We start from the raw sequence: 56,849 nt of genomic DNA, 5'->3' as shown, positions 1-56,849 counted from the left end.
CTTGTACAGCCACAGCAGGTCGACCGCCTCGTAGCCCTGGAGGTAGGGCTGCTGGTCGACCGCGAACCCGAGGGTGCCGTCCTCCAGCCCCGCGGCCACCTTGGCGTTGAGGTCGAAGGTGTCGATCTCGGCCTTGCTCCCCGCGCCCTGCTTGGCCTTCACGGCGGTGGCGGCGTAGGGGGCGCCGAGGGTGACCACGGCGTCGACGGCCTTGTCGGTCTGGAGCTTGGCCTCGATGGCGGACTGCACGTCCGGCATGCTGGTGCCGTTGACGTAGAGCCGCTCGACCTTGCCCTCGAAGCTCTTCTCCACGCCGTCACAGCGCTGCTCGTGGCCGACGTTGCCCTGCTCGTGCAGCACGCAGACCGCCTGCTCGCGCCCGCGCTCGTTCAGCTCCTCGCCGACCGCCTCACCGGCGATCGTCTCGTCCTGGCCGATGTGGGTGAGGGCGCCGAACTCCTTGGACTCCTCGGAGCCGGAGTTCACGGTGATCACGGGGATGCCCGCCTTCTGGGCACGGGCCAGGGCGGACTTCATGGCGGCGGGCTTGGCGAGGGTGACGATGATCCCGTCGACCTTCTTGTCGATGGCCGCGTTCACGAGCTGCGCCTGCTGCTGGCCCTCGTCGTCCTGGGAGTACAGGAAATTGATGTTGTCCTTCAACGCGGCCTGCTCGGCACCGCTCTGGACGATGTCCCAGAAGGAGTCGCCATCCCCCGAGTGAGTGATCATCGCGAAGGTCCAGCGGGGTGTGTTCACCGCCGCCTTCCCCTGGGCCGACGCGGCCTTGCGGGCGTCCTCGGCGCGCTTGCCGCCCGTACTGCTGCAGCCGGCCAGGGACACCGACAGTGCCCCTGCCAGCGCTATGCCTACCCAGGTCCGAAACCGTGCCACGAGGCCGTGCCCTTCTTGCTGTGCCGTGCTGTGCGTGCCGGAGTTCCGTGGGAACCCGGCCGGGTTCTCGAAACCCCAAACGCCCCATTGTCCGACATGAAGAACGATCACTTGGCGCCGGGGAGCAGGCGTCGGTCACATTGTCCGGACAATGCGACGAACGCGCACGGCGAAACACGCCGCGTGCCGGGTGGGCGGCACGCGCCGCCCACCCCACCCGCGCCGCCCATGAGCGGCGAACGCGGGATCGCTCCGCGCCGTCGGCCGGCCCCGGTCGGCCCCGGTCGGCCCCGGTCGGCCCCGGTCGGCCCCGGTCAGGACCGTACGAGGAGCTGGAACTCGAAGGAGTAGCGGGACGGCCGGTAGGTGTGCGCGCCGAACTCGACCGCGCGTCCCGTGTCGTCGAACGTCGTGCGTTCCATGGTGAGCAGGGGGGCGCCCTCGTCCTCGCCGAGCCGCTCGGCCTCGCCGGCGGTGGCGGCGCGAGCGCCGATGGACTGGCGGGCACTGTGCAGGGTGATCCCGGCGGCCCGCATCAGCCGGTACAGGCCGGTGGCCTCCAGCTGCTCGGTGTCCAGGTCGAAGAGACCCGGCGGCAGGTAGTTGCACAGATGTGCCATCGGCTCCCCGTGCGTGAGCCGCAGCCGCTCCACCCGGTGCACGTCGCTCCCCTCGGCGACGCCGAGTGCGGCGGCGACCTCGGCGGTCGCGGGGACGACGGTGTTGACCAGCACCTTCGTGGCCGGGCGCTGCCCCGCCGCCTCCAGGTCGTCGTAGAGACTGCTGAGCTCGAGCGGACGCTTGACCTTGCTGTGCACCACCTGGGTGCCGACGCCTCTGCGGCGCACGAGCAGGCCCTTGTCGACGAGCGACTGGATGGCCTGGCGGACCGTGGGACGGGACAGGCCGAGCCGCGCGGCCAGCTCGATCTCGTTGCCCAGCAGGCTGCCCGGGGTCAGCGCGCCGTGCTCGATCGCCGCCTCCAGCTGCTGTGACAGCTGGAAGTACAGCGGCACGGGGCTGCTGCGATCCACGCTGAGCTCCAGCGACACGGTGGGGTCCACTTCTGGTTTCGGCACGGGCCGAGCGTAGCTCCGTGCGCTGTTGACGGGAAGCTGTGTAGTTCGATTGTCCGGACATACGCATTGACAGCGCGTGGGCTGTGACCCACTTTGATTCCATGCGCATCGGGGTCATCGGAACGGGCCGCATCGGCACCGTTCACGCCAACACGCTCAGCCGCCATCGCGACGTGGGATCCCTGATCCTCACGGACGCGGACCTGGCGCGGGCCCAGGATCTGGCCAACCGGCTGGGCGAGACGGCGGCACCAGGAGTGGACGAGATCTTCCAGTGGGGCGTGGATGCCGTGGTGATCACCACGGCGACGCCGGCCCACGCCGAACTGATCGGCCGGGCGGCACGCTCGGGTCTACCGGTGTTCTGCGAGAAGCCCATCGCACTGGACCTGCCGGGCACGCTGCAGGCGATCGCCGAGGTGGAGAACGCCGGGACGATTCTGCAGATGGGGTTCCAGCGTCGCTTCGACGCCGGCTACACGGGAGCGCGTGAGGCGGTACGGTCCGGGCGGCTCGGCCGGCTGCACACCGTCCGGGCCGTGACCAGCGACCAGGCGCCGCCACCGGCCGCGTATCTGGCGCAGTCCGGCGGGCTCTACCGGGACACGCTCATCCACGACTTCGACATCCTGCGCTGGGTGACCGGCCAGGAGATCACCGACGTGTACGCCGCCGGGTCCGACGCCGGACCGGCGATGTTCCGCGCGGCGGACGACGTAGACACGGGCGCGGCGCTCCTCACGCTGGGGGACGGCACGCTGGCCACGGTGACGGCGACGCGGCTGAACGGCGCGGGGTACGACGTACGCATGGAGCTGGCTGGGGAGCTGGACCAGATCGTCGTCGGCCTGGACGACCGAACGCCGATCGCCTCGACGGAGCCGACCGGGCCGCCGGCCGCGGACAAGCCGTGGACCGGCTTCGTGGAGCGGTTCGGACCCGCCTACGAGGCGGAGCTGGCCACGTTCGTGGAGGTCGTTCGCGGTGAGCGCGCCAATCCGTGCGACGGGCGCGAGGCGCTGCAGGCCCTGCGGATCGCCGAGGCCTGTGAGACCTCCCGGCGCGAGCGCAGACCGGTGCGGCTGGAGGAGGTCCCCGGGGCCCCGGCGCCCGTGGCGGGGTGAGGGACGGGACCGGGTCCAGGTGAGGGACGAGGCCGGGTCGGGCGGGCGTGTGAGTGCCGGGGCAGGACCGTGGCGCAAGGGCGGGCCGGTGGGCAAGGCCGGCCGCCGAACCACAGACCGCACCGCATCGCACCGCACCGTCCCTCCCCGGGACTCCGGAACACCGGAACACCGGAACACCGGGCAGCCGAGCCCGCCGCACACGCCACCACCGTCCGCCGACGTCCTCCCCGTGCGCCCAGTACCTACCAGCGCACCGGCAGACTCCGCATCCCCCGCATCAGCATGCCCGGCAGCCAGTCGCCGGGCGGGCCGTCGAGGGCGAGACCGGGGGCGCGTTCCAGCAGGGTCCGTATCGCCGTACGGGCTTCCAGCCGCGCCAGTGGGGCGCCCAGGCAGTAGTGGACACCGTGGCCGAAGGCGAGGTGGCCGCGAGTGTCACGCCGGATGTCGAAACGGTCCGGGTCGGGATAGCGGTCCGGATCACGGTCGGCCGCGGTGAGGCCGACCATCACCGCGTCGCCCCGGGCGATGGGCGTGCCGTCTATCTCCAGGGGCTCGGCGGCGTACCGGAACGTCGCGTTCTCCACCGGGCCGTCCCAGCGCAGCGCCTCCTCCACCGCGCCGTCGACCAGGCTCAGGTCCGCGCGCAGGGTGTCGAGTTGGCCGGGATGGGAGAGCAGGGCGTGGACGCCGGTGGTGATGAGGTTGACCGTCGTCTCGTGGCCGGCGATCAGCAGCACGAAGGCCATGCCCCGCAGTTCCTCGGCGGAGAGCCGGTCGCCGTCCTCGTCGGTGGTGCGGATCAGGTCGCTCAGCAGATCGCCGCTCGGTCCTGAGCACCGCTTGTCCTCGATCAGGTCGGTGAGATACGCGGCGAGCTCGACGAAGGCGTCGTACTCGCTCTCCTCGTTGGTCGGCGCGACCGCCTCCGTCGAGATCTTCCGGAACTCGGCGCGGTCCATCTCCGGCACACCGAGCAGCTCGCAGATCACGGTGAGCGGCAGTGGGTGGGCGAAGGACTCCACGAGGTCCCCGCGGCCGTGCGGCAGCATGGCGTCGAGCAGGTCGTCGGTGATCCGCCGGATCCTCGGCCGCAGCTCCTCCACGCGGCGCATGGTGAAGGCTCGCGAGACGAGCGCGCGCAGCCGGGTGTGTCGGGGCGGGTCGGTGACCAGCAGGTACTTGCCGATCAGTTCCTCGTCGAGGAAGGTCATGCCGAGCCCGCTCGGGTCCTTGGCCAGGCGAGGGTCGGCCAGGGCGGCGCGGGCCTCCTCGTGGCCGACGACGAGCCAGGTGTCGTACCGCGCGTCGGGGGACGGCGGACGGACCCGGTGCACGGGGCCCGATCTGCGCAGTCGCTCGTAGACCGGGTGCGGGTTCCGCCGGAAGTCGTCGCCGAACTCCCCCAGGTCTGTCACTTCCGTCACGGTCCCCGCCCCTCCCGGCCGACCCCATGTGCTCCTGCACGGTGAACGCGTACGTCCGCCGGCCAGTGCCCGTCCTCCCGCTGTTTCTCGTACTCCTCTATTTTTCGTGTTCCTCCAGAAGTCCCGCGTCGTACACCAACAGCGCGATCTGCACCCGGTTGTTGAGGTCGAGCTTGGCCAGGACGCGGGAGACGTGCGTCTTGACGGTGGCGACGCTCATGAAGAGTTCCGCCGCGATGGCGGCGTTGGCCATGCCGCGGCCGACGGCGACGGCCACCTCACGCTCGCGGTCGTTGAGGGCGGCGATGCGCGTACGCGCGCGCGTGCGTCTGGTGTCGGCGGCGGTGCCGGCCGCGTGCTCCATCAGCCGCCGGGTCACGGCGGGCGACAGGACGGGGTCGCCGGCCGCGACCCTGCGCACCGCGTCGAGGATCTCGGGGGGCGGGGTGTCCTTGAGGACGAACCCGGCGGCACCGGCGCGCAGGGCTCGCAGCACCTGCTCGTCCGCGTGGAAGGTGGTGAGCACGACGACCTGCGGGGCGTCCGGGCGGCCCCGCAGCCGCTCGGTGGCCGTCAGGCCGTCCACGACCGGCATCCGGATGTCCATGAGGACGACGTCCGGGCGGGTGCGGTCGACGAGGGCCTCGACCTCGTCGCCGTCGGCGGCCTCGCCGACGATCTCGACGTCGTCGGCGCCGCCCAGCATGAACGACAGCCCGGCCCGTACCAGTGGGTCGTCGTCTACGAGGAGCAGTCTGATCGCGGTCATGACGCATACGTAATCACGGCTGCCGGTGGCCGACTTGGTTCCTTCCGCGACTTCGGCGGCTTCGGGTACTGCGACGACCTCATCCGCCTCACCGGCCTCATCGGCCTTATCCGCCTCACCGGCCTCATCGGCCTGGACAACGGTCCGCCCACAACCGTCCGGCTCACCCCCACGGCAGCCGCGCCCGTACCTCGAAGCCGCCCTCGGGGGTGGGGCCGTGGTCCAAGGTGCCCCCCGCGAGCGTGGCGCGCTCGGTCAGCCCGATCAGGCCTTGTCCCGAGCCGGGCACGTCGGGCGCCTCGGCCTCGGGCGGGGCGTTGCGCACGGACATGGCGAGACCGTCTCCGGGCGCTCCGGTGACGGAGACGGTGACCGCGGTGCCGGGGGCGTGCTTGCGCGCGTTGGTCAGTGCCTCCTGGGCGATGCGGTAGGCGGTGCGGCCGACGGACGCGGGCACGGCGGCGGGGTCGGTGACATGTCCGGCGAGGGCGACCTCCATGCCGGCCTCGCGGCACTCGGCGACCAGGGCGTCGAGCGCCGCGAGCGTCGGCTGGGGACGGCCCGCGTCGTCGGGTTCCGCGGCCCGCAGGACGCCGATGATCTCCCGCAGGTCCTGAAGGGCGTCGTGCGCGCTCTCGCGGACGACGCCGGCCGCCCGCGCCACGTCCTCGCGGGACGCGTCCGGCCGGAACTCCAGGGCGCCCGCGTGCACGCTGAGCAGTGTCAGCCGGTGCGCGAGGACGTCGTGCATCTCACGGGCGATGGCCTCCCGGGCCAGCCGTTGCGCCTGCTCGGCACGGAGCCGGGCCTCCGTCTCGGCACGCCGGGCCCGGTCGCGCAGGCTGAGCATGAGCTGCCGCTGGGAGCGGGCGAGCATGCCCCAGCCCGCCACTGCGGCGGCGAGCAGGATGCCGAAGAACACGACCCCGAGGTAGGGCAGCTCGGGGTCGGGGCGCACCCAGTAGAAGACGGGCTGGAGCACGATGTGCGCGCCCGCGACCCAGGCGACGTACCGGAAGGGCCGGTGCACGGCCACGGTGAAGAGGGAGACGAGGGCGGTGCCGCTCGACGTGACCGAGAGGAAGCCGATGGGCAGCATGGCCACGGCGAGTGCGACCGGCCACCGGCGTCTGAGCCAGACGGCGGCGCAGGCGAGGGCGCCGATCACCTGGTCGGCGACCTCCATGGCATGGGGAAGGTGCGGTTCGTTCTCCAGCGCGTCCGCGCTGAGGAGGCCGATGACGACGGCGATCAGGAAGCAGCTGAAGTCGACGGTCCAGTCACGTGCGGTCCGCCGGGATCTGCGGGATCGCGGGGATCGCCGTCCGGACGGTTCATGGTCTTCGTCGTCCGGACTCGGGTCGAGCTCTGCGATCAGCGCCGAGGGCAGCAGCCAGCGACGCTCCGGGAACGCCGGGGTGATCCGCGCCGGCCTCTCTTTGTCCACAGTCGACGAATCTACGCAGCACCGGCCCCCCTGACCGCCGTGCGTACGGGATCGTCGACCAAAGTCGCCGAACCGCGGACTTTCGGCGCGCCGGAGGACGGGGATCGGGTACTTCGGTCGGACGGGGCTCGCCCCGCGGCCGATGCGTGTGGGGGGACCGCGGGGCGAGGGTCGGGGGCATGAAGGAACTACTGGGATTCATCGGCTTCTTCGCCCTGGTGCAGGGCGTCGCGGGCCTCGTGCACGAGTTCGCCGACTGGAACTGGGGATTCGTGCACCGGATCGGTTTCCTGGACGGCTACGAGATCTACGCGAGTGTGGCCCTCGTCGTGCTGGCGTTGGCGCTGTTCGCCGCCGCCGAGAGCAGGAAGTCCCGGTGACTCCGGGATCCTGCCACCGTGACCGCCGCCTCAGCAGCCGTGGTCGACGAGGTCGAACGAGGCGTAGTGGTCGGCCGTGTAGTAGTCCTCCTGGTAGTCCTCACCGGTGACGATGCGGCGGGCGCCGCGTGTGTCGGAGCCGGGAGTGATCACCGTGTACTCGTGGTAGTAGCCGGTGGACTGACCGGGCAGGATGCCCTCCCTGTTCTGGAAGACGGTCCCGTCCTGTTCGAACGGGTAGGGACCGCCCTGCTCGATCAGGTCGAGCGTGTCGTGCGCCTGGGAGGGCAGGTCGCTGTAACAGATGTCGCCGACCGCCGCGGCGGCCGCGCCCTCCGAGAGGACACCACTCGCCATGGTGGTCGCGTTCGCTGTGGCGGAGGCGTTCGCCGTGGTCGCGGAGACGGTGCCGCCCACGAGGAGGGCGGAGAGGACTGCGGCTGCTGCGCCGAGCCGAGCGGCGCGTGGGGGGAATCGCATGACCTCATGATGACGCGCGTAGACCATGGCATGTCAATGTCAAGGCCGTGGAGTTTCCCGGGAAGTCCTATGTGTTTTCGGCGAGTTCACCCGCCGCCGCCCCGACCCGTCCGAGCGGCGGCGATGATGCGCCCCGGGACCGGTCAGGCGTTCTCCGGCAGCTCGTACGAGCCGTACTCCGGGCGTCCGGCCAGGTCGTACGACTGAATGGAGATGCCCGCCGCCGTCACGCGCCCGCCGGTGTGCCGGAAGGCCGTCGGCCGGGTGCCCTCCGCGAAGAGGCGGCGCCCCGCGCCGAGCACCACGGGGAAGGTCAGCAGGTGGACCGTGTCGACGAGGTCGAGCGCCAGCAGCGACCTCGCGAGGGCTCCGCTGCCGTGCACCTGGAGTTCCCCGTCGGTGCGCTCCTTCACCGCGGTGACCTCCTTGGCGAGGTCGCCGCCGAGCACGGTCGTGCCCGCCCACGCCGGGTCGGTGAGGGTGGTGGAGACGACGTACTTCGGCAGACCGTTCAGCTTGGACGCGACGGGGTCGGCCGGGTCGGTCATCTTCGGCCAGTACGAGGCGAAGATGTCGTACGTGCGGCGGCCGAGGAGGAAGGCGCCGACCCGGCCGAACACCTCGTCGACGAAACCGCCGAAGTCCTCGTCGCCGTACGGGACGGTCCAGCCGCCCTGGTCGAAGCCGTCGCGGGTGTCCTCCCGGGGCCCGCCGGGGGCCTGGTAGACGCCGTCGAGGGTGAGGAAAGTGGTGAGTACGAGCTTGCCCATGACGGGTGCCTGCTTTCGGGTGCCGTGGTTGTGCTGTCACCGGTTCGGACTCCGCCGGCGTCGAGGACTCATCGGTCAGGTCGACGTCCGTTCACCGCCAGCGTGTGCGGGGCGGGCCCGCTGGGATGGAGCCATGAACACGAACACGGAAACACTCACTCGCCCCTCGGCGCCGCTGACCGGCCGGACGGCCCTGGTGACGGGCGGCAGCCGCGGCATCGGTGCGGCGACCGCGCTGCGGCTGGCACGGGAGGGCGCGGACGTGGCCCTCACCTACGTCAACGGCAAGGACGCGGCAGAGGACGTCGTACGGGCCGTCGAGGCACTGGGGCGCCGGGCGGTGGCCCTGCGGGCGGACTCCGCCGACGCGGACGAGGCGGCGGGGGCGGTGGAGCGTGCGGCACAGGCGCTCGGCGGCGACCCCGACGTGCTGGTCAACAACGTGGGTCTGGGCCTGCTCGGCCCGCTCGACACTCTGTCGCTCGCCGATGTCGACCGGCTGCTCGCCGTGAACGTCCGAGGGGTCTTCCTCACCTCGCAGGCGGCCGCGTCCCGCATGACCGAGGGCGGCCGGATCATCACCGTCGGCACCTGCATGACCCAGCGGGTGCCCGGCCCGGGCGGCACGCTGTACGCGATGAGCAAGTCGGCGCTGATCGGGCTGACCAAGGCCCTGGCCAGGGAGCTCGGCCCTCGGGGGATCACGGCGAACATCGTCCATCCGGGACCGGTCGACACCGACATGAACCCGGCGGACGGTCCCTACGCGGACGCGCAGTCGGCCTTGACCGCGCTGGGCCGCTTCGGCACCGCGGACGAGGTCGCGTCGACGGTGGCACACCTGGCGGGCGCCTCGTACGTGACGGGCGCGGAGTTCGCGGTGGACGGCGGACACGCGGCGTAGGCGGCTGGCCCGCGGTATTGATGGGCGGCATGCGCGCGGGGCGCACCGGTGCTGTCCGGCCGGTGCGCCCCGCGGGTCGGTGAGCGGTGGGTCAGCCGCCGAGCTCCTGGTGGCGGGCGGCCAGGTGGCTGGTGCCGTCCTCCGTCAGGGAGCCGAACAGGCGCAGGCGGGAGATGCCGCCGTCGGGGAAGATGTCCACGCGCGCGTGGGTGCCGACGGCCGCCTCGGGCAGGACGAAGCGGTGGTTGGTGTCGGGCTGCATCCGGGTGCGCGGCAGGACCTCACGCCACTCGCCGGACTCGCCGTCCTTCACGGACACCGAGGCCCAGCCGGCCGAGTTGCCCTTCAGGTACGCCGTGTCGATCTCGATGGCGCGGATCTGGACGCGGTCCACCAGGCGGTAGCTGATCCAGTCGTTGCCCTGGTCGCGGCGGCGCCGGGTCTCCCAGCCGTCGTCCATCTTGCGGGAGCGTCCCGGCTGGATGGTGTTGGTGGCCGGCGAGTAGAAGAGGTTGGAGGCGTCCTCGACCTGGCCGCCGTTCTCCAGCGCCACCACGTCGAAGGTGCCGAGAGCCGCGAGCCACGCCGGATCCGGGACGACCTCGCCGTACACGCGCAGGCGGGCGATGCCTCCGTCCGGGTGCTGCTTGAGGCGCAGGTGGGTGAAGCGCTGCTCGGCCGAGACGGCGAAGCCGTTGGCCGCGTGGCCGCCGACGGCGGTGCGCGGGACGAGGGTCGTCCACTTCACGTCGTCCGCGAGCAGTTCCTCGGGCGACGGGGAGCCCGGGACCGAGGCGGCCTCGACGGAGACGGCCTGCGGGTAGTTGCCGCGGAAGTGGGCGGTGTCGACGACGATGCCGCGGATCACGCCGGGCGCGCCGAGGCGGATCAGCGCCCAGTCGTGGTCGTCCTCGGTGGGCCAGGGGTGGTCGGCCGAGGCGCCGCGACGCCGGCGGGTCTCCCAGCCGTCCATGACCTTGCCCTTGTGCCCGAAGTGCTCGGGGTCGAACTCGGCGGGTTCGGGCACCAGCAGGTTCTCTCGCTGGGCGAAGAACTCGTCGTTGGCGGCGACGACACCCGCGCCGAGCTGCCGGTCGGCAAGGTTGGCGTACTGGGTGAAGGGGAGGTCGGCGGTGCGGTAGTCGGCGTACGGGTCGCCGCCTCCGTACGGGTTCGCGTCTCCGGTGAAGCTGGCCAACGAGGGATTCTGCTGGGCCGTCACGGTGATCAGGTGTTCCTTCCGGGTCGTTCGGGATGATCTGGATTCAGGAGGTCCGGACCTGTCAGGGCCGGGTGAGGAGCTGTCCCTTCGGCTCGGTGAACGCGCCGTCCGCCACGATGCGCTCTCCGCGCAGCCAGGTGGACTTCACGACGCCGTACAGGGTCTTGCCCGCGTACGCGGTGACGCGGTTGCGGTGCTGGAGGGCGGCCGGGTCGACGGTGAAGGTCTCGTCGGGGGCGAGGACGGCGAAGTCGGCGTCATGGCCCGCGGCGATGGCGCCCTTGCGCGCGTCGAGTCCCACGAGGCGGGCCGTGTGGGCCGACATCCAGCGCACGATGTCCTCCAGGCCCAGACCGCGCTCGCGGGCCGCGGTCCACATGGCCGGCAGGCTGAGCTGGAGGCCGGCTATGCCGCCCCAGGCGGTGGCGAAGTCGTCGGTCTTGAGGTCGGCGGTGGACGGCGAGTGGTCGGTGACCACGCAGTCGATCGTGCCGTCCGCCAGTGCCCGCCACAGCAGGTCCTGGTTGGCGGCCTCGCGGATGGGCGGGCAGCACTTGAACTCGCTCGCGCCGTCCGGCACTTCCTCGGCGGTGAGGGTGAGGTAGTGGGGGCACGTCTCGACGGTGACCTGTACGCCGTCGGCGCGGGCCTCGGCGATCAGCGGCAGGGCGTCGCTGGAGGACAGGTGGAGCACGTGCACGCGCGCGTTGAGCCGCTTGGCCTGCGCGAGGAGCGCGGCGATCGCGGTGTCCTCGGCGTCGCGCGGGCGGCTCGCGAGGAAGTGGGAGTACTTCGGGCCGCCCTGCTGCGGGGCCGCGGCCAGGTGGTGCGGGTCCTCGGCGTGCACGATCAGCAGGCCGTCGAGGGCGGCGATCTCCGCGAGGGACCGGGCGAGCTGCTCCTGGTCGAGGTGCGGGAACTCGTCCACGCCCGACGGCGACAGGAACGCCTTGAAGCCGAAGACCCCGGCCTCGTGCAGCGGGCGCAGGTCCTTGACGTTGTCGGGCAGGGCGCCGCCCCAGAAGCCGACGTCGATGTGGGCCTTGTCGGCGGCGACCTCGCGCTTGGTGCGCAGATGGTCGACGGTCGTGGTCGGCGGGAGGGAGTTGAGCGGCATGTCCACGAGGGTGGTGATGCCACCGGCCGCCGCGGCGCGGGTGGCGGTCCAGAAGCCCTCCCACTCGGTGCGGCCCGGGTCGTTCACGTGCACATGGGTGTCGACCAGTCCGGGCAGGACGACGTGGTCGCCGACGTCCTCCAGCCGGGCGCCCGCCGGGACGGGGGCGTCGTACGGCAGAACGGCCGTGATCTTCCCGCCGGTCACCGCGATCGACGCGGCTCGTACCCCCTCGGGAGTGATGACACGCGTCGAGCGCAGCACCAGTTCAGCCTCGGACACCCGAACCCCTCTCTCTTCCGCCGATTTCAACGTTCTGTTGAAGGAGTCTTCATTCCCGGTTCCACGACGTCAAGAGGCACCCTTTGTGCGGGCATGCCCAACGACACCGCCCTGGACGTTTCCACAAAGCGGAATTAGAATTCCAGCAAGCAGAACGTAGCTACGTACAAGCCGGTAGTCAACCGGCCGCCGGGTACGCTTCTTTCTCCCGCCAGCCCCGAAAGGAACGTGCCGTGCCGACGTCCAGCGCCAGCACCACCGACTCCGCCAGGTCCGCCACAGGTGGCGTCCAGTCCCTGGAGCGCGCCTTCGACCTGCTCGAACGGATGGCGGACGCGGGCGGCGAGGTCGGCCTCAGCGAGCTCTCCGCGAGCAGTGGGCTGCCGCTGCCGACCATCCACCGCCTCATGCGCACCCTCGTGGCCTGCGGATACGTACGCCAGCAGCCCAACCGCCGCTACGCCCTCGGCCCCCGCCTGATCCGGCTCGGCGAGTCCGCCTCCCGGCTGCTCGGCACCTGGGCCCGCCCGCACCTGGCCCGCCTGGTCGAGGAGACCGGGGAGACCGCGAACATGGCGCTGCTCGACGGCGACGAGATCGTGTACGTCGCCCAGGTCCCGTCCAAGCACTCGATGCGCATGTTCACCGAGGTCGGCCGGCGCGTCCTGCCGCACTCCACCGGCGTCGGCAAGGCACTGCTCGCGGACTTCCCGGCGGACGAGGTGCGGGCCCTGCTGGGCCGGACCGGCATGCCGGCCGCGACCGAGAAGACGATCACCACGCCGGACGGCTTCATCGCGGCGCTGGAGGACGTGCGGCGCCAGGGATACGCGATCGACGACAACGAGCAGGAGATCGGCGTCCGCTGCCTGGCCGTCTCCGTACCGGACTCCCCCACCGCGGCCGCCATCTCGATCTCCGGTCCGGCCGGCCGGGTCACGGAGACCGCGACCGAGCGGATGGTGCCGCTGCTCCAGCAGGTGGCGGCGGAACTGTCGGAGGCCCTGCTCGCCTCGAACGGCAACCCGGCCGCCTGAGCCGGCACCGCGAACGGAACAGCCCCCGGCCTGCCGAGGCCGGGGGCTGCGTTCGTCGCGCGTCAACAGCGCCTGAGTACCACAGCGCCTCTCAGCGCCTCAGCGCCTCAGCGCTTCTCCGTGCCTCAGCACCTCTCAGCGCCTCTCCGTGCCTCAGCACCTCTCAGCGCCTCTCCGTGCCTCACCGGCGCGGCGGTTCGCCGAACAGCTCCACCGCGTGACGGACGTCCGTCAGCCCTCGCGACAGGGCACTGACGGAGCCGATCGCGCCCGCTATCAGCAGCAGGGAGCCGTGCAGTCGCGACACCTCGGGGACACCGTCGTCCGTCATCGCGGCCAGATCGGCGAGTTCCTCCTCGGCGAAGACTCTGTCCGGAAAATCGGCGGGCAACAGGGCGAGTTGGCGGCGTAACCGGGACACCGCGGTCCGCAGTGCGGTCACCCTCACGTCCTCGTCACCGTCCTCGTCACCGACGGTCACTTGGCTCTGTCCCAAGCTCCGCAACACAGCCCCTCCCCCTCGCACCCCGTTGTGCGCCCCTCCGCAGTGAACGTGCCGAGCGCGGGCCAGTAAACGCCACTCCGCACCGGACGCGCCACCGCGCGGACCGAAATTCAGCCTCCGAAAACCCGGCGCACGCCGGAGCGTTCGGCGGGCGGTCAGGTATGCAGGACGCATGACGGACAACGAAGACCAGGTAGCGGGGGTGGCGGGGCTGCTGCTCGCCGCCGGGGGCGGGCGGCGGCTCGGCGGACGCCCCAAGGCGCTGCTCGAACACCGCGGACGTCCACTCGTCGAACACGCGGTCGCGGCGTTGCGCGCGGCCGGTTGCACTCGCGTGCACGTGGTCCTGGGGGCGCGGGCCGAGGACGTACGGGCTCGGGCGGCGCTCGACGGGTGCGTTCTCGTGGACAACCCCGACTGGGAACAGGGCATGGGGTCGTCGCTGCGCGCCGGACTCGCCTCACTGGCCGGCGGCGGGGCGCGGGCCGCGCTGGTGTCGCTGGTGGACCAGCCCGGCATCGGCCCGGAGGCGATGGCGCGGGTGCGTGCCGGATACCGGGCCGACACGTCGCTCGCCTCCGCGGCGTACGCGGGCGTGCGCGGGCACCCCGTCCTCCTGGGCGCCGCCCACTGGGCGGGGGTGGCGGCGACCGCGACCGGAGACCGCGGGGCACGCGCCTATCTGAGGGAACACGAGGCGGAGATCGATCTCGTGGAGTGCGGGGACGTGGCGCGGCCGTACGACATCGACACCGAGGCCGACCTGCGCCACCTTGAGTAAGGGGTGTGGCACTGGGCGCCACCTTCCCTCGACTCAGAGAATCTCGACATCAACAAACCATTGAAGTTCCACGATGAGGAAACTACTATCCACTGACCAGAAGCACCCGCCCGCACATCGGGTGCGCTATGCCCCATACGCACCCTCTGGCACCCGGTGCCACGCTGAAGGAAGTGACAGCTCATGTCCGCACCAGCGCCGTCCCCGCTGGCCATCGTCGACGCCGAGCCCCTGCCCCGGCAGGAGGAGGTCCTCACCGATGCGGCGCTCGCCTTCGTGGCCGAGCTGCACCGGCGGTTCACGCCCCGGCGTGACGAACTCCTCGCCCGCCGTGCGGAGCGCCGCGCCGAGATCGCCCGCACCTCCACGCTCGACTTCCTCCCCGAGACCGCCGCGATCCGCGCGGACGACTCCTGGAAGGTGGCCCCGGCCCCGGCCGCGCTGCAGGACCGCCGGGTCGAGATCACCGGCCCCACCGACCGCAAGATGACCATCAACGCCCTCAACTCGGGCGCGAAGGTCTGGCTCGCGGACTTCGAGGACGCCTCGGCGCCGACCTGGGAGAACGTCGTCCTCGGCCAGCTCAACCTGGCCGCCGCCTACACCCGCACCATCGACTTCACCGACGAGCGCACCGGCAAGTCGTACGCCCTGCGCCCCGACGAGGAGCTGGCGACGGTCGTCATGCGCCCGCGCGGCTGGCACCTCGACGAGCGTCACCTCCAGGTCGACGGCCGCCCGGTCCCCGGCGCCCTGGTCGACTTCGGCCTGTACTTCTTCCACAACGCCCAGCGGCTGCTGGACCTCGGCAAGGGCCCGTACTTCTACCTCCCGAAGACGGAGTCGCACCTGGAGGCCCGCCTCTGGAACGAGGTCTTCGTCTTCGCGCAGGACTACGTCGGCGTCCCGCAGGGCAGCGTCCGCGCGACCGTCCTGATCGAGACGATCACGGCCGCGTACGAGATGGAGGAGATCCTCTACGAACTGCGCGACCACGCCTCCGGGTTGAACGCGGGCCGCTGGGACTACCTGTTCTCCATCGTCAAGAACTTCCGTGACGGCGGCGCCAAGTTCGTGCTGCCGGACCGCAACGCGGTGACGATGACCGCCCCGTTCATGCGGGCGTACACCGAGCTCCTCGTCCGCACCTGCCACAAGCGGGGCGCGCACGCGATCGGCGGCATGGCGGCGTTCATCCCGTCCCGCCGGGACGCCGAGGTCAACAAGGTCGCCTTCGAGAAGGTCCGCGCCGACAAGGACCGCGAGGCCGGCGACGGCTTCGACGGCTCCTGGGTCGCCCACCCCGACCTGGTTCCGATCGCCATGGAGTCCTTCGACAAGGTCCTCGGCGACAAGCCGAACCAGAAGGACCGCCTGCGTGAGGACGTCGTCGTCAAGGCGGCCGACCTGATCGCCGTCGACTCCCTGGACGCCAAGCCGACGTACGCGGGCCTGGTCAACGCCGTGCAGGTCGGCGTCCGCTACATCGAGGCGTGGCTGCGCGGCCTCGGCGCGGTCGCCATCTTCAACCTGATGGAGGACGCGGCCACCGCCGAGATCTCCCGCTCGCAGATCTGGCAGTGGATCAACGCGGAGGTCGTCCTCGACAACGGCGAGCAGGTCACGGCCGAACTGGCCCGCAAGGTCGCCGCCGAGGAGCTGGCGAACGTCCGCGCCGAGGTCGGCGACGAGGCCTTCGCGGCCGGCAACTGGCAGCAGGCCCACGACCTGCTGCTGACCGTCTCCCTCGACGAGGACTACGCCGACTTCCTGACGCTGCCGGCGTACGAGCAGCTGAAGGGCTGACGCCCGGCTGCCGCAAGGCCCGTCCGCGCCCCCGGTACCGCACGCACGGCGCCGGGGGCGCGGACGTGTGCCGGGCCGGCCACGTACGTCAGCCCAGGTGTGCGGACCAGTCCTGCTCGGCGGGCGGCTTGCCGTGCAGGTCGGGGACCCGCTTGAGCCAGTCGGGACGGCCGCGCTCGGTGCGTGCCGCGCGGGCGGCGTTCTCGGCGGCGAGCTCCTCACGGGTCGGGAAGTCGGTGGGCAGCCACTCCCGGGACGCCCGCACGCGCGCGTGCAGATAGCCGACGTAGGCGTCCCGGACGGCGTCCGGTGTGTCGAAGCCGGCCTCACAGGTCAGCCAGGCCTCCGGCACCCTCGCCACCACGTCGCGCAGCAGCTCCCGAGTCACCTTCGGCGCCAGCTCGGCGTCGGCGGCCCGGACGTCGGGCGCGTGGTGGCCGAGGGCGTGATGACGGAAGTCGTACGCCTTCTGGGGCGGGGAGGCGCCCCAGCGGTGGTGGAAGACGAGGGCCGCCCCGTGATCGATCAGCCACAGGCGCGCAGGAGCGATACCGAAGGTCGGCCAGACCATCAGGTTGGAACTGTGCACCGTGCGGTCCACGTTCACGGTGAGGGCGTCCAGCCAGACGACGCGCCCGGCCTCCTCGGACCCGACGGGGAAGGCGTTCGCGACCTCGGGCGTGAAGTCGGCGCCGCCCGACAGGTAGTCCATGCCGAGGTTGAGTCCCGCGCTGGCGTCCAGCAGGTCCCGCACCTCCTGGTGCGGTTCGCCGGCGGCGATCGCCGGGTCGAAGTGGGCCAGGACCAACTCCGGCACCCGAAGCCCCAGCTCACGCGCCAGCTCCCCGACGATCACCTCGGCGACCAGTGCCTTGCGGCCCTGCGCGGCGCCGGTGAACTTCACGACGTAGGTGCCGAGGTCGTCGGCCTCGACGACACCGGGGACGGAGCCCCCGGAGCGCAGGGGTTCGATGTAGCGGGTGGCGGTGACTCTCCTCAGCATTTTCCCAACCCGTCGACCCCGTCAGCCTTGCGATCCACGGCAACCTCCTGGGGCGCTCAACAGCTGGGAAGTGAGCATAGTAACCGGGGGTGACCGCCGGCGATGCGTGCCCGAACCGCCGAGCCGCCTGGCCAGGGTCACGACGGACTCTCCGGCTTCCCCCACGGCAGCTCCACCTCTACCGGCGAGAACCTATCCAGGGGGCGAGGGCTGCGGCCACGTTGGCCAGGACGAACAGCAGGAGACCCACCAGCAGCAGCATCGCAAGGTCCGCGCCTGCGTCGAGCACACCTTCTCCCGCATGAAGAACTACAAGATCCTCCGCGACTGCCGCCAACGCGGCGACAGCCTCCACCACGCCGTCCAGGCCGTCACCCGCATGCACGACCTCGCCCTCACCGCGTGAACCCAGCAGGTCAGCCGCCCGCTTCAGCCTGCGTGATCACGGCCTTCTGCAACACCCTTTGGGCTGTCCCGTAATCAATCTCGAGGTGGAGCGGAGCTGGGCGCGGTGGGTCCGGATTCGCTGCTGTCCGGCTCCGTCACTTCGTCAGTGATTCTCCGTCGATGGTCCGAGTCGTGCCGTCCTTGAGGGTGAGGGTGAGGGTGCCGGTGAGCCGGTCGTGGGAGTCGCTGTCCGGCCACCAGGCGGTCCACCTGCCGTAGGGCAGCGACGGGATCTGCTGCACCGTGGCGTGGACGGTGCGTCCCTGGTCGCGCACGGTGATCTCCTTCACGTCCGCGCCCACCGACCCGACCGCGTAACGGAATCCAGCGGAGCCGCTCCCACGGGCGCCCTGGGCGTCCAGTGTGATGCCGTTCGCGGGTGCGTCGACCGCCGGGCCGATGGGCACCGCCACGCCCGAGCCGTCCGAACCGGCCAGGCAGTACGCGGCGTCGCCGTGTCGCGTGACGATCATGGAGGTGGTGGTTCCGCGGAGGTCCGCGTTGCTGACGTTGCCCCATCCTCCCGCCCCGGAGACGTCCTTCGTCTTCTCGAGGCACCAGCCGAAGGAGATGTGCGCGTCGTTCGAGTCGTCGGCGATGCCGGTCCAGGCGGCTACTTCCGTCGCTGACAGGGGTCCGGCTCCGCCCTGCCCGGGCGGATCGGCCGTCACCGCGAGCAGGGCGGCTCCCGCGGCGAGCCCGGCCGCCATGGTGTACGCCGCGCGTCGCACAAGCGGGCGGCGATGAGCGGTGGCGACTGGGCGGCCGGGCCGGTCGGTGTCGCTCAGAACGGTCAGCAGCAGCTGTTCCTTGCGGTCGAGTTCGGCGGTGGAGAGTTCGGTGCGCGGTGCGGAGTCGAGCTCAGCCAGGCGGGAGAGGAGGTCAGGCTTCATGAGGGGGCTCCTGTCAGTGCGTGGGCGCGAGGGCGGGCGATGCGGGGGCGGCGGGGTCGAGACGGCTGGTGAGGCGTCGCCTGGCGCGCGTCAGGCGCATGGCGTAGGCCGCGCGAGTGCAGTCGAGGACGGTGGCCGCGTCCCGGGCGTTGAGCCCCTCCCAGATGTGCAGCGCGAGGACTTCCTGGTCGGCCGCGGTGAGTGACTGCCAGGCGGCGGCGAGATCGATCCGGCTGTCCACCTGAGCCGTGGCGTCGACTGCGCGTTCGTGGCCGCGGGCCTCGGTGGCCTGGATGTGAACCACGAGTGCGGCCTGACGGCGCATGGTGCGGTCCGCGTTCAGCATCACGTTGCGTGCCGCACCGAACAGCCAAGGCCGCGGATCAGCGGGAAGCTCGTGTCGGCGTCGCCACGCGGCAAGGAACGTCTCTCCCACGATGTCGTCCACGTTCATCGGGTGGGCACGGCGGCGCACGAACCGCAGCACGTCCTCGTAGTGAGCCCGGTACACGTCCGTGAACTGGGCCTCGGTGTCGATTGGCATGGCTTCCTTCCGTAGCGCCTGCCCATACATGTCCACCACGGGCACAAGTGCAACAGACCCGGATACGCGAGTTCCCTGGTCCGGCGCGGCTTGGTCGACAGTCGCCATTGGCCGTCTTTCCGCCGGTCACAGTGAAGGGACGTGGCGGTCCGCCGCTGACACCGGCGTGGCACCGGTATCGGACTCCACTGTCATGAGGCGATAGATCCCCGCCCGGAAAGGGCGCTCTGAGGGGGCTGCGCGAGGCCGCAGACGACGGCACCGGGTACTTCAGTAGACGGACAGCGGGGGGACTGTGATGGACGAGCCGCTGTCACGTAGTTTCGACTGCCACTGCGCCTCGATCTGTGGGCGCAGCCGCCGGATCTCCTGCCATCCCTCGATCGAGTCGGGCAGTTCATCCCCTCGGGACGACGCACCCATCAGCATCCGCGTCTCACTTCTGGACAGGAAGACCACTTCCGGGAGGGAGAACCCGGGCACACCGCTGGACAGGGCGATGTCCAGGAGATAGACGATCTCCGCGACACGGAAGCGCAGTTCCCTATCCAGCAGGAAAGACTGCTCGAACCCCAGGATGTTGCAGATCTTGGCAGCGCTCTCCACGGTGTCTTCGGGGGCCTGGTTGACGAGCATGACGGGGTTTTTCAGGTAGGCGCCCAGGATGTTCTCCACCGCGCTGCGCTGCCGGTCCGTCCTGGCCCTTCGGCTCTCGTCCTCAATGGCCTGCCTTCGCGCTATCTCGCCATCTTCCAACGCTTCCTGCCGCGCCCGCTGAGCCTGGCGGCGGGCTCCAACCCGCCCGATGGTGTCGCCGCTGAGGCCGATAAGCCCTCCGACGACGACGGTGACGATCGTTCCCCACTCCATGAAACCCCCCGTGTTGTTGGTGCGTTCCACCGCGACAGCGGCCTCAGGCTACGACGACCGTGACGACGGTGACGCCGTCACGTCCATCGCACGCCGACCTTGGACAGCTGCTCGATCCGCTCCGGCGTCAGCGTCGCGGCCGGCTCCGCTGATTTCCGATCCAGGCTCCCAGCTTGTGTTCCCGCTCCTCCTGGTCCTTGGCGATGATCGATCGACGTGCTTCCTCGAGTCCTGGAGGTGGCCTTCGCGCTCTAGAACCGCTTGTCGGCGAAAGGCAGGTGCAGTGGACATCACAGTGCAATGGATCAAGACGTCCTGGACGAAGCGATCTCGGGGCGGGGAGGCCGCTGCCCGCAGGAACGCGGTGCCGGTCGGCTTCTCATTGCCCCAGGTACCCTCCGAGTTTGCCCACTTCGTCCAGATGTCCGAGCGTGACGGCTTCGAGCCACGTTCGGGCCAGAAGGACCATCGCGAGGTCAGTGTCAGCCTGCGGGACGAAGGTGATCGGCTCCGAGTACTCGCTCGTGTGGAGCCGCTCTTCGGGTTGCCACCTCGGCCGCGCAGGCCGCCGGCAGTTCGACTGCTTCCCGGACAATGGGTCCGCTGGCAGTTGAACTACCGGTTCACCAGCGCCCTGGGAATCCGCGGATGGTCGTACTGGCTCGACACCTTCAACATCGCTTACGGCCCCGTCGACCGGGATGTCTTCCTGTCAGAGCCGACCGTGATCGTCGATGAGTGCGGGCCGGTTCGATAGCCAGTCGGACTGTGCTCAGACGCCTGCGCGTTCCGCTCGAGCCCGGGTGGTGGCGAGGCGGTAGGAGTCGACGAACGGTCAACGCAGGACCCGACTGCCTCCTGTCACCAGGCGACTGCCACCAAGATCCGGACCATTCCCGGGCCACCATCCCCGACGAGCCACACATCTGCATGACGCGGCACACGCCTGAAAGGCGCCGAGACAAGCATCACCGCAGGTCAGAGGCGTCGGCGGCTGCATATACACGCTCCTGGGGTGCTCAAGAGCCGGGAAGTGAGCACAGGAACCGGGGGTGATCGTCGGCGATGCGTGCCCGAACCGCCGAGCCACGGTCACCGCGGGGTCGGTCGGTCACGCGGGCCGCGGTCTACGGGTGCATGACGATCTTTCCCACGTGACCCCTGCGGGCGAGCTCTTCCTGCGCCTGAGCGGCCCGGTCCAGTGGGAACACCGCGGCGACGACGGGCTGGATCTCAGCCCGACGGGCCAGGTCCATCAGGAGGTCGAAGTGCGTCGGCGTGTGCATCGAGGAGCCGATCACCTGGGCGTTGTGCAGATAGAGACGGCGCACGTCGAAAGCCACGTCGTACCCGCCGAGGGCACCGGCGACGACCCACCGGCCGCCTTCGCGCAGCAGCGGCAGCCCTTCACCCACCAGGTCCCCGGCTACGACGTCGAGGGCGACGTCGATGCCCTCCGGGGCGGCGGCGCGGAGCTGCCCGGCGACGTCTCCCGCGCGGTCGACGACTTCGTGCGCGCCCGCCTCGCGTACCGGACCGATCTTGGACCCGCTGCTGATGGCGAGCACCCTCGCGCCTCGCGCGCGGGCGATCTGCACCAGCGCGATGCCGACACCGCCGGACGCTCCCGAGACGAGGGCGGTCTCCCCCTCCCGCAGCCGGCCCCGCTCGATCATGCCCAGAGCCGTGCCGTAGGCGGTCGGCAACGTCGCGAGCTGATCGTCCGTGAGCGGGGATTCCGTCACGTCGTGCACGCGCGCCGCCGACGCGGTCACGTACTCGGCGTAGCCGCCGTCGCGTTCGCTCCCCATCAGGCCCACCGGGTTGGCGTCCGGGCCTTCGGTGTCGTAGATCGCCGGGTCGACGACCACTCGGCGGCCGACGACGCTCTCGTCCACATCGGCGCCGACCGCCACGACCCGGCCGGCCACGTCGGCGCCCTGGGTGCGCGGGAAATCGACCGGGCCTCGCCAGCCCGACAGCGCCCGCGGGTCCCCCGGGCGGCCGTAGGCGCCCTCCCGGGTCCACAGGTCGGTGTTGTTCAGCGCCACCGCGCTGACCTGGACCAGTACCTCGCCTGTCCGCGGGACGGGCACGGGCACCTCCGTCAGCTCGAGAACCTCCGGCCCTCCGTGCTCCGCGATCCGCACCGCGCGCATGGTCTCGGGGACACCCATCACTCAACCTCCTCGCAGGTATACTGATCTGTGAACTTCCCACCACGGTACACCGATCGGTAAAGGTACGTCGAATGCAGGAAGCACAGCCCATGACACCGGCGGGGCGCCGCATCGTGGCGGCCGCCGAGGAGCTGTTCTACAACCGCGGGATCACGGCGGTCGGCGTGGACCTGATCGCCGAGCACTCAGGCATGACGAAGCGGACCCTGTACAACCGGTTCGGCTCGAAGGACCACCTTGTGTCGGTCTACCTGGCGGAACGCGGTCATCGCTGGCAGTCACTCGTCCGGGCCGCCGTTGACGCCTGTGACGGTCCTGTCGAGGCCGTCATCGCGCCCTTCCACGCGCTGCGGACCTGGAGCGAGAACAACACCCGCGGATGCGCGTTCATCAACGCGCTGGCCGAACTCCCGGACCCCTCGCACCCCGCGCACCGCATCGCCGCGGACCAGAAGCTCTGGCTGCGCGACCTGTTCGAGGGACTCGCCACCGCGGCGGGCTGCTCGGAGCCGACCACCCTCGCCACCCAGCTCCTCGTGCTACACGAGGGCGCTCTCGCCGCGCAGCCGCTGGCGCTCGACACCCTCCCGGCGACCACTGACGCGGCGCGGGCCCTCGTTCGGGCCACCGCACCACCCCTCCGATAGGCGGGTCCGAGCCCGCTCCCGGTCGAGGCGTCCCGGTCGGACGCCGGGCGGGGCGCTCCCCGGCACCCGGCTCGTCCGACGGGGTTCACGCCCCCAGCAACGGATTGGGCAACGGCCGGTAGCGGGCGCCGGCGCCGTCCGCGCCCGTCCAGCGGAGCAGGAGGTTGGTCTTGCCGGGGAGGGTGGGCGAGGCGAGGAGGGCGGGGATCTCGGGGACGTCGTCGTGGCGGCTCAGGACCCGGCGGGCGGCGGGCCAGGGGTCGAGGCCGGGGTGGTGTTCGACCAGGGCGGCGGCGATCTCGCAGAGGTGGTTGACGACGAGGCAGTAGACCAGCCGCTCCCAGCCGTCCGGGCGGGAGGTGTCCGGCAGGAGCTTGACGCCCTCGGCGTCCCGGAAGAGGGCCTGCACCGGTGTGCCGGAGACGTCCACGGCGACCAGCGTGTTCTGCAGGTGTGCCTCCAGGACGACTCCGTCGTCGGCGAAGGCGCTCAGGACGGGCGGGACGACGGCGGCGAGGTACGCCTCCCACCAGGCCGCCGGGTCCGTGGTGCGGGCCAGCGGGTTGTCCGGGAAGCCCTCCACGAGCGCGGCGGCGAGCAGCGGGGTCGCGCCGGGCAGGACGCGGTCGCGCAGTCCGTCGCGGACGACGACGGCCAGTTCCTCGAAGGCGAAGTCCGCGGTGCGGTAGCCGCGGTCGCCGAGCCAGGCCGCCGGGGGCGGGACGGCGTCGAAGGCCTCGGTGACCGCCGTGTCGGTGCGGCGCAGTCTCAGCAGGTCGTGGCGCCACAGGCGGCGGATGTCGTTGGTGATGCGCACGTCGAGGCTGAATTTGAGGAACAGGTCCTGCCCGGGGAGGTGGTCGGGTGCGTAGACCGTGCGGATCGCGGCCGTCGGCCAGGTGAAGAATCCGGTCGTACCGAGACGCAGGAGGCGGCCGTCGGCGAAGGCGGGGGCGAGGGCGGACGCTGTCAGGTTCAGCTGCCAGGGGTGGGCGGGCAGCAGCCGGTAGCCGGGCGGGGTCCTGCCGAGGGCGTCCAGGGCGGCGGTGTCGCCCTCGTCGACGACCGTGTCCTCGCGTACGGCCAGCAGCGTCAGCGGGAAGCGGGCATGGGCCTCGGGCGCGTACGGCAGCCAGCCGGAGTGCGGGCCGCCGCCGCGCGCCTTGGGGGCGGGGTGGTGGGTGTGGCCGGTGAGGAGGGACTGCTCGGAGCGGAGATACGGGTCGTCGGGCGGGGTGGCGCGGGCGCGGGCCGTCAGGAGCGCGGCCACCGCGTCGCGGCTGTCGGTCATCTCGGTGGGCAGTTCGTGATTGGGCAGGCCGGTGTGCCGGCGCAGTTCCTCCGCGACGAGTTTCACCAGCTCGGCGTGGCCGACGCGGTGCCAGCCGTCCGCCCCGCGCACCTCCGGCTCGGCGGGCCGCCGGCCCTCGCGCACCCGGAGCAGCCGGCCGCCGGGCAGCCGGTACACCCGCCGGGTGCCCGGGGCCGGCCGGGGGCCGGGGTCCGGGCGAGCTCCGGGAGTCGGCCGGGGGCCGGAGTCGGGCAGAGGGCCGGGGCCCGGCAGGGGTTCGGCCACCTCGCGCAGCAGGCAGTTCAGCAGCGGCACCGCCGCGTAGGCGTCGGCGCGTTCCGCGACGTCGTCCCGGAAGGCGGCGTCGGCGCCGGTGGGCGGGGGCAGGAGATCCACGCGTTCCACTCGTTCCCTACGGTCTGTCCATGCTGTCCATGGCGGAGGTGGCGGAGTTACCGGAGACGATCAGTATGTCCGTCGCCGTCCCTCCCCCGTGACGTCCTGCTCGTAACGTCCTACTCGTACCCGAGGAGCCCGCCCGTGCATCGTCCCCCCAGCGCAGCGGTCGAGGTCGCCGACGAGCTGGCGGCCCTCCGCCCCGGTCTGGTCGACCGGTTCACGGCCGAACTGCCCGGCGCCCGCGCGGCCGTGCTGTCCCGGCTGTGGCGTGCCTTCGCCCATGAACCACTGCCGTGGATCGCGGGCCGGGAGCCCGCCGCCGGGGGCGGACTCGTGATGCGCCTGGGGGACGGCCGCCGACTGGCCGGTCCGGTGGCCGACCCGTACCGCACGGACGCGTACGTCCGCGTCGTACGGCTCGACGAGACCGCGTACGACGATCCGGCGCGGTTGGTGACGGACCTCGCCGCACCGCACTCGGCGGGTTTCGCCGCGGAACTCGGGCACAGTGTCGCGTCGTTGGCGCTGTCGCGGGCGGGGCAGGAGATTCACCCGGACGAGTGGCCGGCCAACGACTGGGGCTGGGAGCGGCGGGTGGTCGACGGACATCCGTACCACCCGAACTGCCGTTCCCGGCCGGGCTTCTCGGTGGCGGAGCAGCTCGCTTACGGGCCCGAGCACGGTCCGGTGGTGGGGCTGGGGCTGGTGCCGGTCCCGGCGGCCGGGTGCGTGGTGTCGGGGTCGTGGCCGCGGGAGCTGCGGGACGGGTCGAAGGTGCTGGTCCCGGTGCATCCGTGGCAGGCGGCGCACGTGCTCGGGGGGCCGTGCGAGGAGGGGCCGGCCGCGCACCCTCTGATGTCCCTGCGGACACTCGCCGTGCCCGGCGGGCCGCACGTCAAGACCGCGCTGAGCGCCCGGCTGACGTCCTCGGTGCGGGACATCTCGGTCGCCTCGATCGCCGCGTCGGCCCATGTGTCGGACTTCGGACAGGCGCTGGCGGCGCGCGCGGACGGGCTGCTGCACGTCACCCGCACCCTGGGCGCGGTGGCCGCCGGCTCCCCCGACCTGGCCGCCGTGCTGCGCGAGTCGCCGATGGTTCACGCGGCCCCCGGCGAGCACGTCGTCCCGGTGGCCGCGCTGGCGAGCACCGGACTGTCCGGTTCCCCCGCCTGGCGGGCGGGGTTCGCCCGCCTCGCCCTCACCGTGGGGCTGCGTCTGCTGGAGCTGGGCGTGGCCCTGGAGGCGCACGGCCAGAACCTTCTCGTGGTGCTGTCCCCGGCGGGCGATCCGGTGCGCCTGGTCTACCGGGACCTGGCCGACATCCGCGTCAGCCCGGCGCGCCTGGCCCGCCACGGCATCGACGCCCCGGACCTGCCCGCCCGGATGCTCACCGACGATCCGGTGGCGCTGCGCCGCAAGCTGTTCGGCTCACTGGTGGGAGGCGCGCTGGCGGCGACGGTGGGCTCGGGTGCGGCGCTGCGGGACGCGTTGGAGGCGGTCGTGGGTGAACTTCCGCGCACCCCGGACGCCTTGGCCCTGCGCGAGGAGCCGCTGCCGGTGAAGGCGCTGACACTGATGCGTACTTCGCCGGGGAGCGGCGGGGATCTGTGGGCGGAGCTGCCCAATCCGCTGCGTCGGCGGTGAGGCCGGGGTGTCGTCGCGGTCTCGTTTTGGAGCCCGGCCCCAGTGATCAATAGGATCCGCCGATGATCACAAGAACACGGTTGGCGGCGGGTGCCTGTGCCCTGCTCGCCGCGCTGACGGCCGGGATCGCCTTCCCGGCCTCGGCGGCCGCCGGTGAACCCACGGGCGAGGACGCGCCGAAGGTCAACCTGGTGCTCGACGTCAGCGGTTCGATGCGGACGCGGGACATCGACGGCGGTACCCGGATGGCCGCGGCGAAGCAGGCGTTCAACGAGGTGCTCGACGCGACGCCCGAGGAGGTGCGGCTCGGGATCCGGACCCTGGGCGCCGACTATCCGGGCGACGACCGCAAGACCGGCTGCAAGGACACGGCCCAGCTCTATCCGGTCGGCCCGCTGGACCGCACCGAGGCCAAGACGGCGGTGGCGACGCTGGCGCCCACCGGCTGGACGCCGATCGGCCCCGCGCTCCTCGAGGCGGCCGACGACCTCGACGGCGGCGACGGCTCCAAACGCATCGTGCTGATCAGCGACGGCGAGGACACCTGCGCCCCGCTCGACCCGTGCGAGGTGGCCCGCGAGATCGCCGCCAAGGGCATCGGGCTGACCATCGACACGCTGGGCCTGGTCCCCAACGCCAAGATGCGGCAGCAGCTCAGCTGCATCGCCGAGGCGACCGGCGGGACGTACACCTCGGTCGAGCACACCGACGAACTCACCGACAAGGTGAACCAGTTGGTGGACCGCGCGGCCGACCCGGTGGTGACGCCGGTCGCCACCGAGGGCGCGGACGCCTGCGCGAAGGCGCCGACGCTGAAGTCGGGGCTGTACACCGACCGCGAGGAGTTCGGGAAGCAGCGCTGGTACCGGGTGGACGTGCTGCCCGGGCAGGAGCTGCGCGCCTCGGTGAGCGTGGGCGCCGACCGGACCGTGAACCCGTCCTACGGGGTGCTGCTGCGGGCGGTGACGGTGCACGGCCGGGAGATCGTGCGCGGTGAGGCGGCGGGCAACGGCCGCACCGACGTGCTCTCCACCGGCCTGCGCTACCCGAAGCCGGAGCTCGACGACGCGGACACGGACAAGCCGGCCGCCGAGACCGTGTGCCTCCAGGTCACCAACTCCTTCTCCGTCGCCTCCGGTGTGAAGACCACGCCGGGTCTGCCGCTGGAGCTCACCGTCGACGTCGTGGACGGTCCGGGCGACTCCGACGACGTGGCCTCCTTCGGCCTCGGGCGTGGCTGGTGGCTGCTCGGTGTGCTGGTGCTCATCGGTTTCGTCGCCGGTCTGCTGTGGGGCTGGCTGTCGCGCTGGCGGCTCGCGGTCTGGAGGACCAACTGATGCGTTTCACCCGAGCGTTGAGTACGGCGGCGCTGCTGCTCGGCCTGGCCGCGACCCCCGCGGCGGCCGACTCCTCGCCCTCCGCGGGCCCGTCGGACGACGGCGGCGCGCCGACCGAGGCGGGTACGTCCTTCCGTACGGCCGCCGAGTTCGAGCAGGGGCAGCGTGCCACGGCGAACGGCTCCGCGGGCGACTACCTGTACTGGTCGTTCCCGGCGGACGCCGGCCAGCGTCCCACCGTGAAGGCCACGGTGAAGCTGCCCGAGACGCATGCCGCCGAGACCTGGCGGATCGACGTGTACGACGGTCTGCGCCGCCGCCAGGCCTGCCAGTACGGGGCGCAGAGCCGCACCGCGCAGGCCGGCGCCTCCTCCGTGGAGCTGGCCTGTGTGCTGCGGACGGTCCGCGCGTGGTCACAGCCGTGGGCGAACGACCCGCTGCCGGGTACGTACTACATCCGGCTGACGGCGGTGAACCTGCCGACGGCCGACCTGGGTGTCCCGGTCTCCGCCGAGGTCCGCGTGGACTCCAAGGACATCGGCGGGGCGGCGGCTGTGGACGGTTCGCTGGCCGAGCCGCTGGTACCGGGGGTGGCGATGAAGTCCCCGGCCGAGGAGGAGGACTCGGGGGGCGGCGCCGTGCTGTCCGCCATCGAGCCCGAGGACGGCTGGTCCTCCGGCTGGTGGTCCGACCGGTGGGTGTGGACCGGGATCGGCGGCGTACTGGCCGCGCTCGCGGGCATCGGCGGGTACGCGCTGACCCGCGGGTCGGGGCGGCCGTCGCGGATGCCGCCGACCGTCTGACGTCATCGCGGAAGGCCCCTGCGGGTCATCACAGAAGGCCCGCCCCGTGCGGGTCATCGCGGAAGGCCCGCCCCCGGCGGGCCTTCCGCCGTCTCATCCCTCCCGGAGCACCTCCCGGAGCGCCTTGGCGACCGTGCCGTCGCCGGTCACCCCGACACGCCCGTCCCGCACCGCGTCCCGCAGACCCAGCTCCCCGCGGCTGAGCGCCGCGCACGTCCCCGCGTCCAGCACCAGCCGGGCGTCGGGCTCCCCCGGCGCGGGCCCGTCGCCGTACACCGGCCCGTCCCCGTCCATACCGGCGTACAGGTGGAAGTCCCCCTCGTCCGCGTGCACTTCGACGAGCCCCTCCCCCGCCCCGGCCTCCCGCAGCGCCCGCAGCAGGGGCAGTGCGAACCAGTGCGCCCGTACGGCGTCCGTCGGCCGCCGCTCCCCCAGATCGTCGGCGCCCCACGCGCCCAGTGCCTCCAGCACCGGCAGCAACGCGCGCCCCCGTACGGTGAGTTCGTAGACGTACGCCGCCGCGGGCGGGGGCAGCCGGCGCCGGGTCGTCAGCCCGTCGCGCTCCATGTCCTTGAGCCGGGAGGCGAGTACGTCCGTACTGACGCCCGGCAGGTCGGCGTGCAGGTCGGTGTAGCGCCGCGGACCGGCGAGCAGCTCCCGGACGATCAGCAGGGTCCAGCGGTCGCCGACGGTGTCGAGCGCGCGGGCGGCGGAACAGTACTGGTCGTAGCTTCGGCGAGGTGACATGCGACGCAGTGTAGACAAGTTGTTGGACTTTCCAAGCTCCAACTTGGTAAAACCAAGCAACACCAGATACCGGAGGGGAAGCGCCGCATGGAATTCCGGCAGTCGAACAAGCTCAGCGAGGTCTGTTACGAGATCCGCGGCCCGGTGATAGAGCACGCCAACGCGCTGGAGGAGGCGGGGCACAGCGTGCTGCGCCTGAACACCGGCAACCCGGCGGTCTTCGGTTTCGAGGCGCCGGAGGAGATCGTCCAGGACATGATCCGCATGCTGCCGCGGGCGCACGGCTACACCGACTCGCGCGGCATCCTCTCCGCCCGCCGGGCCGTCGCCCAGCGCTACCAGGCCCTCGGTCTGGAGGTCGACGTGGACGACGTCTTCCTGGGCAACGGCGTCTCCGAGCTGATCTCCATGGCCGTACAGGCCCTGCTGGAGGACGGCGACGAGGTCCTGATCCCCGCCCCCGACTTCCCCCTCTGGACGGCGGTGACGACCCTCGCGGGCGGCAAGGCGGTGCACTACCTCTGCGACGAGCAGGCGGAGTGGTACCCGGACCTGGCCGACATGGAGTCGAAGATCACCGACCGCACCAAGGCGGTCGTCATCATCAACCCCAACAACCCCACCGGCGCCGTCTACCCCAAGGAGATCGTCGAGGGCATCCTCGACCTCGCCCGCCGCCACGGCCTGATGGTCTTCGCCGACGAGATCTACGACCAGATCCTGTACGACGACGCCGTGCACCACTCGGCCGCCGCGCTCGCCCCCGACCTGGTGGTCCTCACCTTCTGCGGCCTGTCCAAGACCTACCGGGTGGCGGGCTTCCGGTCGGGCTGGCTGGTGGTCACGGGCCCGCGGCAGCACGCCCGCGACTACCTGGAGGGCCTGACCATGCTGGCCTCCATGCGGCTGTGCGCCAACGCGCCCGCCCAGTACGCCATCCAGGCCGCGCTCGGCGGCCGCCAGTCCATCCACGAGCTGACGGCTCCGGGCGGACGGCTGCGCGAACAGCGGGACGTGGCCTACGAGAAGCTGAACGAGATCCCGGGTGTGTCGTGTGTGAAGCCGAAGGGCGCGCTGTACGCGTTCGCGCGCCTCGACCCGGCCGTGCACAAGATCCACGACGACGAGAAGTTCGTCCTGGACCTGCTGCTGAGGGAGAAGATCCAGGTCGTCCAGGGCACCGGCTTCAACTGGCCGTCCCCCGACCACTTCCGCATCCTGACGCTGCCCCACGCGGACGACCTGGAGGCGGCCATCGGGCGGATCGGGCGCTTCCTCGGCGGGTACCGGCAGTAGCCGCGGCCCGGGGAGCGGCGCCCCGGGCGGCGGCCCGTGCGGCGGGTGCCGGTCGTCGTCCGCTACCCGATCGGCAGGCTGGAGACCGTGAAGGGAAGGCTCTCCGGGGGGAGACCGGCGACCCAGCGGTTGTACTGGCTGTTCACGACGAGAAGGCGGTCGTGGTCGGTGATGACCGCGGCGGAGGGATGCAGGAGACCGTCCGGCGGCACGAGACCGTGGAGGAACCGGCCGCTTGTGAGGTCGTCGTTCATCTCGACGACGGCGACCTGCGGCTCGGTGTCGGGATCGTCGTACAGGTTGCCCTGGGTCACGTAGAGGCGGCCGTCCCTCCAGGCCAGGGCGTCGCCGTTGACAAGGGTGTGGCCGCCGAGGTCGACCTCGGCGGTCCGGCCGGTGGAGCGGTCGATGCGCCACAGCTTCCCGGTGTTGCTCTGCACGGCCAGCAGGTGGCGGGTGCCGACCGCCACGATGCCGTTCAGGTTGTGCTGGCCGTCGATCCAGTCGACGCCCGAGGCGTCGACGTCGAGCCAGTGCTCCAGCTTCCACCGGCCGCGCTCGTCCTCGGTCAGGCGGTAGACGACCGGCTTGAAGGAGTCGGTGACGTAGGCGGTGCCGTCCGCGGCCACCGTGACGTCGTTGACGAACCCGCCCTTCGCGCCGTGCTGTGTGGTCAGCAGGGTGCCGGTCGCCGAGTCGTAGACGCGCAGCGTGCCCGTGCCGCCCCCGTTGACGTACAGCCGTCCCTCACCGTCGAGGGTCATGCCGGCGGTGAAGGAACGTCCGTCCCGCCCGGCGGGCGACCAGACCCGTGCGGTGGGTTTGCGGACATGCCCCCGGTAGAGGGTGCCGTCCTGGGCGCTGCCCACGTAGTAGTGCCCGCTGCGCGGGTCGTAGGCCACCCCGGTGGGAAAGGCCTTCTCCCCCGGGATCACGTAGTGGTCGGGGAGCCGCGCGGTGGCGGATCCGGAACGGGTGGCGGCTTCGGAGCCGGCGGCGGCCTGGGAGCCGGTGGCGGCGGTGAGGGCGAGCACGGTGACGGTCGCCAGGGCGGACGCGAGCAGGCGCATGGAGGCCTCGGTGGGGTAGGCGGGGCGGGTGGTTCTGCCCATCCTGGGGCGGTCGGGGTCCGCTTCCCTCCGCTCCGTCTCACCGGGGACACGGCGAACCTGGGTACTCCCGGTGCCCCCTCACCGGCCTACGCCTTGGCCATGACGCGCAGTGCCTCCTCCTCGGGCGTGCCCGGAGCGGCCGTGTAGACGAGGAGACTCAGCTCGGGGTCCTGGGGGAAGTGGGTGATCTCGTACGAGAGGGTGAGCGGGCCGGCCTCGGGGTGGTCGATGCGTTTGAGACCGTGGGACTTGGTGCGCACGGTGTGCCGCTGCCAGTGGCGCCGGAACTCCTCGCTGCCCTGGTTGAGTTCCTCGACCAGCCGCCACAGTTCGGGGTCCTCGGGGAAGCGGCTCGCCGCGATGCGGAGATGGCCCACCGCCTCGCGGGCGATCATCTCGCGGTCGGGGTAGCGGCTGCCGATCTCGTCGTTCAGCAGATGGAGCCGGCACAGGTTGCGCTCGGCCACGGGCAGTGCGGCGAAATCGGTGATGAGGGCGCACAGGGGCCGGTTCCAGGCCAGTACGTCCATCCGGCGGCCCATGGCGAGCGCCGGTGCGGTGATCCAGTCCAGCAGCCTGCGCACCCCGGGGCGCGCGGCCTCTTCGGGGGCGGTCCGCTTGGTGTCCGGCTCCGGCTTCTGGGGCCGCGCCAGCCGGAAGAGATGGGCGCGCTCGTCCTCGTCCAGCCTCAGGGCGGCGGCCACCGCCCCGAGCACGGTGTCCGAGACGCCGCGGTTGCGGCCCTGCTCCAGGCGTACGTAGTAGTCGATACTCACCCCCGCCAGGTGTGCCAGCTCCTCACGGCGCAGCCCCGGCACGCGCCGCAGGCCCGAGCCGGAGGCGTAACCGACGTCCTCGGGCCGGATCCTGGCCCGCCGTGAGCGTAAGAAGTCTCCCAACTCGCCGCGTGACTGCATGGGTTCATTATCGCCTCCCTGTGTACCCCGGTTTCGCCGTCCCCGGGTTCCGGGCCCCCGGGCCCGGCGGATCCCGGGCCCGGCGTGGCACGGACACGGCACACGCGGACGTATGCGCACCGATCGCCGGGCTCCCTTCCGTAGCCTGGTCGGCATGGGTGATCTTTTTCTGGTCCGGCACGGAGAGACCGAGTGGTCGCGGTCCGGGCGGCACACCGGGCTGACGGACGTGCCACTGACCGAGCACGGGCGGGAGCAGGCGCGGAGTCTTGTGCCGTTGATCCGGTCGCACCGCATCGGGGCCGCGTTCGTCAGCCCGTTCCAGCGGGCCCGGGAGACGGCCGAGCTGATCGGCTTGCACGAGGAGGTGCGGATCGACCCCGACCTGCACGAGTGGGACTACGGCGGGTACGAGGGCATCACGACGGTCGAGATCCACCGGAGCCGGCCGGACTGGTTCCTGTTCACCGACGGGGTCGAGCCCGGGCCGCCGGACCGTCCCGGGGAGTCGCCGGAGCAGGTCGGCGACCGGGCCGACCGGGTGCTGGCCCGGGTGGAGGCCGCTTTCGCCAACACGGAGGGGTGCGTGGTGCTGGTGGCGCACGGGCACTTCCTGCGGGCGCTCACCGCGCGGTACCTGGGGCTTCCGGCGTCGCACGGGGCGCTGTTCCAGCTGGGCACGGGCACGCTGTGCCGGCTGGGCACGGAGCACGCGCGGCCGGTGGTCGCCGCGTGGAATGTCAGACCTCCGTCGTAGCCTTCGAAGGAGTCGCCGGCTTCGGAGAACTGGCCGGCTTCGTAGGAGTCGCCGGCTTCGGGGTCGCCGGCTTCGAAGGCCTCAGCGGTGAGGGAAGGAGGACGCCGTGGCACTGTCGCCCACCGCCGCGCAGCGGCGCGTCATCGACGCCGCCGACGCCGTCACCGGCCGTCTGAAGGGGACACAGGCGCAGCTCGCGGCGCTGGTGAGGCGAGGGCTCGCCTTCCGGCATCCGCGCCCGCCGCACGACCACTTCCTGACGCCGGCCGGCCATCGGATACGGGAGTCCCCCGCCGGGCCCGAGGCGCCGAAGACGGCCGAGCCGGCAGCGCCCGTCGCCGTCGGCGGGGTGTTCGCCGCGCGGGTGGGCGGGGAGGAGGCCGTGCCGGGCGACGCCGGGCCGGCTCGGCTGCGTGAGGTGCGAAGCGCCTGGCAGGGGCTGCTGGAGTTGCGCCGGATGACGCGTTCCGACGGGAGCACGGAGCGTCCCTGCGGATGGGAGCGGGCACATCTCGTGCGCGCCGCCGCCCTCGCGCTGGAGGCGGCCGGGCATCGTCCGGCGGGGCCGGACGGCGATGACGGATACCGGGTCCGCGCGACGCCCCAGCCGGACGCCGTCGCCGTGTACGAGCCGGACGGCGCGGCCCTGCGGGACTGTGCGGCGACGCTGGAGCGGGTGGGGTGGCAGGTCGGGGAGCACACCGAGCCGCGCACGCGGGCCCGTTACCTGCTGGCCTCCCCGCGGAAGGTGTGACGCCTCGTGCCAGGATCGACCGGTCAGTACGTCCACGAGGAGAGGCAGCAGCGGTGAGCGAGCCGTTTTCCGTACCCGTGGCGGTCCGCGGGTACGAGACCGATACGCAGGGCCACCTGAACCAGTCCGTCTACCTCAACTACGCCGAGCACGCCCGCTGGTCGCTGCTCCGGGCGGCCGGTATCCGGCAGGCCGATCTGGTGGCCCGGGGTGTGGGCCCCGTCGCGCTGGAGACGACCATCCGCTTCCGGCGGGAGCTGCTCGCCGGTGACGAGGTCACGGTGTCCTGCGCGTTCGAGTGGGGCGAGGGCAAGACCTTCCGGATACGGCAGGTCATCCGCAAGGCGGACGGCACGGTCGCGGCCGAGGTCGAGGGTGTCGGCGGTCTGATGGACCTGCGCGAGCGCAGGCTGGTGGCGAACCCTCGGGAGCGGTTCAAGGAACTGGCGGCGGAGCCGGGGCTGTTCGGGGCGTGACGTGCCGGCTCTCCCCGAGGGCCTGACGCGGTGGGACGGCGCATCGGTCCGAGGCGCCGTCCCACCGCGTCAGGCCGCCCTCGGGGTCACGGCGTGGCCGGGGCCCGGGATGCCTCGGTGATCTCCGTTCCCGCCTCCATCGGATGGGTCACGTCCTCCGCCTCCTTCTCCCGGCCGCCGATGTGGTTGAAGACCAGGTTGAGCAGGACGGCGGCCAGACAGCCGGTCGAGATGCCCGAGTCGAGGATGATCTTCGCGTTCTCCGGGAACGAGTGGTAGAACTCCGGCGCCGCGATCGGGATGATGCCGACGGCCAGGGAGACCGCCACGATCAGGACGTTGTTGTCCTTGTCGAGGCTCGCCCGGACCAGGGTCTGGATACCGCTGGCCGCGACCGAGCCGAACAGCACCACGCCGGCCCCGCCGAGCACCGGGCGGGGCACGACGGCGATGAGCGAGGCTGCCATCGGGCACAGGCCCATCAGGACCAGGAAGCCGCCGCCCGCGGCCACGACGAAGCGGCTGCGGATCTTCGTCATCGCGACGAGGCCGATGTTCTGGGCGAAGGCGCTGCACATGAAGCCGTTGAACAGCGGGCTGATCGCGGAGCCGAGGGTGTCGGCGCGCAGGCCGGCCGCGATGGTCTTCTCGTCGGCCGGGCGGTCCACGATCTCGCCCAGGGCGAGCATGTCGGCGGTGGACTCGGTCATCGAGACCACCATCACCACGCACATGGAGATGATCGCGGCGAGCTGGAACTGCGGGGCGCCGAAGTGGAACGGGGTCGGGAAGCCGACGACGCTCGCGTCCGCGACCGGCCCGAAGTCCGTGACGCCGAACGGGATGGCGATGAGCGTGCCCGCGACCAGGCCCAGCAGCACGGCGATCTGCTTGACGAAGCCGCGGGTGAAGCGGCGCAGGAGGAGGACGATGACGAGGGTGATCGCGGCCAGGCCCAGGTTGGTCGACGACCCGAAGTCGTCGGCCTCGGGACTGGATCCCTGCGCCCAGCCGAAGGCCACGGGCAGCAGGGATATGCCGATGAGGGTGATGACCGTGCCGGTGACGACCGGTGGGAAGAACCGGATCGCCTTGCTGAAGAAGGGGGCCGCGAAGAAGCCTATGAGTCCGGCGACGATGACGGCGCCGAAGATGATCGGCAACGCGTCGGACTTGTCCTCGGTGGAGGCGACGATCGCGGTCATGGGGGCGACGCCGGCGAAGGTGACGCCGTTGACGAAGGGCAGCCGGGCACCGATCTTCCAGATGCCGAGGGTCTGCAGGAAGGTGGCGAGGCCGGCGGTGAACAGGCAGGCGCCGGTGAGGAAGGTCAGTTCGGTGGCGGTCAGGCCGATGGCCGCACCGACGATCAGTGGTGGAGCGACGACTCCGGCGTACATGGCGGCCACGTGCTGCAGGCCGGTCGTCGCCATTTTCAGTGGCGGGAGTTTCTGGTCAACAGGGTGGTCGGCCACGGCGGCGTTCCTCCGGTCGGTTACACGTCGGCTCTGACGCGGGTGTCAGGGAGGTGGTGCGGGTGGTGGTCGTGCGGGACCGGGACGGACCGTTCGGGGAAACGGTGACCGCTCCGGGGGCGTACGCGCTTGGGCGTACGCCCCGGAGACGGCCGCCATGGACCCCGCTCGGGTCCACGGCTACCGGCCGGAAGCCGTCCCTCCCGGCCGGAGATCAAGTGCTGTGCGGTTGTGCGTCTTTCAGCTCTGCGACTTACAGCTCTGTGCTGTCAGCTCTGTGCTGTCAGCTCTGTGCCGTCAGCTCTGTGTCGTTCAGCCCTGCGCCGCGATCCGTGCCAGGCGCCGTGCCTCGTCCCGGGTGGAGCGGGCGATGGCGTCCTCGTCGGCGGTGAGCAGCCGGCCGTTCTCGACGATCTGGCGGCCGTTCACGAACGACGCGGTGACCGGGGCGGCGGCGCCGAAGACCAGGGCGGTCACCGGGTCGGCGATCGAGGAGTGGGCGAGGGTGTCCATCCGCCACAGCACCAGGTCGGCCAGCTTGCCCGGCTCCAGCGAGCCGGTCTCGGCGGCCCGGCCCAGGACCTGGGCGCCACCGTAGGTGCCCAGGCGCAGCGCCTTGCGCGCGTTCAGCGCGGCCTCGCGGTGGGCGCCGAGGCGGTTGATGAGGAGGGCGTTTCGCAGTTCGGTGTGGAGTTCGCCGGACTCGTTGGAGGCGGTTCCGTCGACGCCGAGGCCGACCGGGACGCCGGCGGCGAGCATGTCGGGGACGCGGGCGATACCGGCGGCCAGCCGCGCGTTGGAGGACGGGCAGTGCGCGACGCCGGTCTTCGTGCGGGCGAAGGCGGCGATGTCGGAGTCGTTCATGTGGACGCAGTGCGCCATCCACACGTCCTCGCCGAGCCAGCCGGTCGACTCGAAGTAGTCGGTCGGGCCCATGCCGAACAGCTCGTGGCAGAACTTCTCCTCCTCCACGGTCTCCGAGCCGTGGGTGTGCAGCCGTACGCCGAGCCGGCGGGCCAGCTCCGCGCCCTGGCGCATCAGTTCGGTGGAGACGGAGAAGGGGGAGCAGGGGGCGACCGCGACCTGGGTCATGGCGTCGAAGGACGCGTCGTGGTGTTCCCGGACGGTGGCCTCGGTGGCGGCGAGCGCGCCGTCCAGGCTCTCCACCGCGAAGTCCGGCGGCAGCCCGCCGTCGGACTCGCCGCGGTCCATGGAGCCGCGGGCGAGGGTGAAGCGGACGCCCATCTCGCGGGCGGCGCGGATGATCGCGCCGGACAGGTCGCCGGAGCCCCGCGGGAAGACGTAGTGGTGGTCCATGGCGGTGGTGACGCCGCCGCGGGCCATCATGGCGAGTGAGCCCTGTGCCGCCGCGTACGCCATCGGCTCGTCGATCCGCGCCCAGGTCGGGTACAGCGCGACCAGCCAGTTGAACAGGTTGTGGTCGGTGGCCAGCCCTCGGGTGATCCACTGGTAGAAGTGGTGGTGGGTGTTGACCAGTCCGGGCGTGACCAGGTGACCGGTCGCGTCGATCCGGCGCACCACGTTCTCCAGGCCCTCGGGGGCCTCTCCCGCGCCGACGGACTCGATCCTGTTGTCCGCGAGGACGAGGTGGCCCGAGGCGATCTCGGTGTCGCCCGCGTCCACCGTGGCGATCGCGCAGTTCTCGATGACCACGCGCTCGGACGCGCGCTCCGGTGCCGATGATGCTGCCATGCTGTTTCCTTTTCTTTCAGTGGGGCCCATGGGCGGGAGTGAGTACCCACGGGGAGGGCACGGCAGGACCCTAGGAGGATTTGAGTGCCGGAACGGTGGTGCGGCTCCGGGTGCCGAGATGGTGGAAGAACAGGTTGAGACCGACCGCGACGAGCGCGCCGGCGCTGATGCCGGAGCCGAGGACGGTCTGTGCCCAGGCCGGGAACTCGGCGTAGAAGGTCGGCGCGGCCAGCGGGATGATGCCCGCGCCGAGTGCCACGGCCACCAGGATGATGTTGGAGCTGTCGTCGAGACCGGCCTCGGCCAGCGTACGGATGCCGCTGACGGCGATCGACCCGAAGAGCACGATGCCCGCGCCGCCCAGGACCGGCATGGGGACCAGGGAGACGACCGCGCCGAGGACCGGGAAGGCGCCCAGGACGAGCAGGGTGGCGCCGGCGACGGCGACGACGTAGCGGCTGCGTACCCGGGTGAGGGTGACGACGCCCACGTTCTGGGCGAAGGCGGAGGTGGGGAAGCCTCCGAAGACGGGGCCGACCAGGGTGGCGAGGCCGTCGGTGCGCAGGCCGCGGGTGATGACCTTGGCGTCGGCGGGGCGGTCGCAGATCTCGCCGAGGGCGAGCATGCCGGCGGACGACTCGGTCATCAGGACCAGCATCACGATGCACAGCGACAGGATGGCCGCGGGCTGGAACTCGGGGGCGCCGAAGGCGAAGGGCGTGGGCAGCGCGGCGACCGGCGCGGACTTCAGGGCGCTGAAGTCGGCCATGCCGACGGGGATGGCGACCAGGGTGCCGACGAGCAGGCCGAAGAGCAGGGCGACCTGCTTGAGGAAGCCCTTGCCGAAGCGCTGCATGACGAGGATGACGCCGAGGGTGAACGCGGCGAGCGCGAGGTTGCGCATCGAGCCGAAGTCGGCGGCGCTCTCGTCGCCGCCCTGGGCCCAGCCGACCGGGACCGGCATCAATGTGACGCCGATGAGGGTGATGACGACGCCGGTGACCAGGGGCGGGAAGAAGCGGAGCAGCCGGCCGAAGAACGGGCCGACGGCGAGGCAGAAGACGCCGGCGACCATCACCGCGCCGTAGATGGCGGGGAGTTGGCGGCCGTCGCCGTTGGTCTCGGCGATGGCGAGGATGGGCGCGATACCGGCCGAGGAGGCCGCGTTGACGAACGGCAGGCGGTTTCCGATGAAGCCTTTGACACCGAGGGTCTGGAGCAGGGTCGCGACACCGGCGATGAGCAGGCTCGCGGCGATCAGCCGCGTCCGGCCCTCCAGGTCGAGTCCGCAGGCCTGACCGATGATGAGCGGAGGGGTGACGACGCCCGCGTACATGGCGGCGATGTGCTGGAGCGCGGCGGGGGCGAGCCGCGAGGGGCGGAGCTTCTCGTCCACCGGGTGCACGGACGTGACGGCGTCCTCCGTGTGCACCGGCGGGGTGGAACAGGAGCCTTTCGCCGGCTCCGTTGCAGGCTGTGCCATGGTCTTCCCTCCGGTGTGGCGCGCCACCGGCCCCGGGGGGCCGGGCCGGCGGCGCGCTTCCCGCGTCAGAGGTTGGTCATGTCGACCGGGATGAGTTGCTCGGCGCCGTCGCGCAGGATGGTGGCCTCGATCAGGCCGTACGGGCGGTCGGCGGCGTAGTAGACGGCGCCGTCCTTGGCGTCGTTGTCGATCCCGAAGGGCGACAGGTCCGAGCGGAAGTGGTGCTTGTTGGGCATGGAGAAGCGGATCTCGTCGACCTCGTCGCGGGAGTTCAGCACCCGCACACCCATCTCGAAGAGGGTCTGCTGGAGCGAGTACGAGTAGGTCTCGGCGAACGCCTGGAGCGCGTGCTTGCGCACCCCGTTGTACGAGCGGTCCCAGTCGGGGGCGTGCGAGTCGACGCCGTCCCAGTTGTGCCGCCACCAGGTGGAGACGGTGGTGGCGAGGATCCGGTCGTAGTCCTCCTTGAGGGTGGTGTACTTGTCCTTCAGGTAGCCGAAGAACTCGGAGTTGGTCGAGTTCAGGACGGTCAGGTCCTTGAAGCCGGAGAGGACCTGGATGCCGTGGCCGTCGTAGGTGATCTCCGCGACGCGGGTCTCCTGGCCCGTGCGGACGAAGGAGTGGGCGATCTCCTCCGAGCCGACGAACCGGGCGCCGCCCTTGGAGGTCTCGATCCGCTCCCAGCCGTACTCCTCGACGCGGATGCGGGCCCGGTGGATGGGCTCGTTGTTGTCCACGAAGTGGCGGGCGAGCTTGACGCCGAGGTCCTCGGCGCTCTCGATCCCGTGCTCCTTGGCGAAGGCGAACACCGTGTTCTTGGTGGTGTCGGTCGGCAGGACGTTCGCGTTGGACCCGCTGCGGTGGACCTCCTCCATGTCGCCGGAGAGGGCGACGGAGACGTTCAGGTCCTTGATGTGGTGCGTGTCGCCGTCACGCGTGATCTTGACGACGCGGTTCTCTGCCTTGCCGTACTGGTTCTGTCCCAGGACGAAACGGGTCATGTGTCGGTCAGCTCCCTCGGTAAACGGAGTAGCCGAACGGGTTGAGCAGCAGCGGAACGTGGTAGTGCTCGCCGGGCACCACCGCGAAGGTGATGGTGACCTCGGGGAAGAACACGGGCCGGCCGTTCTCGCTGTCCCGGAGCGCGGGGGCGTCCTGCTGGGCCGCGGCTTGTTTCTTGGCGAAGTACGTCTCGGTGTCGAAGTCGAGCCGTACGTGTGTGGTGCCCTCCGGCAGGGCCGGGAGGTCCTTGCACCGGCCGTCCGCGTCGGTCGCGGAGCCGCCGAGCTTCTGCCAGTCCGCGTCGCCGCCGACGCGGGCGGCGAGGTGGACGGCGACGCCCCCGGCGGGGCGGCCGACGCTGGTGTCCAGGATGTGCGTGGACACGGAGGCGGTGGTGCTGGTGCTCATGGTCAGGCGTCCTGTTCGACGAGTCGGGTCAGGCGGATGCGGTTGATCTTCCCCAGTTCGGTGCGGACGATCTCCCGCTCCTGCTCGGGCGAGTTGCCGATCCGTTCCAGAGCCGCGTCCCGCATCTGCTCGCCGGTCCGGCCGGTGGCGCAGATGAGGAAGACGTGGCCGAACTTGTCCTGGTAGGCCAGGTTGAGTTCGAGCATCTCCGCCTTGAGTTCCTCGGCGGCGCCGGCCATCCCGGCCTGCTCGCGGGACGAGGTCGGGTCGCCCGGCTTGGGGCGGCCGATCGGCGGATGCCCGGCCATCGCCTCCGCCAGGTCGTCCGCCGTCAGTTCGGCCATGGCGGCGTCACTGGCGGCGTACAGGTCCTCGGTGGTGGCGTGGGGGCGGGCTGCGAGCAGGTGCCGGGCCCACGTCGTGGAGGCACACACCTCGTGGAGTTCCGCGAGCGCGGCGGACTCCTCGAGGGTGTTGAAACGGGCCAGGCCCGACGCGGAAATGGACGTCACGGGAGCCTCCGTGGCCTTGTGCTGAACGGGCGTGCCGATAGCTAACGCGCTCGGAAACAAGCCGTCAACACTTTGTTGAAAATTCGGAGTAACGAAAACCGCCGCCCGGTAACCGGACGGCGGCCTGCCGTTCATGAGGTCGTGCCTGGTCGGAGATGCGTCCTCGGTCAGGTGCCCTTCTCGCGGTTGAGGTAGTTGTAGACGGTGAAGCGGCTGACGCCGAGGGCGCCCGCGACCGTCTCCACTCCGTGCCGCACGGAGAAGGCGCCGCGCGCCTCCAGGGTGCGTACGGCCTCCTGCTTGGCCCGCCGGTCGAGATCGGCCAGCGGCCTGCCCTCCCGGCGCTCCATGGCGGCCAGGATGTGGTCCAGGGAGTCGGCCAGCTGCGGCAGGCGTACGGCGACGACGTCGGCGCCCTCCCAGGAGAGCACGACGTCGTCCTGGCCGGCCTCGTCGGGCGGGAGCAGCTCGCCGCCGATGGCGTCGACCAGGGGCTTCACGGCCGCGATGAAGGGCTCCTCCCCCGGACCCGTCACCGCTCACCCTCCTCGGACGCGCTCTCCCCGGAGGCGCTCTCCTCGACCACGTTGACCTGGAGCGAGATCCGGGTGGCACCCGCCTCCAGGGACCGGCGCAGCAGCGCGTCCACGGCGGTGAGCACCGCGTCGGCGCCGCCTTCCGCGGTGTTGCCGAACGGGCCGACGTCGACCGCGTCCAGCTCCGCCGCCTCGACGACCTCCCGGGCGACCACCGCGTGCGCGGGTGCCTCGTCCAGGTCGAAGGGCTCGGTCGTGAACTCCACTCTCAATCGCACCCGGTCAACCTAACGCGCGGTGACCGTTTCCGCCGCCCCCTCTTGACAAGGCGGAAGCCCTGACGGCAATCTTCCATTAAGCAGAAACGAACTTCCGTAATGCGGAACACGATCGAACGGAAGGGAGCGCGGCACCCGATGCCAGGTTTCGAGTGGAGCACAGCCGCAGACCAGCGCTTCAACGTCAACCTGTCGATCCTCTTCACGGAACTCCCGCTCCTGGAGCGCCCCGCGGCCGCCGCCGCGGCCGGCTTCACCGCGGTCGAGCTGTGGTGGCCCTGGATCGACTCGCCCACCCCCGAGCAGTCCGAGCTCGACGCCCTGAAGAAGGCCATCGAGGACGCGGGCGTCCAGCTCACCGGGCTGAACTTCTACGCGGGCCGGCTGCCCGGCCCCGACCGAGGCGCCCTGTCCGTCCCCGGCGAGGAGTCGGACCGCTTCCGCGCCAACATCGACGTGGCCGCCGACTTCGCGAAGTCGCTGGGCTGTACGGCGCTCAACGCCCTGTACGGCAACCGCGTCGAGGGCGTGGACCCGGCCGAGCAGGACAAGCTCGCGCTGGAGAACCTGGTCCTCGCCGCCCGCGCGGCCGACCGGGTCGGCGCGATCCTGCTGGTCGAGGCGCTCAACAAGCCCGAGTCGCCGCTGTACCCGCTGGTGTCGGCGCCGGCCGCCGTCGCGGTCGTCGACCAGGTCAACGAGGCCACGGGGCTCGGCAACGCCAAGTTCCTCATGGACCTCTACCACCTGTCCATGAACGGCGAGGACCTGCCGGGGGTGATCGACGCGTACGCCGCGAAGACCGGCCACGTCCAGATCGCCGACAACCCCGGCCGCGGCGCCCCCGGCACGGGCTCCCTCCCGCTGGAGGAGCTGCTCGGCCGGCTGAGGAAGGCCGGCTACGACGGCTGGGTCGGTCTGGAGTACAAGCCGGGCGACAACCCCAGCGCCGAGTCCTTCACCTGGCTGCCGGCCGGGGCCCGCGCGGCCCGCTGAGCGCCACCCCGCAGCAACTTCCAGAGATTTTCAGAGAGGTACCCATCATGAGCACGCTTCCCAAGGTCGCCTGGATCGGTCTCGGCATCATGGGATCCCCCATGTCGGAGAACCTGATCAAGGCGGGTTACCAGGTCACCGGCTTCACCCTGGAGCAGGAGAAGCTGGACCGGCTGTCCGCCGCCGGCGGCACCGTGGCCGGCTCGATCGCCGAGGCCGTGCGTGACGCGGACGTCATCGTCACCATGGTGCCCGCGTCGCCGCAGGTCGAGGCCATCGCCTACGGCCCCGACGGCATCCTGGAGAACGCGAAGTCCGGCGCCCTGCTGGTCGACATGTCCTCGATCACCCCGCAGACCTCGGTCGACCTGGCGAAGGCCGCGAAGGACAAGGGCATCCGTGTCCTGGACGCCCCGGTGTCCGGCGGCGAGGCCGGTGCCATCGAGGCCGTGCTGTCCATCATGGTCGGCGGTGAGCAGGCCGACTTCGACGAGGCCAAGCCGCTCCTGGAGGCGCTGGGCAAGACCATCGTGCTGTGCGGTCCGCACGGCTCGGGCCAGACCGTGAAGGCCGCCAACCAGCTGATCGTCGCGGTCAACATCCAGGCGTGCGCCGAGGCCGTGGTCTTCCTGGAGAAGTCGGGCGTGGACCTGAAGGCCGCCCTCGACGTCCTGGGCGGCGGACTGGCGGGCTCGACCGTGCTGACGCGGAAGAAGGACAACTTCCTGGCCCGCGACTTCAAGCCGGGCTTCCGCATCGACCTGCACCACAAGGACATGGGCATCGTCACCGACGCCGCCCGCAACGTCGGTGCCGCGCTGCCGGTCGGCGCCGTGGTCGCCCAGCTGGTCGCGTCGCTGCGCACCCAGGGCGATGGCGGCCTGGACCACTCGGCCCTGCTGCGGGCCGTGGAGCGTCTGTCCGGCGCCCAGGTCTGACCGGACGGACCTCACGAGACTTCCGGGCGGCGCCGTCGCTGACACCTGTCCTGTCGCGCCCGAGCGGCGGCGTCGCCCGGAACCCACTTCAACAAACTGTTGACGTGCCTCCGCCCCAAACCTAGGCTCCACGAAGCGGAAACAAGTTTCCGCTGACCCCTCGCACGGAAGGTCCCCGATGTCGCAGCGCGTGCTCACGACAGAGTCCGGCGCCCCGGTCGCCGACAACCAGAACTCCGCCTCCGCCGGCATCGGCGGCCCCCTCCTCATCCAGGACCAGCACCTCCTGGAGAAGCTCGCCCGCTTCAACCGCGAGCGCATCCCGGAGCGCGTGGTGCACGCCCGCGGCTCCGGTGCCTACGGCCACTTCGAGGTGACCGACGACGTCACCGACGTCACGCACGCCGACTTCCTGAACACGGTCGGCAAGCGCACCGAGGTCTTCCTGCGCTTCTCCACCGTGGCCGACTCGCTGGGCGGCGCGGACGCGGTCCGCGACCCGCGCGGCTTCGCGCTGAAGTTCTACACCGAAGAGGGCAACTACGACCTCGTCGGCAACAACACCCCGGTGTTCTTCATCAAGGACCCGATCAAGTTCCCCGACTTCATCCACTCGCAGAAGCGCGACCCGTTCTCGGGCCGCCAGGAGCCGGACAACGTCTGGGACTTCTGGGCGCACTCCCCCGAGGCCACGCACCAGGTGACCTGGCTGATGGGCGACCGCGGCATCCCGGCGTCGTACCGCCACATGGACGGCTTCGGCTCGCACACCTACCAGTGGACGAACGGCAAGGGCGAGTCCTTCTTCGTCAAGTACCACTTCAAGACGGACCAGGGCATCCGCACCCTGACCGCCGACCAGGCGGCGGAGTTGGCGGGCCAGGACCCGACCTCGCACCAGACGGACCTGGTGCAGGCGATCGAGCGGGGCGTGTACCCGTCCTGGACGCTGCACGTGCAGCTGATGCCGGTGGCCGAGGCGGCGAACTACCGCTTCAACCCGTTCGACGTGACCAAGGTGTGGCCGCACGCCGACTACCCGCTGCGCCGCGTGGGCCGGCTGGTGCTGGACCGCAACCCGGACAACGTCTTCGCCGAGGTCGAGCAGGCCGCGTTCTCCCCGAACAACTTCGTTCCGGGCATCGGCCCCTCCCCCGACAAGATGCTCCAGGGCCGCCTGTTCGCCTACGCGGACGCGCACCGCTACCGCCTGGGCGTCAACCACACCCAGCTCGCGGTGAACGCGCCGAAGGCGGTGCCCGGCGGCGCGGCCAACTACGGCCGCGACGGTCTGATGGCGTCCAACGCCCAGGGCCGCGGCGCCAGGAACTACGAGCCGAACTCCTACGACGGCCCGGTCGAGACCGGCCGCCCGCTGGCCGCCCCGCTCGCGGTGTCCGGCCACACCGGCACCCACGAGGCGCCGCAGCACACCAAGGACGACCCCTTCTTCCAGGCCGGTGAGCTGTTCCGGCTGATGACCGAGGACGAGCGCGCGCGTCTGGTCGCGAACATCGCCGGCGGCCTGTCCCAGGTCTCCCGCAATGACGTGGTCGAGAAGAACCTCGCGCACTTCCACGCCGCCGACCCCGAGTACGGCAAGCGCGTGGAGGAGGCGGTCCGCGCCCTGCGCGAGGACTGATCCACCAGCTCGCGCACGGGCCCCGGCGGGGAGGCCGGGACCGTGTGCGCGGCCCGCGAAGGCACCGGAGCGGCCCCGATGAGGGGTGGCCGCCCGGGGCCGGCGCGGGCAGGGCGAGGACCGCGGCGGCCTGCGAGCCAGTGCGGTGGTGAAGGGCACGGAAGCTTCTCCTACGACCTGAGGGGAGAAGCGTTCCGGTCCCGTCGCACCGCCGCGGTCCCAGCCACGACCCGCCCCTGCACGCAAGGGGCCCCTGAACTCCGTCCGGCGGCGCGAACGACCTGTCGCGCCCAGACTCGCGCTGTCGGACGGACACCACGTCAAGATCCTTCACCGGCCGGAGAGCGCCGGATGCGGACGGTCCCGCATCCGGCGCTCTCCGGCGTTCGCCCGGGTGCCGGGGTGCGGAACGCGCGCCCGCGCAGCAGCCGGGAGACATGGCAACGGCACACCCACCCGAACTGGTCGAGTGGCAGGGCGGCGGGCCGGACGACTGGCCGGGACTGCACGAGCACCATGAGCAATAGGCACCATGAGCACCATGAGCACCACGACGGCTGAAAGCGCGTAGGCGCCCTCGGCAGCGGGCACAACCCGGGCAATACGGGGTGGTCTCGGGGGTGGTCGCATGGACGACGACAGGACGGTCCGGCTCGCACCGCACGAGGTCGCGCTGCTGCGCGGCGGTCCCCGTGCCGCCGTGACGGTCGCCGTGGTGGACCTGTATCTGCGGGGCGCCCTCGACGCCGGCCCGCCGGGCACCGTACGGGCCCTGGCGTCGGAGCCGGGGGCGGCCGCGGTCCCTCTCCCGCCCCTGGCGGAGGTGGTGCGGGAGTGTCTCCACGAGCCCCTCGCGGTACGGCGGCTGACCCGGCACCCGGACGTCCGCCTCGAGCTGGCGCTGATGCGGATCCCCCTGGCGGAGGCCGGGTTGCTGCGCTATCCGCTGCTCGGTCCCACCCGTGCCGCCCGTCGCCGGGTGCGGGCCCTGCGGGAGTCGCACCCGCTGCCCACGAGCCGGCGCGGCATGACGGCCGACGACAGGCTGCTCGCCGTCGCCCTGCACGACGTGGCCGCCCTGCGCGTCCTGCTGCCCCGCTTCGCGCTGCGGGCCGGACTCGTCGAGCGGGTGGAGGTGACGGACAAGCGCCTCCTCAAGCACTCGCCGCCCGAGCGCGGAAGCGGCTCGGGGGGCGGCATGGCGTACTACTGCGGAGGAGGAGGAGGAGGAGGAGGAGGAGGAGGAGGCGGCGGCGGCGGCGACTGAGCGGTGACGGCGGCAGGGCACGCGGAAGAGCGGCCCGTCCGTCAGGAACGGGCCGCTCTCGGGGTACCGCGTACGGGTCAGACCTTCAGCGTCCGGATCGCGGTCGGGGCGTGCCCCGGCTCGGTCGCCAGCTCCTCGAACTCCACGACGTTGCCGATGTCGTTGGTGCCCGACATGGAGATGTTGGTGACGCGCTCCAGGATCGCCTCGACCACCACCGGCACCTGGTGCTCGGCGGCGAGCTTCTTGGCCTGCTCCAGGGCCGCGCCCAGCTCACCGGGGTCGGTCACACGGATCGCCTTGCAGCCCAGGCCCTCGGCGACCTTGACGTGGTCGACGCCGTAGACGCCCAGCTCGGGCGAGTTGATGTTCTCGAACTCCAGATTGACCTGGAAGTCGATCTCGAACGCCCGCTGCGCCTGCCGGATGAGGCCCAGGTAGGAGTTGTTGACCAGGACGTGGACGTACGGGATCTTGTGCTGCGCGCCGACGGCCAGTTCCTCGAGCATGAACTGGAAGTCGTAGTCGCCGGAGAGCGCCACGACCTGGGTGCCGGGGTCGGCCTTGGCGACGCCGAGGGCGGCCGGGACCGTCCAGCCGAGCGGGCCGGCCTGGCCGCAGTTGATCCAGTGCCGCGGGCGGTAGACGTGCAGCATCTGGGCGCCGGCGATCTGGGAGAGACCGATCGTGGAGACGTACCGGGTCTCGGGTCCGAAGGCCTTGTTCATCTCCTCGTAGACGCGCTGCGGCTTGATCGGGATGTCGTCGAAGTGCGTACGTCGCTGGAGGGTGGCCTTCTTCTCCTGCGCGGCGGCGGCCCACGCGGAGCGGTCGGGCAGCTTCCCGGCCGCCTTCAGCTCCCCCGCGACCTCGACGAACAGCTCCAGGGCGGCCTTCGCGTCGGAGGCGATGCCGTAGTCCGGGGCGAAGATCTTGCCGATCTGGGTCGGCTCGACGTCGACGTGGACGAACTTCCGTCCGGCGGTGTAGACGTCGAGCTTGCCGGTGTGGCGGTTGGCCCAGCGGTTGCCGATGCCGAGGACGAAGTCGGACTCCAGGAAGGTCGCGTTGCCGTAGCGGTGCGAGGTCTGGAGGCCGACCATGCCGGCGTTCAGCTCGTGGTCGTCGGGCAGCAGGCCCCAGCCCATCAGGGTCGGCACGACCGGGGTGCCGGTCAGCTCGGCGAACTCGACCAGGAGGTCGGCGGCGTCGGCGTTGATGACACCGCCGCCGGCCACGATCAGCGGGCGCTCGGCGGCGCACAGCATGCCGATCGCCTTCTCGATCTGGGCGCGGCTCGCGGCCGGCTTGTAGACCGGGAGCGGCTCGTAGGTGTCCGGGTCGAACTCGATCTCCGTCAGCTGGACGTCGATCGGCAGGTCGATCAGCACCGGTCCCGGCCGCCCGGAACGCATGAGGTGGAACGCCTGCTGGAAGACGCCGGGGACCTGGGCGGCCTCCAGGACGGTGACGGCCATCTTGGTGACCGGCTTGGCGATCGAGGCGATGTCGACGGCCTGGAAGTCCTCCTTGTGGATCACCGCGGTCGGTGCCTGACCGGTGATGCACAGGATCGGGATCGAGTCGCCGATCGCCGAGTAGAGGCCGGTGATCATGTCGGTGCCGGCCGGCCCCGAAGTGCCGATGCAGACGCCGATGTTGCCGGCGTGGGTCCGCGTGTAGCCCTCGGCCATGTGCGAGGCGCCCTCGACGTGGCGGGCGAGGGTGTGCTGGACGCCGCCGGAGGCCTTGAGCGCCGCGTAGAAGGGGTTGATCGCCGCGCCCGGCACACCGAACGCGTCCGTGACGCCCTCGCGCTTGAGAATCTCAACTGCCGCTCGGGCAGCGGTCATACGAGCCATCGAGTACTCCTGCTGTCGGCTGTCGGATTCGCACTCCCGTCGCGCCCCGCGGTGAGCTCTTCCGTAGCAACTTCCGTATAGTGGAATTCTTTTTCTACGATCTGGAAGTAATGTAAGTGGGTAGCTGGGCACCGTCAAGAGAGGACGATGGGGGCCATGTCCGAGACCATCTCGGTGTGCTGCACCTCCTGCGGGTGCCAGCACCGCTACACGGCACCGTCGTACCCCTGCGCGTGCGGGGCGCCCGTCGCCCCCGAGCTCGATCCGCGCGGTACCGCGACCGCGGTCACCCACCGGGCGTGGGACGAGGAGTGGATCGGCGTGCGTTGCGCGGCCTGCGGGACCGAGGGCCGGTGGCCGCGGCCGGAGCTGGGCTGCTCGTGCGGGACGGTGCTGTGCGTGCCGGTGGACCGCGCGGCCGCGGGCCGGTCCGGGCGCACCCCGGGGTCGCGGGTCCCGGCCCACCGGGCCGTCCCGATCCGCACCGCCCGCGACGCGGTCACCGCCGCCGTCCTGTATCTGCGCGGGCTGGGCCACCGGGACGTGCGCCGCGCCGAGCAGCGGCCCATGTCCGGCATCGGGCTGGCCGCGCCCGGCATCGTCGTCCAGGTGGATCCGACGGTGGGCCCGGCCTCGGCGCGGGACGTGGAGTGCCTGTGGCTGACGGCCATGGCGGAATCCGCGGACTGCCTCTACTTCTCCCTCGCCGGGTACACCGAGGAGGCGCACGCCCGCGCCGACCTGCTGGGCGTCCCGCTCTTCGTCCTCGATCCGACGGGTGTTCCGCGCCCGGTCAACGCGCCGGCCGTGACGCTGGACGCCACGGCCGGCTGAACTCCCGCTCCGTACACTCTGCTTGCCGTACGGTCTACGCTCCGTACGACCTACGCTCCGTACCGCTCCCGCAACTCGATCTTGCGCACCTTCCCCGAGACGGTCATCGGGAAGGAGTCGAGGACCTGGAGGCGGCTGGGCACCTTGTAGTGGGCCAACCGCCCGTCGCAGTAGGCGTGCAGCTCTTCCAGGGTGAGCGGGTCGGCCGCGTCGCGCGGGATGACGCAGGCGAGGACCTCCTCGCCGTAGCGCTCGTGCGGTACGCCGACGACCTGGACGTCCGCGATCTTCGGGTGGGCGTAGAGGAACTCCTCGACCTCGCGCGGGTAGATGTTCTCGCCGCCCCTGATGATCATGTCCTTGATGCGGCCGACGACCTCCACGTAGCCGTCGTCGCGCATCACCGCGAGGTCCCCGGTGTGCATCCAGCGGCCCGGGTCGATCGCCTCGGCGGTCTTCTCGGGCTCCTCCCAGTAGCCGAGCATCACGCTGTACCCCCGGGTGCGCAGCTCACCGGCGTCCCCCCGGGGCAGGGTCACGCCGGTCACCGGGTCGACGACCTTGACCTCGATGTGGGGCAGGACCCGGCCGACGGTGCCGGTGCGGTGTTCGAGGTCGTCGTCCATCCGGGTCTGGAGGGAGACCGGGGAGGTCTCCGTCATGCCGTAGCAGATGGAGACCTCCTCCATGTGCATCTCGGCGACCACCCGCTTCATCACCTCCACCGGACAGGGCGAGCCCGCCATGATGCCGGTGCGCAGGGAGGTGAGGTCGTACGAGGCGAAGTCCGGGTGGTTCAGCTCCGCGATGAACATGGTCGGGACGCCGTACAGGGACGTGCACCGCTCCCGCCGCACCGCCTCCAGCGTGGCCGCCGGCTCGAAGGACGGGCCGGGGAGGACGATGCAGGCGGCGTGGGAGGTGATGGCCAGGTTTCCCATGACCATGCCGAAACAGTGATAGAACGGGACAGGAAGACACACTCGGTCCTGCTCCGTGTAGCCGACCGTACGGCCCACCCAGTAGCCGTTGTTGAGGATGTTGTGGTGGGAGAGGGTGGCGCCCTTGGGGAAGCCGGTCGTGCCGGAGGTGTACTGGATGTTGACCGGGTCGTCGCAGCTCAGCTCGGCGGCCGCCGCGGTCAGTCGCTCCGGCGGCATCGAGGCGGCGCCCGCCGTCAGCGCGTCCCAGGACGGGTCGCCGATGTAGACGCTCTCGCGCAGTTCCGGGCACCTGGCGCGGACCTGCTCCACGATCGCCCGGTAGTCGCTGCCCTTGTGGGCGAGGGAGGCGACGAGCACGGTGATCCCGGACTGCCGGAGGACGTACTCCAACTCGTGTGCCCGGTAGGCCGGGTTGACGTTGACCATGATGGCGCCGATACGGGCGGTGGCGTACTGGACGAGGACCCACTCGGGGCAGTTGACCGCCCAGATGCCGACCCGGTCGCCCTTGGTGACGCCCTTCGCCAGCAGTCCGCGCGCCACCTCGTCGACGTCCGTGCCGAACCGGGCGTAGGTCCAGCGCCGTCCGGACGGTACGTCGACCAGGGCCTCGCGGTCCGGGTGGGCGGCGATCGCGCGGTCGAGGTTGGCGCCGATGGTGTCGCCGAGAAGGGGGGTGGTGCTGGTGCCGTGGGCGTAGGAGAGCGTGGTCACCGGAAGTCCTCCTCGCGGTACTCGTCCTGGGAGCCGGCCGCCGTCGCCTCGCGCAGTTCGATGCGGCGGATCTTGCCGGAGACGGTCTTGGGCAGGTCGCCGAACTCCAGGCGGCGGACGCGCTTGTAGGGGGCGAGGACCTTCCGTGAGTGCTCGAACAGCGTCTTCGCGGTGTCCGGGCCCGGCTCCCAGCCGGCCGCCAGGACGACGTACGCCTTCGGCACCGCGAGACGCAGCTCGTCCGGGGCCGGCACGACCGCCGCCTCCGCGACCGCCTCGTGCTCCAGCAGCGCGCTCTCCAGCTCGAACGGGGAGATCTTGTAGTCGGATGCCTTGAAGACGTCGTCGCTGCGGCCGACGTACGTCAGGTAGCCGTCGGCGTCGCGGGCGCCGATGTCGCCGGTGCGGTAGTAGCCGTCGGCCATCGCCTCGGCGGTGCGGTCGGGGTCACCGTGGTAGCCGGTCATGAGGCCGACGGGGCGCTCGGACAGGTCCAGGGCGATCTCGCCCTCGGTGGCGCCGGGGGCGCCGGTGACCGGGTCGAGGAGTTCGACGCGGTAGCCGGGGCTGGGGCGGCCCATGGAGCCGGTCTTGAGGACCTGGCCGGGGCTGTTGGAGACCTGGACGGCGGTCTCGGTCTGGCCGAAGCCGTCCCGGATGGTCACGCCCCAGACGCGGCGGACCTGCTCGATCACCTCGGGGTTCAGCGGCTCACCGGCGGCGGTGATCTCGCGCGGCGGAGTGGCGAGCTGCGTCAGGTCGGCCTGGATGAGCATGCGCCACACGGTCGGCGGGGCGCAGAAGGTGGTCACCCGGGCCCGGTCCATCTCGGCCATCAGGCGGGCCGCGTCGAACCGGGTGTAGTTGTACAGAAAGACGGTCGCCTCGGCGTTCCACGGCGCGAACAGGTTCGACCAGGCGTGCTTGGCCCAGCCGGGCGAGGAGATGTTCAGGTGGACGTCGCCGGGCTTCAGGCCGATCCAGTACATGGTCGCCAGGTGCCCGACGGGGTAGGAGACGTGGGTGTGCTCGACCAGTTTGGGGCGGGCGGTGGTGCCCGAGGTGAAGTACAGCATCAGCGGATCGTCGGCGGCGGTGGGGCCGTCCGGGGTGAAGGCGTCGGAGGCCGTGTACGCGTCCTCGTACGTCCGCCAGCCGGGCTCCGTCGTGCCGCCGACCGCGACGCGGGTGTAGTCGCCGGGTACGTCGGCGAACTTGCCGGTGTCCTCGGCCCGGACGATCACGTGCCCGACCCGCCCCCGGTCCACGCGGTCGCGCAGGTCGGCGGGGCCGAGCAGCGGGGTGGCGGGGATGACGACGGCGCGCAGTTTCATCGCGGCGAGCGCCGTCTCCCACAGTTCGGCCTGGTTGCCGAGCATGACGAGGATGCGGTCCCCCGGGCCGACGCCCCACTCGCGCAGCCGGTTCGCGACCCGGTCGGAGCGGGCGGACATATCGGCGAAGGAGACCCGGACCTCGGTGCCGTCCTCCTCCACGATGTGCAGCGCCGTGCGCGTGTTGCCCTCGGCGACGGCGTCGAACCAGTCCAGTGCCCAGTTGAAGTACTGGGGCCGGGGCCACCGGAACCCCTCGTGGGCGGCGGTGTAGTCCTCGCGGTGTTCCAGCAGGAAGTCCCGTGCGTCGCGGAACAGCTCCGTGGCCGTCGTCATCTGTCCTCCTCTGTGCCGGACCTTGCCGGGCGGCTCTGTGCCATCGTCTAATCCGTGATGTGAGTCTCACTACCCCCGATCAGGGGTGTGCGCCCCGGGACGGGCGCGGAGGAGGGCGGAACGGGTGGCGGTGGACGCGGCCGACATGGTGGAGATCCGCGGCGCGCTGACGCGGCTGCGGCGCACGACCGGGCTGCCGGTCGCCTTCGGCGGGCTGCTGGAGACCGGCCGGCGGCGGGTGCGCATCAGCGAACTCAGCGGCACCGCCACGGCGGCGCTGAGCTCTCTCGCGGTGACCTCGGGCAACGGCCTGGGCGGCAAGGCGGTGGAGTTGTCGCGGCCGTGCGCCGTGACGGACTACTCCGTCTCCCGGCGGATCAGCCACGAGTACGACCTCCCGGTCGCCGCCGAGGGCCTGCGCTCGGTGCTGGCGGTGCCGCTGGTCGTACGGCGCCGGGTGCGCGGCGTGCTGTACGGCGCCCTGCGCACGGCCCAGCCGCTGGGCGACCGCACGCTGAGCGCGGCGGTGGAGGCGGCGCGGGACGTGGAGCAGGCGCTCGTGCTGCGGGACGAGGCGGGCGAACTGCTGGCGGCGGCCCGGCCGCGGCCGGAGGGTGATCCGGGGCGCGACCCGGGGGGCTTCGCCGTCCGGGAACAGGTACGGGAGGCGCACGCGGCGCTGCGGGCGCTGGCGCCCAGGATCCCGGACCCCGCGTTGCGGGAGGAGTTGCTGCGCGCGTGCGGGCTGCTGACCGCGGACGGCACACCCGCGCCAGAGGTCCCGCCCGCTCCCCGTGAGGTGGACGTGCTGGCCTGGGTCGCCGCGGGGGCGACGAACGCGGCGACGGCGGAGCGGCTCGGCGTACGGCCGGAAACCGTCAAGAGCTACCTGCGCTCGGCCATGCGCAAGCTCGGGGCGCGCACCCGCGGAGAGGCGGTCGTCGCGGCACGCCGGGCGGGGTGGCTGCCGTAGCCCTCTCACCGGGCGCCGCCGCGGCGCATTTCCGGGGCTTTTCGTATTCGGCACCGCCGGTTGTAATTTGCCTCACCTCGTCGTCGCCCCGTAATTCAAAGGGCCGTTGCCTAACATTGGCCGGGACACGACATACGGAGGGAGCGGTCACCGTGCGACGGGACTTCGCGGAGTCTGCCGGGTGCCGCTTCGACCTGGTCATCGGGCGGGAGGAGTCGTTCGGCGCGGCGCGCGAGCAGCTCACCCGGGGCGGCAGTGTGCTGCTGCACGGGCCCGCCGGAATTGGAAAGTCGACCGTGCTGCGGACCCTGGCCGCCGAATACGCCCGCACGGCGCACACCGTGTTGCGCTGCTCGGCCACCGAGTCCGAATCCCATCTCCCCTTCCTCGCCCTCGCCGATCTCCTGGGCCAGGTCCTGGACGAGGTGTCGGACGCGCTGCCCGCCGCCCAGCGCACCGCGCTGGAGTCGGCGCTCACCGGCCGCGGCGAGTCCACCCTCCAGCGCGACGGGCTGGCGCTGCGGCTGGCCGTGCTCTCCGCGCTGCGCGCGCTCGCCGCGGCGGGGCCCGTGCTCGTGGTCGCCGACGATCTGCAGTGGCTCGATCCGGCCAGCGCCGAGCTTCTGGGCTTCGCCGCCCGCCGCCTGGGCGACACTCCGGTACGGCTGCTGTGCGCGGTGCGGACCGAGGGCCCGGAGACGGAGGGCGCGGCGTACGACCGCCATCTGCGCGCGTCCCCGCCGGACACCCGCGCCGTGCGCCTCGGCCCGCTGACCCGCGCCCAGGTGTCGGCGCTGCTGGACGAACGCGGCTACTCGGGCCTGCCCCGTTCCACCGTCCGTGACATCCACCGCACCAGCGGCGGCAATCCGCTGTTCGCGCTGGAGCTGGGCCGGGCTCTCGCCGAGAGCCCCACCCCGCCCCGGCCGGGCGAGCCGCTGCCGGTGCCGACCTCACTGCGCGCCCTGGTCCTGACCCGACTGGAGATGCTGTCGGACGACGCGCGCCGCACCCTCCTGGTGGCCAGCGCCGGCGCCCGCCCCACCCCGGCCCTGCTGCGCGCGGCCGGCCGGGAGAACTCCGAGGCCGAGACCGCCCAGGCGGCGGCACTGGGGCTGCTGGCGACCGATCCGGAGGGTCCGGCCGTACGGTTCGCGCATCCGCTGATCTCGGCCGCGCTGTACGCCGAGGCGCCGGCGCCGGAGCGGCGGGCCGCGCACGCCGCGCTGTCCACGGCGGCCTCCGACCCGATCGAACGCGCCCGGCACCTGGCCCTGGCGACCATCGGCACCGACCCGGAGGTGGCGGCCCGGCTGGCCGGCGCCGCCGCGCTGGCCCGGGACCGCGGGGCGCCGTCGGTGGCCGCCTCGCTGGGGCTGCTCGCGGCCCGGCACACCCCGGCGGACGGTGCCCCGGGGCCGGACGAGCGCCGGCTGACGGCCGCCGAGGACGCGATCACCGCCGGTGAGCCGGACCTCGCCCGGGACATCGCCCGTGAGGTGCTGACCCGGGCCGGCGCGCCCGGCGAGCGGGTACGCGCCTGGATGGTGGTGATCGAGGCGGCCGGGCAGGCCATCGGCGAGGTCGACGCCGTCTTCCCGCAGGCCCTGGCCGACGCGGGCGACGATCCACGACTGCTGGCCCTGGTCCACTACCAGCTGGCCTGGCGCTCTCTGGTGGTGCAGGGCGACTTCGCGCAGGGCCGCGAGGAGGCCGCGCACGCGGCCCGGCTGGCGGCGCGGGCCGGGGACCGGCGCACCGAGTTGCTCGCGATGGCGCTCCAGGCGCAGGCGGAGACGCTGATGGGGCATCCGGACGCCCCGGCGACCATCCGGCGGGCGTTGGAGGAGCCGCAGGACCCGCAGGTGGCGTGCCATCACAACGGGGCCGGCTCGTCCAGGTTCCGGTGGCTGGTGATGAGCGACCGGCTGGCCGAGGCGCGGACCACCGCCACCGCGCTGCTGCGGGAGGCGCGCCGGCGCGGCATGGCCGAGAGCGAGGTCCACTACCTGCGCTTCCTTTCCGAGACCGAGCTGCACTCCGGGCACTGCGGCCGTGCCCTGGAACTGTCCCGGGAGAGCCTGACGCTGGCCCGGGACGCGGGTATCGGCGAGGGCGCGGGCGCGATGCAGGCCGCGCTGGCCGAGGCCGCCGGCGGTGACGTGGAGCGGGCGCTGGGGCTTGCGCAAGAGGCGGTGCGGCGGGCCGAGGAGGACGGCGACGCCGTGTACCTGTCGCGGGCACTGGCGGCGCTCGGCCACGCGAGCCTGGTGGCGGGCGACGCGCGGGCGGCCGTACGCGCGCTGCGCCGGGTACGGGAGCTGGAGGCGGGCGCGGGCATCACCGACCCGGCGCGCGGCCGGTGGCAGGGCGACCTCGCCGAGGCGCTGGTGCGCACCGGGGAGCCGGCCGAGGCACAGGACGTCATCGAGGTCACGCGCGCGCACGCGCTGCGGCTCGGGCGGGAGAGTGTGCTCGCCGTGCTGGACCGGGCCGAGGCACAGGTGCGGGCGGCGCGGGGGGAACACCGGTCCGTCGTCACCCGGTTGACGTCGGCGCGGGAGCGGCTCGCCGGGCTGGGCTACGGCCTGGAGGAGGCGCGGGCGGCCTTCGCGCTGGCGGAGCTGCACGCCGGCCGGCCGGGGCGGGCGCCGGGACCGGCTCCGTACGACGAGGCGGCCCGGCTGTTCCGGCGCTGCCGGGCGCTGCCCTGGCTGCGGCAGGTGGAGGAGGCCGTCGCGACGCGGGCGGCCGGACCGCCGCCGCCCGCGCCGGCCGCCGTGCCCGACGGGCTGGCCTCTCTCGCCCCGATGGAGCGTCAGGTGGCCGCGCTGGTCATGGAGGGGGCGACCAACCGGGAGATCGCCGCCCGCCTGTTCGTCAGCGTCAAGACGGTCGAGGCGACCCTGACCCGGGTCTACCGCAAACTCGGGATCCGGTCCCGGGTCGACATCGTCCGACTGGCGGCGGGCCGGCGGACCGGCGCAAACGAGTGAGCCGGGGCGGGTCCACCGGGTGAGCGGGACGACCGAGCCCACCGGGCGAACAGGACGGCCGGTCGCACCGGCTGGGAACGGTCGGGTACGAGCCCCGGGGTTTACCGGGGGCCGACCGAGGGTTTTCCCTGCCCGGGTCCCCTAGGGGCTTCCCTCATTGGGCGGTTCCCACCGCCGGTTCTAGCGTGAGCACGTGCCGCTCGCCCGGGCATACGGGGGTCTGTCCCGAGACCCCCGTACCACCCCCCACGCCCGTGCGACCCCCCACCGGCTACCCCGTGAGGAGACTCATGTTCGGGCTCACCCGCCTCAGACCGGCCGGATCCGCGTCCGGGCCGCCTCGCGGCCCCGCCCCGGCGGTTCCCTGATTCCCACGACCTCGGGCCTGAGCCTTCGGGCCGGGCCCTGGACCTCCTGAGTACCCCTCAGGTGCGAGACCGGGGGGCGTTGCGGGCCTCCACG

The 56,849-nt window shown here is 71.8% G+C and carries 52 protein-coding genes and 1 pseudogene (1 of these 53 running past the window's edge); 23 read left to right on the top strand and 30 right to left on the bottom strand.

The window, feature by feature from the left end; genetic code table 11:
* Positions 1–894, bottom strand: the 5' portion of a protein-coding gene (locus QC283_RS36170; protein WP_279566023.1) for a sugar ABC transporter substrate-binding protein. The gene continues 111 nt to the left of window position 1, outside the view; only the first 894 of its 1,005 coding nucleotides appear in the window; its start codon is at positions 892–894; its stop codon lies off the left edge, out of view.
* Positions 895–1,208: 314 nt separating this feature from the next.
* On the bottom strand, positions 1,209–1,946 hold the full coding sequence (locus QC283_RS36165; protein ID WP_279566030.1) for a myo-inositol degradation transcriptional regulator: 738 nt from the start codon (positions 1,944–1,946) through the stop codon (positions 1,209–1,211).
* A gap of 128 nt (positions 1,947–2,074) precedes the next feature.
* On the opposite strand from QC283_RS36165, the gene QC283_RS36160 reads away from it, so the two are divergent.
* Positions 2,075–3,097, top strand: coding sequence for a Gfo/Idh/MocA family protein (locus QC283_RS36160; protein WP_279566022.1), 1,023 nt, complete (start codon positions 2,075–2,077; stop codon positions 3,095–3,097).
* A gap of 245 nt (positions 3,098–3,342) precedes the next feature.
* Here the strand turns inward: QC283_RS36160 and QC283_RS36155 are convergent, their stop codons facing one another.
* The 3 genes from QC283_RS36155 to QC283_RS36145 form a co-directional block, all read right to left on the bottom strand.
* Positions 3,343–4,527: a cytochrome P450 family protein gene (locus QC283_RS36155; RefSeq protein WP_279566021.1), complete on the bottom strand. Its 1,185-nt coding sequence runs from the start codon at positions 4,525–4,527 to the stop codon at positions 3,343–3,345.
* Positions 4,528–4,624: 97 nt separating this feature from the next.
* Entirely contained in the window at positions 4,625–5,296 is a 672-nt protein-coding gene (locus QC283_RS36150; RefSeq protein ID WP_279566020.1) for a response regulator transcription factor, read from the bottom strand.
* 163 nt (positions 5,297–5,459) lie between these two features.
* Complete coding sequence (locus tag QC283_RS36145) at positions 5,460–6,743, bottom strand: sensor histidine kinase (protein ID WP_279566019.1); 1,284 nt, start codon at positions 6,741–6,743, stop codon at positions 5,460–5,462.
* Positions 6,744–6,922: 179 nt separating this feature from the next.
* Here QC283_RS36145 and QC283_RS36140 point away from each other — a divergent pair, with 179 nt between their 5' ends.
* Entirely contained in the window at positions 6,923–7,123 is a 201-nt protein-coding gene (locus QC283_RS36140; protein WP_279566018.1) for a hypothetical protein, read from the top strand.
* Positions 7,124–7,153: 30 nt separating this feature from the next.
* Here the strand turns inward: QC283_RS36140 and QC283_RS36135 are convergent, their stop codons facing one another.
* On the bottom strand, positions 7,154–7,603 hold the full coding sequence (locus tag QC283_RS36135; protein WP_279566017.1) for a ribonuclease domain-containing protein: 450 nt from the start codon (positions 7,601–7,603) through the stop codon (positions 7,154–7,156).
* A 143-nt stretch (positions 7,604–7,746) separates the two neighbouring features.
* Complete coding sequence (locus tag QC283_RS36130) at positions 7,747–8,373, bottom strand: dihydrofolate reductase family protein (protein ID WP_279566016.1); 627 nt, start codon at positions 8,371–8,373, stop codon at positions 7,747–7,749.
* 133 nt (positions 8,374–8,506) lie between these two features.
* Between QC283_RS36130 and QC283_RS36125 the strand changes: the two genes are divergently transcribed.
* Entirely contained in the window at positions 8,507–9,277 is a 771-nt protein-coding gene (locus QC283_RS36125) for an SDR family oxidoreductase (protein ID WP_279566015.1), read from the top strand.
* 91 nt (positions 9,278–9,368) lie between these two features.
* Here QC283_RS36125 and alc read toward each other — a convergent pair whose 3' ends face one another.
* Together alc and allB are read right to left on the bottom strand one after the other, a co-directional pair.
* On the bottom strand, positions 9,369–10,499 hold the full coding sequence (alc, locus tag QC283_RS36120) for an allantoicase (protein ID WP_279566014.1): 1,131 nt from the start codon (positions 10,497–10,499) through the stop codon (positions 9,369–9,371).
* A 61-nt stretch (positions 10,500–10,560) separates the two neighbouring features.
* The gene (gene allB / locus QC283_RS36115; protein ID WP_279566012.1) at positions 10,561–11,898 is read right to left on the bottom strand and encodes an allantoinase AllB; all 1,338 of its coding nucleotides are present in this window, start codon (positions 11,896–11,898) and stop codon (positions 10,561–10,563) included.
* 233 nt (positions 11,899–12,131) lie between these two features.
* On the opposite strand from allB, the gene allR reads away from it, so the two are divergent.
* On the top strand, positions 12,132–12,935 hold the full coding sequence (gene allR, locus QC283_RS36110; RefSeq protein ID WP_279566011.1) for an allantoin degradation transcriptional regulator AllR: 804 nt from the start codon (positions 12,132–12,134) through the stop codon (positions 12,933–12,935).
* 181 nt (positions 12,936–13,116) lie between these two features.
* Here allR and QC283_RS36105 read toward each other — a convergent pair whose 3' ends face one another.
* The gene (locus QC283_RS36105) at positions 13,117–13,443 is read right to left on the bottom strand and encodes a DUF5955 family protein (RefSeq protein WP_279566010.1); all 327 of its coding nucleotides are present in this window, start codon (positions 13,441–13,443) and stop codon (positions 13,117–13,119) included.
* A gap of 169 nt (positions 13,444–13,612) precedes the next feature.
* Here QC283_RS36105 and QC283_RS36100 point away from each other — a divergent pair, with 169 nt between their 5' ends.
* Together QC283_RS36100 and aceB are read left to right on the top strand one after the other, a co-directional pair.
* Positions 13,613–14,221, top strand: a complete 609-nt coding sequence (locus tag QC283_RS36100) for a nucleotidyltransferase family protein (RefSeq protein ID WP_279566009.1) — start codon at positions 13,613–13,615, stop codon at positions 14,219–14,221.
* A gap of 183 nt (positions 14,222–14,404) precedes the next feature.
* A complete protein-coding gene (gene aceB, locus QC283_RS36095; RefSeq protein WP_279566008.1) occupies positions 14,405–16,027 on the top strand; it encodes a malate synthase A in 1,623 nt (540 codons plus the stop codon).
* A gap of 88 nt (positions 16,028–16,115) precedes the next feature.
* Here the strand turns inward: aceB and QC283_RS36090 are convergent, their stop codons facing one another.
* On the bottom strand, positions 16,116–17,030 hold the full coding sequence (locus QC283_RS36090; RefSeq protein ID WP_279566007.1) for a HipA family kinase: 915 nt from the start codon (positions 17,028–17,030) through the stop codon (positions 16,116–16,118).
* A gap of 259 nt (positions 17,031–17,289) precedes the next feature.
* Here QC283_RS36090 and QC283_RS36085 point away from each other — a divergent pair.
* Positions 17,290–17,436, top strand: a pseudogene (locus QC283_RS36085) (IS5/IS1182 family transposase); the annotation flags it as partial.
* A 136-nt stretch (positions 17,437–17,572) separates the two neighbouring features.
* On the opposite strand, the gene QC283_RS36080 reads toward QC283_RS36085, so the two are convergent.
* The 3 genes from QC283_RS36080 to QC283_RS36070 all read right to left on the bottom strand — a co-directional run bounded on the left by QC283_RS36080 (position 17,573) and on the right by QC283_RS36070 (position 19,814).
* The gene (locus QC283_RS36080; RefSeq protein ID WP_279566006.1) at positions 17,573–18,370 is read right to left on the bottom strand and encodes a hypothetical protein; all 798 of its coding nucleotides are present in this window, start codon (positions 18,368–18,370) and stop codon (positions 17,573–17,575) included.
* Positions 18,371–18,383: 13 nt separating this feature from the next.
* Complete coding sequence (locus QC283_RS36075; RefSeq protein WP_279566005.1) at positions 18,384–18,914, bottom strand: RNA polymerase sigma factor; 531 nt, start codon at positions 18,912–18,914, stop codon at positions 18,384–18,386.
* Positions 18,915–19,184: 270 nt separating this feature from the next.
* Complete coding sequence (locus QC283_RS36070) at positions 19,185–19,814, bottom strand: hypothetical protein (RefSeq protein WP_279566004.1); 630 nt, start codon at positions 19,812–19,814, stop codon at positions 19,185–19,187.
* Between the two features lie 253 nt (positions 19,815–20,067).
* On the opposite strand from QC283_RS36070, the gene QC283_RS36060 reads away from it, so the two are divergent.
* The gene (locus tag QC283_RS36060) at positions 20,068–20,541 is read left to right on the top strand and encodes a hypothetical protein (RefSeq protein ID WP_279566003.1); all 474 of its coding nucleotides are present in this window, start codon (positions 20,068–20,070) and stop codon (positions 20,539–20,541) included.
* Positions 20,542–20,911: 370 nt separating this feature from the next.
* Here the strand turns inward: QC283_RS36060 and QC283_RS36055 are convergent, their stop codons facing one another.
* On the bottom strand, positions 20,912–21,961 hold the full coding sequence (locus tag QC283_RS36055; RefSeq protein WP_279566002.1) for a zinc-binding dehydrogenase: 1,050 nt from the start codon (positions 21,959–21,961) through the stop codon (positions 20,912–20,914).
* A gap of 74 nt (positions 21,962–22,035) precedes the next feature.
* On the opposite strand from QC283_RS36055, the gene QC283_RS36050 reads away from it, so the two are divergent.
* Positions 22,036–22,611 carry a TetR/AcrR family transcriptional regulator gene (locus QC283_RS36050; RefSeq protein ID WP_279566001.1) on the top strand — a complete coding sequence of 192 codons (576 nt, stop codon included), beginning with the start codon at positions 22,036–22,038 and terminating at the stop codon, positions 22,609–22,611.
* Positions 22,612–22,696: 85 nt separating this feature from the next.
* Here QC283_RS36050 and QC283_RS36045 read toward each other — a convergent pair whose 3' ends face one another.
* On the bottom strand, positions 22,697–24,307 hold the full coding sequence (locus QC283_RS36045) for an IucA/IucC family protein (RefSeq protein ID WP_279566000.1): 1,611 nt from the start codon (positions 24,305–24,307) through the stop codon (positions 22,697–22,699).
* 135 nt (positions 24,308–24,442) lie between these two features.
* Here QC283_RS36045 and QC283_RS36040 point away from each other — a divergent pair, with 135 nt between their 5' ends.
* The 3 genes from QC283_RS36040 to QC283_RS36030 all read left to right on the top strand — a co-directional run bounded on the left by QC283_RS36040 (position 24,443) and on the right by QC283_RS36030 (position 28,085).
* Positions 24,443–25,945 (top strand): IucA/IucC family protein, encoded by a 1,503-nt coding sequence (locus QC283_RS36040; RefSeq protein ID WP_279565999.1) that lies wholly within the window; start codon positions 24,443–24,445, stop codon positions 25,943–25,945.
* 62 nt (positions 25,946–26,007) lie between these two features.
* Entirely contained in the window at positions 26,008–27,282 is a 1,275-nt protein-coding gene (locus QC283_RS36035) for a VWA domain-containing protein (RefSeq protein WP_279565998.1), read from the top strand.
* A complete protein-coding gene (locus tag QC283_RS36030) occupies positions 27,282–28,085 on the top strand; it encodes a hypothetical protein (protein ID WP_279565996.1) in 804 nt (267 codons plus the stop codon). The genes QC283_RS36035 and QC283_RS36030 overlap by 1 nt, the downstream gene beginning before the upstream one ends.
* A gap of 93 nt (positions 28,086–28,178) precedes the next feature.
* Here the strand turns inward: QC283_RS36030 and QC283_RS36025 are convergent, their stop codons facing one another.
* A complete protein-coding gene (locus QC283_RS36025; protein ID WP_279565995.1) occupies positions 28,179–28,832 on the bottom strand; it encodes a winged helix-turn-helix transcriptional regulator in 654 nt (217 codons plus the stop codon).
* Between the two features lie 87 nt (positions 28,833–28,919).
* On the opposite strand from QC283_RS36025, the gene QC283_RS36020 reads away from it, so the two are divergent.
* A complete protein-coding gene (locus QC283_RS36020; RefSeq protein ID WP_279565994.1) occupies positions 28,920–30,128 on the top strand; it encodes a pyridoxal phosphate-dependent aminotransferase in 1,209 nt (402 codons plus the stop codon).
* 62 nt (positions 30,129–30,190) lie between these two features.
* Here QC283_RS36020 and QC283_RS36015 read toward each other — a convergent pair whose 3' ends face one another.
* Positions 30,191–31,240: an SMP-30/gluconolactonase/LRE family protein gene (locus QC283_RS36015; protein ID WP_279565993.1), complete on the bottom strand. Its 1,050-nt coding sequence runs from the start codon at positions 31,238–31,240 to the stop codon at positions 30,191–30,193.
* 86 nt (positions 31,241–31,326) lie between these two features.
* Positions 31,327–32,157, bottom strand: coding sequence for a helix-turn-helix transcriptional regulator (locus QC283_RS36010; protein WP_279565992.1), 831 nt, complete (start codon positions 32,155–32,157; stop codon positions 31,327–31,329).
* Positions 32,158–32,311: 154 nt separating this feature from the next.
* On the opposite strand from QC283_RS36010, the gene QC283_RS36005 reads away from it, so the two are divergent.
* The 3 genes from QC283_RS36005 (at position 32,312) to QC283_RS35995 (ending at position 34,144) form a co-directional block, all read left to right on the top strand.
* Entirely contained in the window at positions 32,312–32,914 is a 603-nt protein-coding gene (locus QC283_RS36005; protein WP_279565991.1) for a histidine phosphatase family protein, read from the top strand.
* 106 nt (positions 32,915–33,020) lie between these two features.
* Positions 33,021–33,668: a hypothetical protein gene (locus QC283_RS36000; RefSeq protein WP_279565990.1), complete on the top strand. Its 648-nt coding sequence runs from the start codon at positions 33,021–33,023 to the stop codon at positions 33,666–33,668.
* Between the two features lie 53 nt (positions 33,669–33,721).
* Positions 33,722–34,144 carry an acyl-CoA thioesterase gene (locus QC283_RS35995; protein WP_279565989.1) on the top strand — a complete coding sequence of 141 codons (423 nt, stop codon included), beginning with the start codon at positions 33,722–33,724 and terminating at the stop codon, positions 34,142–34,144.
* An 86-nt stretch (positions 34,145–34,230) separates the two neighbouring features.
* Here the strand turns inward: QC283_RS35995 and QC283_RS35990 are convergent, their stop codons facing one another.
* From QC283_RS35990 to QC283_RS35955, 8 genes are all read right to left on the bottom strand, one after another.
* On the bottom strand, positions 34,231–35,619 hold the full coding sequence (locus tag QC283_RS35990; RefSeq protein ID WP_279565988.1) for a nucleobase:cation symporter-2 family protein: 1,389 nt from the start codon (positions 35,617–35,619) through the stop codon (positions 34,231–34,233).
* 312 nt (positions 35,620–35,931) lie between these two features.
* The gene (locus QC283_RS35985; protein ID WP_279565987.1) at positions 35,932–37,332 is read right to left on the bottom strand and encodes an 8-oxoguanine deaminase; all 1,401 of its coding nucleotides are present in this window, start codon (positions 37,330–37,332) and stop codon (positions 35,932–35,934) included.
* Between the two features lie 70 nt (positions 37,333–37,402).
* Complete coding sequence (locus tag QC283_RS35980; RefSeq protein WP_279565985.1) at positions 37,403–38,815, bottom strand: nucleobase:cation symporter-2 family protein; 1,413 nt, start codon at positions 38,813–38,815, stop codon at positions 37,403–37,405.
* A 65-nt stretch (positions 38,816–38,880) separates the two neighbouring features.
* Entirely contained in the window at positions 38,881–39,816 is a 936-nt protein-coding gene (pucL, locus tag QC283_RS35975) for a factor-independent urate hydroxylase (RefSeq protein ID WP_279565984.1), read from the bottom strand.
* Between the two features lie 7 nt (positions 39,817–39,823).
* Positions 39,824–40,225 carry a hydroxyisourate hydrolase gene (gene uraH, locus QC283_RS35970; protein WP_279565983.1) on the bottom strand — a complete coding sequence of 134 codons (402 nt, stop codon included), beginning with the start codon at positions 40,223–40,225 and terminating at the stop codon, positions 39,824–39,826.
* 2 nt (positions 40,226–40,227) lie between these two features.
* Entirely contained in the window at positions 40,228–40,737 is a 510-nt protein-coding gene (gene uraD, locus QC283_RS35965; protein ID WP_279565982.1) for a 2-oxo-4-hydroxy-4-carboxy-5-ureidoimidazoline decarboxylase, read from the bottom strand.
* A 167-nt stretch (positions 40,738–40,904) separates the two neighbouring features.
* Positions 40,905–41,273, bottom strand: a complete 369-nt coding sequence (locus QC283_RS35960; protein WP_279565981.1) for a helix-turn-helix domain-containing protein — start codon at positions 41,271–41,273, stop codon at positions 40,905–40,907.
* Positions 41,270–41,551 carry a hypothetical protein gene (locus QC283_RS35955; RefSeq protein ID WP_279565980.1) on the bottom strand — a complete coding sequence of 94 codons (282 nt, stop codon included), beginning with the start codon at positions 41,549–41,551 and terminating at the stop codon, positions 41,270–41,272. Before QC283_RS35955 ends, QC283_RS35960 begins: the two co-directional genes overlap by 4 nt.
* A 138-nt stretch (positions 41,552–41,689) precedes the next feature.
* On the opposite strand from QC283_RS35955, the gene QC283_RS35950 reads away from it, so the two are divergent.
* From QC283_RS35950 to QC283_RS35935, 4 genes are all read left to right on the top strand, one after another.
* On the top strand, positions 41,690–42,547 hold the full coding sequence (locus QC283_RS35950) for a TIM barrel protein (RefSeq protein ID WP_279565979.1): 858 nt from the start codon (positions 41,690–41,692) through the stop codon (positions 42,545–42,547).
* Positions 42,548–42,594: 47 nt separating this feature from the next.
* A complete protein-coding gene (locus tag QC283_RS35945; protein ID WP_279565978.1) occupies positions 42,595–43,485 on the top strand; it encodes a 2-hydroxy-3-oxopropionate reductase in 891 nt (296 codons plus the stop codon).
* A 178-nt stretch (positions 43,486–43,663) separates the two neighbouring features.
* Positions 43,664–45,127 carry a catalase gene (locus tag QC283_RS35940; protein WP_279565977.1) on the top strand — a complete coding sequence of 488 codons (1,464 nt, stop codon included), beginning with the start codon at positions 43,664–43,666 and terminating at the stop codon, positions 45,125–45,127.
* A 628-nt stretch (positions 45,128–45,755) separates the two neighbouring features.
* Positions 45,756–46,394 (top strand): TIGR04222 domain-containing membrane protein, encoded by a 639-nt coding sequence (locus QC283_RS35935; protein ID WP_279565976.1) that lies wholly within the window; start codon positions 45,756–45,758, stop codon positions 46,392–46,394.
* Between the two features lie 77 nt (positions 46,395–46,471).
* On the opposite strand, the gene gcl is transcribed toward QC283_RS35935, so the two are convergent.
* The gene (gene gcl / locus QC283_RS35930) at positions 46,472–48,256 is read right to left on the bottom strand and encodes a glyoxylate carboligase (RefSeq protein ID WP_279565975.1); all 1,785 of its coding nucleotides are present in this window, start codon (positions 48,254–48,256) and stop codon (positions 46,472–46,474) included.
* A gap of 147 nt (positions 48,257–48,403) precedes the next feature.
* Between gcl and QC283_RS35925 the strand changes: the two genes are divergently transcribed.
* Positions 48,404–49,090 carry a hypothetical protein gene (locus tag QC283_RS35925; protein WP_279565974.1) on the top strand — a complete coding sequence of 229 codons (687 nt, stop codon included), beginning with the start codon at positions 48,404–48,406 and terminating at the stop codon, positions 49,088–49,090.
* A 50-nt stretch (positions 49,091–49,140) separates the two neighbouring features.
* Here the strand turns inward: QC283_RS35925 and QC283_RS35920 are convergent, their stop codons facing one another.
* Both QC283_RS35920 and QC283_RS35915 read right to left on the bottom strand, forming a co-directional pair.
* Positions 49,141–50,748, bottom strand: a complete 1,608-nt coding sequence (locus QC283_RS35920; RefSeq protein WP_279565973.1) for an AMP-binding protein — start codon at positions 50,746–50,748, stop codon at positions 49,141–49,143.
* Entirely contained in the window at positions 50,745–52,418 is a 1,674-nt protein-coding gene (locus tag QC283_RS35915) for an AMP-binding protein (RefSeq protein ID WP_279565972.1), read from the bottom strand. Before QC283_RS35915 ends, QC283_RS35920 begins: the two co-directional genes overlap by 4 nt.
* A gap of 145 nt (positions 52,419–52,563) precedes the next feature.
* On the opposite strand from QC283_RS35915, the gene QC283_RS35910 reads away from it, so the two are divergent.
* Together QC283_RS35910 and QC283_RS35905 are read left to right on the top strand one after the other, a co-directional pair.
* Entirely contained in the window at positions 52,564–53,391 is an 828-nt protein-coding gene (locus QC283_RS35910; RefSeq protein WP_383525414.1) for a response regulator transcription factor, read from the top strand.
* A 152-nt stretch (positions 53,392–53,543) separates the two neighbouring features.
* Positions 53,544–56,387, top strand: a complete 2,844-nt coding sequence (locus QC283_RS35905) for a helix-turn-helix transcriptional regulator (RefSeq protein WP_279565970.1) — start codon at positions 53,544–53,546, stop codon at positions 56,385–56,387.
* Positions 56,388–56,849: the final 462 nt, after the last annotated feature.

Source organism: Streptomyces sp. DH41 (assembly GCF_029813785.1).
Classification (GTDB): Bacteria; Actinomycetota; Actinomycetes; order Streptomycetales; family Streptomycetaceae; genus Streptomyces.
The sequence above is the reverse complement of the archived record's forward strand: the minus strand, read 5'-3'. Positions and strand labels throughout refer to the sequence as shown.

Bases quoted from the DNA above. Each gene is read 5' to 3' on its own strand.
- gcl (WP_279565975.1), bottom strand. From the start codon at position 48,256: ATGGCTCGTATGACCGCTGCCCGAGCGGCAGTTGAGATTCTCAAGCGC.
- pucL (WP_279565984.1), bottom strand. From the start codon at position 39,816: ATGACCCGTTTCGTCCTGGGACAGAACCAGTACGGCAAGGCAGAGAAC.
- QC283_RS36160 (WP_279566022.1), top strand. From the start codon at position 2,075: ATGCGCATCGGGGTCATCGGAACGGGCCGCATCGGCACCGTTCACGCC.
- QC283_RS36010 (WP_279565992.1), bottom strand. From the start codon at position 32,157: ATGCAGTCACGCGGCGAGTTGGGAGACTTCTTACGCTCACGGCGGGCC.
- QC283_RS36050 (WP_279566001.1), top strand. From the start codon at position 22,036: ATGCAGGAAGCACAGCCCATGACACCGGCGGGGCGCCGCATCGTGGCG.
- QC283_RS35915 (WP_279565972.1), bottom strand. From the start codon at position 52,418: ATGACGACGGCCACGGAGCTGTTCCGCGACGCACGGGACTTCCTGCTG.
- QC283_RS36055 (WP_279566002.1), bottom strand. From the start codon at position 21,961: ATGGGTGTCCCCGAGACCATGCGCGCGGTGCGGATCGCGGAGCACGGA.
- QC283_RS36075 (WP_279566005.1), bottom strand. From the start codon at position 18,914: ATGCCAATCGACACCGAGGCCCAGTTCACGGACGTGTACCGGGCTCAC.
- QC283_RS36125 (WP_279566015.1), top strand. From the start codon at position 8,507: ATGAACACGAACACGGAAACACTCACTCGCCCCTCGGCGCCGCTGACC.
- QC283_RS36150 (WP_279566020.1), bottom strand. From the start codon at position 5,296: ATGACCGCGATCAGACTGCTCCTCGTAGACGACGACCCACTGGTACGG.
- QC283_RS36030 (WP_279565996.1), top strand. From the start codon at position 27,282: ATGCGTTTCACCCGAGCGTTGAGTACGGCGGCGCTGCTGCTCGGCCTG.
- QC283_RS35945 (WP_279565978.1), top strand. From the start codon at position 42,595: ATGAGCACGCTTCCCAAGGTCGCCTGGATCGGTCTCGGCATCATGGGA.
- QC283_RS36090 (WP_279566007.1), bottom strand. From the start codon at position 17,030: ATGCTGAGGAGAGTCACCGCCACCCGCTACATCGAACCCCTGCGCTCC.
- QC283_RS35950 (WP_279565979.1), top strand. From the start codon at position 41,690: ATGCCAGGTTTCGAGTGGAGCACAGCCGCAGACCAGCGCTTCAACGTC.
- QC283_RS36005 (WP_279565991.1), top strand. From the start codon at position 32,312: ATGGGTGATCTTTTTCTGGTCCGGCACGGAGAGACCGAGTGGTCGCGG.
- QC283_RS35980 (WP_279565985.1), bottom strand. From the start codon at position 38,815: ATGGCACAGCCTGCAACGGAGCCGGCGAAAGGCTCCTGTTCCACCCCG.
- QC283_RS36140 (WP_279566018.1), top strand. From the start codon at position 6,923: ATGAAGGAACTACTGGGATTCATCGGCTTCTTCGCCCTGGTGCAGGGC.
- QC283_RS36130 (WP_279566016.1), bottom strand. From the start codon at position 8,373: ATGGGCAAGCTCGTACTCACCACTTTCCTCACCCTCGACGGCGTCTAC.
- QC283_RS36015 (WP_279565993.1), bottom strand. From the start codon at position 31,240: ATGGGCAGAACCACCCGCCCCGCCTACCCCACCGAGGCCTCCATGCGC.
- QC283_RS35935 (WP_279565976.1), top strand. From the start codon at position 45,756: ATGGACGACGACAGGACGGTCCGGCTCGCACCGCACGAGGTCGCGCTG.
- QC283_RS36135 (WP_279566017.1), bottom strand. From the start codon at position 7,603: ATGCGATTCCCCCCACGCGCCGCTCGGCTCGGCGCAGCAGCCGCAGTC.
- QC283_RS36100 (WP_279566009.1), top strand. From the start codon at position 13,613: ATGACGGACAACGAAGACCAGGTAGCGGGGGTGGCGGGGCTGCTGCTC.
- QC283_RS35925 (WP_279565974.1), top strand. From the start codon at position 48,404: ATGGGGGCCATGTCCGAGACCATCTCGGTGTGCTGCACCTCCTGCGGG.
- QC283_RS35940 (WP_279565977.1), top strand. From the start codon at position 43,664: ATGTCGCAGCGCGTGCTCACGACAGAGTCCGGCGCCCCGGTCGCCGAC.
- QC283_RS35985 (WP_279565987.1), bottom strand. From the start codon at position 37,332: ATGGCAGCATCATCGGCACCGGAGCGCGCGTCCGAGCGCGTGGTCATC.
- uraH (WP_279565983.1), bottom strand. From the start codon at position 40,225: ATGAGCACCAGCACCACCGCCTCCGTGTCCACGCACATCCTGGACACC.
- QC283_RS35910 (WP_383525414.1), top strand. From the start codon at position 52,564: ATGGTGGAGATCCGCGGCGCGCTGACGCGGCTGCGGCGCACGACCGGG.
- QC283_RS36035 (WP_279565998.1), top strand. From the start codon at position 26,008: ATGATCACAAGAACACGGTTGGCGGCGGGTGCCTGTGCCCTGCTCGCC.
- QC283_RS36020 (WP_279565994.1), top strand. From the start codon at position 28,920: ATGGAATTCCGGCAGTCGAACAAGCTCAGCGAGGTCTGTTACGAGATC.
- aceB (WP_279566008.1), top strand. From the start codon at position 14,405: ATGTCCGCACCAGCGCCGTCCCCGCTGGCCATCGTCGACGCCGAGCCC.
- QC283_RS36025 (WP_279565995.1), bottom strand. From the start codon at position 28,832: ATGTCACCTCGCCGAAGCTACGACCAGTACTGTTCCGCCGCCCGCGCG.
- QC283_RS36080 (WP_279566006.1), bottom strand. From the start codon at position 18,370: ATGAAGCCTGACCTCCTCTCCCGCCTGGCTGAGCTCGACTCCGCACCG.